At 41.1% G+C, this 57,671-nt stretch carries 50 protein-coding genes and 3 tRNA genes (1 of these 53 running past the window's edge); 20 read left to right on the plus strand and 33 right to left on the minus strand.

Annotated elements, in window-relative coordinates; all coding sequences use genetic code 11:
* Positions 1-261: hypothetical protein (locus tag Q0110_RS03295; RefSeq protein ID WP_297902485.1), on the minus strand; the 261-nt coding region annotated here is incomplete at its 3' end.
* 668 nt (positions 262-929) lie between these two features.
* On the opposite strand from Q0110_RS03295, the gene Q0110_RS03300 reads away from it, so the two are divergent.
* From Q0110_RS03300 to thiL, 5 genes are read left to right on the plus strand one after another with little or no spacing between them, the layout of a single operon-like run.
* On the plus strand, positions 930-2,390 hold the full coding sequence (locus tag Q0110_RS03300; protein WP_297902488.1) for a glycosyltransferase family A protein: 1,461 nt from the start codon (positions 930-932) through the stop codon (positions 2,388-2,390).
* Positions 2,387-3,373, plus strand: a complete 987-nt coding sequence (locus tag Q0110_RS03305) for a DUF4922 domain-containing protein (RefSeq protein ID WP_297902491.1) — start codon at positions 2,387-2,389, stop codon at positions 3,371-3,373. Before Q0110_RS03300 ends, Q0110_RS03305 begins: the two co-directional genes overlap by 4 nt.
* A gap of 30 nt (positions 3,374-3,403) precedes the next feature.
* Positions 3,404-5,152: a signal peptide peptidase SppA gene (gene sppA / locus Q0110_RS03310; protein WP_297903181.1), complete on the plus strand. Its 1,749-nt coding sequence runs from the start codon at positions 3,404-3,406 to the stop codon at positions 5,150-5,152.
* A gap of 11 nt (positions 5,153-5,163) precedes the next feature.
* Positions 5,164-6,273 (plus strand): tetraacyldisaccharide 4'-kinase, encoded by a 1,110-nt coding sequence (lpxK, locus tag Q0110_RS03315; RefSeq protein WP_297902494.1) that lies wholly within the window; start codon positions 5,164-5,166, stop codon positions 6,271-6,273.
* Positions 6,274-6,280: 7 nt separating this feature from the next.
* Complete coding sequence (gene thiL, locus Q0110_RS03320) at positions 6,281-7,309, plus strand: thiamine-phosphate kinase (RefSeq protein ID WP_297902497.1); 1,029 nt, start codon at positions 6,281-6,283, stop codon at positions 7,307-7,309.
* Positions 7,310-7,468: 159 nt separating this feature from the next.
* Here the strand turns inward: thiL and Q0110_RS03325 are convergent, their stop codons facing one another.
* Positions 7,469-8,065, minus strand: a complete 597-nt coding sequence (locus Q0110_RS03325; RefSeq protein WP_297902500.1) for an RNA polymerase sigma-70 factor — start codon at positions 8,063-8,065, stop codon at positions 7,469-7,471.
* 179 nt (positions 8,066-8,244) lie between these two features.
* Between Q0110_RS03325 and Q0110_RS03330 the strand changes: the two genes are divergently transcribed.
* The 7 genes from Q0110_RS03330 to Q0110_RS03360 all read left to right on the plus strand — a co-directional run bounded on the left by Q0110_RS03330 (position 8,245) and on the right by Q0110_RS03360 (position 16,182).
* Positions 8,245-8,317, plus strand: a tRNA-Trp gene (locus Q0110_RS03330).
* Between the two features lie 202 nt (positions 8,318-8,519).
* On the plus strand, positions 8,520-10,097 hold the full coding sequence (locus tag Q0110_RS03335) for an SUMF1/EgtB/PvdO family nonheme iron enzyme (RefSeq protein ID WP_297902502.1): 1,578 nt from the start codon (positions 8,520-8,522) through the stop codon (positions 10,095-10,097).
* A gap of 18 nt (positions 10,098-10,115) precedes the next feature.
* Positions 10,116-11,498, plus strand: coding sequence for a Gfo/Idh/MocA family oxidoreductase (locus Q0110_RS03340; protein ID WP_297902509.1), 1,383 nt, complete (start codon positions 10,116-10,118; stop codon positions 11,496-11,498).
* A gap of 12 nt (positions 11,499-11,510) precedes the next feature.
* Entirely contained in the window at positions 11,511-12,449 is a 939-nt protein-coding gene (locus Q0110_RS03345; protein WP_297902516.1) for a sugar phosphate isomerase/epimerase, read from the plus strand.
* A 25-nt stretch (positions 12,450-12,474) separates the two neighbouring features.
* Positions 12,475-13,161, plus strand: a complete 687-nt coding sequence (locus tag Q0110_RS03350) for a helix-turn-helix transcriptional regulator (RefSeq protein ID WP_297902519.1) — start codon at positions 12,475-12,477, stop codon at positions 13,159-13,161.
* 9 nt (positions 13,162-13,170) lie between these two features.
* Positions 13,171-13,752 (plus strand): response regulator transcription factor, encoded by a 582-nt coding sequence (locus Q0110_RS03355; protein WP_297902521.1) that lies wholly within the window; start codon positions 13,171-13,173, stop codon positions 13,750-13,752.
* A 105-nt stretch (positions 13,753-13,857) separates the two neighbouring features.
* Positions 13,858-16,182 carry a TonB-dependent receptor gene (locus tag Q0110_RS03360; RefSeq protein ID WP_297902524.1) on the plus strand — a complete coding sequence of 775 codons (2,325 nt, stop codon included), beginning with the start codon at positions 13,858-13,860 and terminating at the stop codon, positions 16,180-16,182.
* A 92-nt stretch (positions 16,183-16,274) separates the two neighbouring features.
* On the opposite strand, the gene Q0110_RS03365 is transcribed toward Q0110_RS03360, so the two are convergent.
* The 16 genes from Q0110_RS03365 to Q0110_RS03440 all read right to left on the minus strand — a co-directional run bounded on the left by Q0110_RS03365 (position 16,275) and on the right by Q0110_RS03440 (position 35,746).
* On the minus strand, positions 16,275-16,862 hold the full coding sequence (locus tag Q0110_RS03365) for a sugar transferase (RefSeq protein WP_297902527.1): 588 nt from the start codon (positions 16,860-16,862) through the stop codon (positions 16,275-16,277).
* Between the two features lie 14 nt (positions 16,863-16,876).
* Positions 16,877-18,076: a DegT/DnrJ/EryC1/StrS family aminotransferase gene (locus Q0110_RS03370; protein WP_297902529.1), complete on the minus strand. Its 1,200-nt coding sequence runs from the start codon at positions 18,074-18,076 to the stop codon at positions 16,877-16,879.
* A 278-nt stretch (positions 18,077-18,354) separates the two neighbouring features.
* Positions 18,355-19,422, minus strand: a complete 1,068-nt coding sequence (locus Q0110_RS03375) for an NAD(P)-dependent oxidoreductase (protein WP_297902532.1) — start codon at positions 19,420-19,422, stop codon at positions 18,355-18,357.
* Entirely contained in the window at positions 19,419-20,138 is a 720-nt protein-coding gene (locus Q0110_RS03380; RefSeq protein WP_297902535.1) for an IspD/TarI family cytidylyltransferase, read from the minus strand. The genes Q0110_RS03375 and Q0110_RS03380 overlap by 4 nt, the downstream gene beginning before the upstream one ends.
* Positions 20,139-20,171: 33 nt before the next feature.
* Complete coding sequence (locus Q0110_RS03385; RefSeq protein WP_297902538.1) at positions 20,172-21,026, minus strand: LicD family protein; 855 nt, start codon at positions 21,024-21,026, stop codon at positions 20,172-20,174.
* A 654-nt stretch (positions 21,027-21,680) separates the two neighbouring features.
* On the minus strand, positions 21,681-22,793 hold the full coding sequence (locus Q0110_RS03390; RefSeq protein ID WP_297902541.1) for a glycoside hydrolase family 99-like domain-containing protein: 1,113 nt from the start codon (positions 22,791-22,793) through the stop codon (positions 21,681-21,683).
* A gap of 156 nt (positions 22,794-22,949) precedes the next feature.
* The gene (locus Q0110_RS03395) at positions 22,950-23,597 is read right to left on the minus strand and encodes an acyltransferase (RefSeq protein ID WP_297902545.1); all 648 of its coding nucleotides are present in this window, start codon (positions 23,595-23,597) and stop codon (positions 22,950-22,952) included.
* 52 nt (positions 23,598-23,649) lie between these two features.
* Entirely contained in the window at positions 23,650-24,792 is a 1,143-nt protein-coding gene (locus Q0110_RS03400) for a glycosyltransferase family 4 protein (protein ID WP_297902548.1), read from the minus strand.
* A gap of 107 nt (positions 24,793-24,899) precedes the next feature.
* A complete protein-coding gene (locus Q0110_RS03405) occupies positions 24,900-26,165 on the minus strand; it encodes a hypothetical protein (protein ID WP_297902551.1) in 1,266 nt (421 codons plus the stop codon).
* 4 nt (positions 26,166-26,169) lie between these two features.
* Positions 26,170-27,429, minus strand: coding sequence for a flippase (locus tag Q0110_RS03410; protein ID WP_297902554.1), 1,260 nt, complete (start codon positions 27,427-27,429; stop codon positions 26,170-26,172).
* 15 nt (positions 27,430-27,444) lie between these two features.
* Entirely contained in the window at positions 27,445-28,764 is a 1,320-nt protein-coding gene (locus Q0110_RS03415; protein WP_297902557.1) for a nucleotide sugar dehydrogenase, read from the minus strand.
* Positions 28,765-29,056: 292 nt separating this feature from the next.
* Complete coding sequence (locus Q0110_RS03420; RefSeq protein WP_297902560.1) at positions 29,057-30,613, minus strand: ATP-binding protein; 1,557 nt, start codon at positions 30,611-30,613, stop codon at positions 29,057-29,059.
* Positions 30,614-30,863: 250 nt separating this feature from the next.
* Complete coding sequence (locus Q0110_RS03425; protein ID WP_297902563.1) at positions 30,864-32,777, minus strand: nucleoside-diphosphate sugar epimerase/dehydratase; 1,914 nt, start codon at positions 32,775-32,777, stop codon at positions 30,864-30,866.
* Between the two features lie 15 nt (positions 32,778-32,792).
* Positions 32,793-33,194, minus strand: coding sequence for a hypothetical protein (locus tag Q0110_RS03430; protein ID WP_297902566.1), 402 nt, complete (start codon positions 33,192-33,194; stop codon positions 32,793-32,795).
* A gap of 28 nt (positions 33,195-33,222) precedes the next feature.
* Positions 33,223-34,278 (minus strand): transcriptional regulator, encoded by a 1,056-nt coding sequence (locus tag Q0110_RS03435; protein WP_297902569.1) that lies wholly within the window; start codon positions 34,276-34,278, stop codon positions 33,223-33,225.
* A 535-nt stretch (positions 34,279-34,813) separates the two neighbouring features.
* Positions 34,814-35,746, minus strand: coding sequence for a site-specific integrase (locus tag Q0110_RS03440; RefSeq protein WP_297902573.1), 933 nt, complete (start codon positions 35,744-35,746; stop codon positions 34,814-34,816).
* 86 nt (positions 35,747-35,832) lie between these two features.
* Here Q0110_RS03440 and Q0110_RS03445 point away from each other — a divergent pair, with 86 nt between their 5' ends.
* The 6 genes from Q0110_RS03445 (at position 35,833) to Q0110_RS03465 (ending at position 41,315) form a co-directional block, all read left to right on the plus strand.
* Positions 35,833-36,222 (plus strand): DUF2007 domain-containing protein, encoded by a 390-nt coding sequence (locus Q0110_RS03445; RefSeq protein ID WP_297902576.1) that lies wholly within the window; start codon positions 35,833-35,835, stop codon positions 36,220-36,222.
* 13 nt (positions 36,223-36,235) lie between these two features.
* Entirely contained in the window at positions 36,236-36,418 is a 183-nt protein-coding gene (locus Q0110_RS18275) for a hypothetical protein (protein WP_366139634.1), read from the plus strand.
* Positions 36,419-36,583: 165 nt separating this feature from the next.
* A complete protein-coding gene (locus tag Q0110_RS03450; RefSeq protein WP_297902579.1) occupies positions 36,584-37,918 on the plus strand; it encodes an NADP-specific glutamate dehydrogenase in 1,335 nt (444 codons plus the stop codon).
* A gap of 185 nt (positions 37,919-38,103) precedes the next feature.
* Positions 38,104-39,534, plus strand: coding sequence for an RNase adapter RapZ (locus Q0110_RS03455; protein ID WP_297902581.1), 1,431 nt, complete (start codon positions 38,104-38,106; stop codon positions 39,532-39,534).
* Positions 39,531-40,268 (plus strand): nucleotidyltransferase family protein, encoded by a 738-nt coding sequence (locus Q0110_RS03460; protein ID WP_297902584.1) that lies wholly within the window; start codon positions 39,531-39,533, stop codon positions 40,266-40,268. The genes Q0110_RS03455 and Q0110_RS03460 overlap by 4 nt, the downstream gene beginning before the upstream one ends.
* A gap of 15 nt (positions 40,269-40,283) precedes the next feature.
* Positions 40,284-41,315 (plus strand): endonuclease/exonuclease/phosphatase family protein, encoded by a 1,032-nt coding sequence (locus Q0110_RS03465; RefSeq protein WP_297902587.1) that lies wholly within the window; start codon positions 40,284-40,286, stop codon positions 41,313-41,315.
* Positions 41,316-41,397: 82 nt separating this feature from the next.
* Here the strand turns inward: Q0110_RS03465 and Q0110_RS03470 are convergent, their stop codons facing one another.
* Positions 41,398-44,352, minus strand: a complete 2,955-nt coding sequence (locus Q0110_RS03470; protein ID WP_297902590.1) for a PEP/pyruvate-binding domain-containing protein — start codon at positions 44,350-44,352, stop codon at positions 41,398-41,400.
* A 194-nt stretch (positions 44,353-44,546) separates the two neighbouring features.
* Between Q0110_RS03470 and gdhA the strand changes: the two genes are divergently transcribed.
* Positions 44,547-45,881 carry an NADP-specific glutamate dehydrogenase gene (gene gdhA, locus Q0110_RS03475; RefSeq protein ID WP_297902593.1) on the plus strand — a complete coding sequence of 445 codons (1,335 nt, stop codon included), beginning with the start codon at positions 44,547-44,549 and terminating at the stop codon, positions 45,879-45,881.
* Positions 45,882-45,979: 98 nt separating this feature from the next.
* Here gdhA and ruvC read toward each other — a convergent pair whose 3' ends face one another.
* Positions 45,980-46,537, minus strand: a complete 558-nt coding sequence (gene ruvC, locus Q0110_RS03480) for a crossover junction endodeoxyribonuclease RuvC (RefSeq protein WP_297902596.1) — start codon at positions 46,535-46,537, stop codon at positions 45,980-45,982.
* Positions 46,534-46,848: a DUF4286 family protein gene (locus tag Q0110_RS03485; RefSeq protein WP_297902599.1), complete on the minus strand. Its 315-nt coding sequence runs from the start codon at positions 46,846-46,848 to the stop codon at positions 46,534-46,536. Before Q0110_RS03485 ends, ruvC begins: the two co-directional genes overlap by 4 nt.
* 85 nt (positions 46,849-46,933) lie before the next feature.
* Between Q0110_RS03485 and Q0110_RS03490 the strand changes: the two genes are divergently transcribed.
* Positions 46,934-47,007: transfer RNA gene (locus tag Q0110_RS03490), tRNA-Ala, on the plus strand.
* Between the two features lie 604 nt (positions 47,008-47,611).
* Here Q0110_RS03490 and Q0110_RS03495 read toward each other — a convergent pair.
* The 12 genes from Q0110_RS03495 to Q0110_RS03540 form a co-directional block, all read right to left on the minus strand.
* Positions 47,612-48,199: a hypothetical protein gene (locus Q0110_RS03495; RefSeq protein WP_297902602.1), complete on the minus strand. Its 588-nt coding sequence runs from the start codon at positions 48,197-48,199 to the stop codon at positions 47,612-47,614.
* Positions 48,200-48,789: 590 nt separating this feature from the next.
* Positions 48,790-50,583, minus strand: a complete 1,794-nt coding sequence (locus Q0110_RS03500; RefSeq protein WP_297902605.1) for a hypothetical protein — start codon at positions 50,581-50,583, stop codon at positions 48,790-48,792.
* A 268-nt stretch (positions 50,584-50,851) separates the two neighbouring features.
* On the minus strand, positions 50,852-51,871 hold the full coding sequence (locus tag Q0110_RS03505) for a hypothetical protein (RefSeq protein WP_297902608.1): 1,020 nt from the start codon (positions 51,869-51,871) through the stop codon (positions 50,852-50,854).
* A gap of 176 nt (positions 51,872-52,047) precedes the next feature.
* Positions 52,048-53,040, minus strand: a complete 993-nt coding sequence (locus tag Q0110_RS03510; RefSeq protein ID WP_297902611.1) for a hypothetical protein — start codon at positions 53,038-53,040, stop codon at positions 52,048-52,050.
* 80 nt (positions 53,041-53,120) lie between these two features.
* On the minus strand, positions 53,121-53,675 hold the full coding sequence (locus Q0110_RS18280; RefSeq protein WP_366139645.1) for a site-specific integrase: 555 nt from the start codon (positions 53,673-53,675) through the stop codon (positions 53,121-53,123).
* A gap of 36 nt (positions 53,676-53,711) precedes the next feature.
* Positions 53,712-54,005, minus strand: a complete 294-nt coding sequence (locus Q0110_RS18285; protein ID WP_366139635.1) for a phage integrase SAM-like domain-containing protein — start codon at positions 54,003-54,005, stop codon at positions 53,712-53,714.
* A 114-nt stretch (positions 54,006-54,119) separates the two neighbouring features.
* Positions 54,120-54,308 (minus strand): Arm DNA-binding domain-containing protein, encoded by a 189-nt coding sequence (locus Q0110_RS18290; RefSeq protein ID WP_366139636.1) that lies wholly within the window; start codon positions 54,306-54,308, stop codon positions 54,120-54,122.
* 90 nt (positions 54,309-54,398) lie between these two features.
* A tRNA-Thr gene (locus Q0110_RS03520) sits at positions 54,399-54,471 on the minus strand.
* A gap of 39 nt (positions 54,472-54,510) precedes the next feature.
* Positions 54,511-54,972: a hypothetical protein gene (locus Q0110_RS03525; RefSeq protein ID WP_297902614.1), complete on the minus strand. Its 462-nt coding sequence runs from the start codon at positions 54,970-54,972 to the stop codon at positions 54,511-54,513.
* A gap of 60 nt (positions 54,973-55,032) precedes the next feature.
* Positions 55,033-56,067 (minus strand): DUF6340 family protein, encoded by a 1,035-nt coding sequence (locus Q0110_RS03530; protein ID WP_297902617.1) that lies wholly within the window; start codon positions 56,065-56,067, stop codon positions 55,033-55,035.
* A 39-nt stretch (positions 56,068-56,106) separates the two neighbouring features.
* Positions 56,107-56,958, minus strand: coding sequence for a sugar phosphate isomerase/epimerase family protein (locus Q0110_RS03535; RefSeq protein ID WP_297902620.1), 852 nt, complete (start codon positions 56,956-56,958; stop codon positions 56,107-56,109).
* A 26-nt stretch (positions 56,959-56,984) separates the two neighbouring features.
* Positions 56,985-57,671, minus strand: partial view of a HAMP domain-containing sensor histidine kinase gene (locus tag Q0110_RS03540; protein WP_297902623.1) — the 3' portion only. Its footprint extends 1,284 nt past the window's final position; the window shows 687 of its 1,971 coding nt (coding positions 1,285-1,971); its start codon lies beyond the right edge, outside the window; the stop codon is at positions 56,985-56,987.

The raw sequence follows: 57,671 nt of genomic DNA on the forward strand, positions 1-57,671 counted from the left end.
TAATGCTATAAAACATAAACTCCAAACATTTCCGGATTTATTTTTCAAGTTTTTTCTCGGGACTTGACTGGTTATATTAATGTACGTGAGCCAAGTCATACCGCCCGATCCCCGTCCCGCCGGAGATACCGGGTATAGGGACATGGCGTACCGTACCCCTACATGAGGGTAGAGGCAATTTACCGGGAGACGGTTCGACGGCTTTCCCGGCAATGCGAACACGAATGGCACGACACGAATAAACACTTGAATATAAGCCATTTGTAAACAGCGTCACGTTTTACGGGAAACACGTACGTGTTTTTATCGAAAGACGTACGTGTTTTCCCAAAAAGTCGTACGTGTTTTTTCCCAGTCACGAGGAAGAAAACAAGGGCGAATTCCATTACACCATATGGCAGGTTGTCCTCCGAAGAGGTTTTTCCCGCTGAGAGACGCGTTTTTCCCACGACGACGGATAGAGATATCGAAGATATTTACGTAAATTTGTAAATATAAGAGATAAGTCAATAATTCTATAAAATATGCAAGAAAGATCTACCAATCCATTCAAGGCCCTCCTGTCCTTATTACTCAATCTTCCCTGGAATTTCCCGGCAGAAGGGAAGGAGGGTGAGAGCTTAAAAAATCGATTGTATCAACTGTCGGACTCTTTCGTTAGGCGGTATATATCCCCTTTATTTTTCTATACCCCCAAAATCATAATCCAAAGACGAGGAACAGGCATAAAGAATCTCATTCCAAAATATGATAAAAAAGATATGGAGAATTTATTTGCGCATAACTTCATCTTCTCTTATCCAATCCTCAAGCTTAAGAATGATGGAATTACCCAAGCTCCGAAGTTGGAGATAAGAACTTGAACATATCTAGAAGAATCCATTTTACACTTTTTCTATTCAACTACAAAATAAAATACAATATACACAATGAAACGAATCAATTGCTTTATTCCATATGGGGAAATAGATGCTACACGTCTAACAGTAGCGCAATTATCTAAGTCGCCTTTGGTAAATAATATCTACCTGATTACAAACGATCCCCATGCCAAAGCTATCTATCCCTGCTATTTAATCCGCGCGGAGAATATTTGGAATACAAAAACTCTCAAAAAAATAACAGGGTATACTAGTACCGATTACACATTAATCTATACGAAAACGAATGAACTTAAATTAGGTACACATGCTTTAGAACGTTTTGTCGCTATCGCCGACGATACTAAATCCGGCATGCTTTATTCGGATTATTACGAGAAAAAGAAAGATAAGCTCACCCCATACCCTGTCATCGATTACCAAAAAGGGAGCTTACGAGATGATTTTAATTTCGGTTCTCTCTTATTCTACCGTTCGTCTATATTACAAAATGCCGTAGCCTCCATGAATACGGAATACACATTCGCTGGGCTCTATGACCTGCGCCTGAGAGTCTCTCAAAAAGCCCCATTAACACATATCAACGAATACCTATATACAGAGGTGGAGAATGACTTACGGAAATCCGGTGAGAAAATATTCGACTATGTAGACCCCAAGAATCGTTCCGTCCAGATTGAGATGGAAGCTGCTTGTACAGACCATTTAAAGACGATAGGCGGCTATTTGCCACCTCATTTCCGGCCAATCCGCTTCGATGAACAAATATTCGATATAGAAGCCTCCGTTATCATTCCGGTACGCAACCGTGTACGGACAATTGAGGATGCTATCCGTTCTGCCCTGCGGCAGGAAGCGCCATTCCCTTTTAACCTAATCATTATCGACAATCATTCCACCGACGGTACCACCGAGCGCATCCAGGCTCTCGCTTCCATTGATCCCCGCATTATCCATATCCGACCGGAGCGTGACGACCTCGGTATAGGGGGATGCTGGAACATGGGTATACACCATCCGGCTTGCGGTAAGTTTGCCATCCAATTGGATAGCGATGATATATATAGCGATGAACATACCTTGCGAAAAATCGTGGAAGCATTCTACGAACAACAATGCGCCATGGTAATCGGAACCTATCGAATGACCGATTTCAACATGCAAACCATCCCGCCCGGAATCATCGACCATAAGGAATGGACTCCTGAGAATGGTCGAAATAACGCTCTCCGTATCAATGGGCTTGGAGCTCCCCGAGCTTTTTATACCCCTTTGCTACGGAAACTAAACTTCCCCAATACGAGCTATGGAGAGGATTATGCCTTAGGCTTACGCATCAGCCGTGAATATCAAATCGGGCGAATCTATGATGTCTTATATCTTTGCCGTCGTTGGGAAGATAATTCCGACGCCTCATTGGATGTCGTAAAAATGAACGATCATAATATATATAAGGATAAAATCAGGACTTGGGAACTCGAGGCCCGCTTAAATATGGAAAGACAATGAAACCGAACAATTGGGTCAGCTCATCGCAAGCGACGGAATTATTAGCTAAACAACTCGTGACATGGCCATTGGCCAAGAAGAACTATAAGGCACTGGAGGCCGTTCAAGTAAAATCCTTCGATATGGGAGGTTTTTCGATACGTGTGCAATTCAACCCCGCCCGCATCATCTCCTCCGGAGCCAAGGTGGACGCTCAATCCTTAAAAGAGCGTAAGTGTTTCCTGTGCCCCGAAAACCTACCGGTAGAACAAGAACGATTACCTTTCGGCTTCCACCATCTAGTATTATGCAACCCCTACCCGATTTTTCCCCAGCATTTCACAATCCCTACCCGGACACACACACCGCAACTGATATTGCCACAACTGGACGATTTTTTGGAACTGATAAGAAGGCTCGCACCTCTTACTGTCTTCTACAACGGTCCCCGGAGTGGAGCATCAGCACCGGATCATGCCCATTTCCAGGCGGTGACACGGGGAGTTATGCCATTAGATGGAGATATCCAAAAACTGGTAACGACATTTCCATCCAAGCAAAATCCCTTTTGTCAATCGCCTAAAAAACTTACGGCAGAGGGAGGGCATATTTATTCTCTCACCGGCTACCTCCGCAATGGCTTCGTCATCCAAGCTCCCAGGCAAGAAACCGCGATCCGGTTCTTTAAAGAGATTTACGCGGCTCTACCGATACCTTCTGGCGAATCTGAACCGATGATGAATATTTTCGGCTCCTATTACGACAGCAACTGGGTAATCACGGTGATCCCCCGTAAGCGTCACCGCCCGTGGCAATACGAGGCCGAAGGGGAAGATCATCTCCTTTCCAGCCCGGGGGCAGCCGATATCGGGGGCCTTTTCATCACTCCTTTAGAAAAAGATTTCAAGAGGATCACCCCGGAACTCCTGCGGGATGTTTACCAACAAGTATGCCTCAGCGACCGAGAGGTAGAAGAAATTTTCGTACATTTGCCATCTAATTAGTTTTCAATAGATATGAAACAATTCTTTAAAATGATGTTTGCCTCGGCGCTAGGCGTTATGTTGGCAATGGGAATAATCATAACAGTCTTGATATCCATAGCGATAGGATATGTCACTACCGTAGGGAACACATCGACTTATACCCCCAAAAGGAATACCGTATTCAAAATCAAGCTAGACGGGACACTAGCGGATAACCCAACAGAAAATCCGTTCTCTATCTTGGTAAGCGACAAGGAAAACACCCTTTCACTGAAAGATCTGCTCGAGACAATCCAAGTAGCGAAACAGAATGATAAAATAGCGGGAATTTATATTGAATCCGGACTTCTTGCCTCGGGCAGCGCCAGTTTGGAAGCGATCCGCAGATCATTGATTGATTTCAAGGAAAGCGGCAAATTCGTGGTAGCTTACGCTGATAATTTCACACAGGGTAATTACTTCCTTTGTTCCGTGGCCGATAAGGTATTCTTAAATCCGCAAGGTATCCTTGAATTGACAGGCCTCGCCTCGCAAACCATGTTCTACAAAGGATTGATGAATAAAGTAGGTATCGAGATGCAAATCTTTAAGGTCGGTACTTACAAAGGGGCCGTGGAACCTTTTATGCTGGATAAACTGAGCGAGGCGAACCGGGAACAAATCCAATCATACATCTCCACTATATGGGATAATATAGCCGAAGGTATCGCCGAGTCACGCGGGATCAGCGTAAACGATATCAACCGTTATGCCAATGAAGGACTTTTTTTCGCAGATCCAGCAAAAACGGTAGAATACGGCCTTATAGACGAATTGAAGTATAAGCCGGAGGTAGAAGCGTACGTCAAGGAGCTAGCCGGACAAAGCGGAGAGAAACTATTGTCGGCCAACATCGCACAAATGAAAACCCTCAAGATCTCCCCGGTCCAGAGCGCCCCGGAGATAGCCGTACTTTATGCGGAAGGTGAGATCAAGGCACAAACACCTGGCAGCCTTTATGATATCGAGCAAAGCATCACAGAGAAAATGGCTGATGAACTGATTAAGCTAAAAGACAATAATGACGTGAAAGCCGTGGTATTCCGTGTGAATTCCCCGGGAGGTAGCGCTTATATATCCGAGCAGATATGGCGTCAGGTGGTTGAACTGAAAAAGGTAAAGCCCGTGGTTGTTTCCATGGGTAACGTTGCCGCTTCGGGAGGCTACTATATCTCATGTGCCGCCAACAAGATCATCGCCGAGCCGAACACATTGACCGGTTCTATCGGAATCTTCGGTATGTTTCCTAACGCAGCCGGATTATTCGGGAAGCTCGCATTGACCACGGATATCGTAAAGACAAACACGTTCTCCGATTTAGGAGATCTTTCCCGTCCCATGACAGAGAGTGAGAAAGCCCTGATACAGGGATACGTAGAAAGAGGTTACCAAACTTTCCTTAATCGCTGCGCCGAAGGTAGGGGTATGACAACCGAAGAGATTAACGCAATCGGGCAAGGACGTGTCTGGACAGGAGAGCAGGCAAAAGAAAAAGGTCTGGTAGATGAACTAGGCGGTATAGAATTGGCTATAAGCACAGCAGCCCAATTAGCCAATCTGGATCAGTATAACGTGACTACCGTAAAGAGTACCAAGAGTTTCTTGGATGAGTTTTTAGAGAGTCAACTGGGAGAGATGAAGCTCTCTATCGTTAAAAGCGCATTGGGCAATGAGTTCGAATATTTCAAGATACTGGATAATATCAAGATGAATTGCGGAATCCAAGCCCGTATACCCTACGATATGAAACCTTTATAAGTAAGTGAACCATGCTGACAAATCATACGATCAAGTTTAATAAATTTCTCGCCCCTTTCTCTTTTTTTTACGGGATTGGGGTGAGGTTTAGAAATCTGCTGTTCGACTGGAAAGTTCTTCGGACAGAACAGTATGGTCTGCCGGTTATTAGCGTGGGAAATCTGACTGTCGGGGGAACCGGAAAAACACCTCATACAGAATATATCATCCGTTTGATAAAAGACCGTTACCGGGTAGCCGTACTCAGCCGTGGCTATAAACGAAAAACGTCCGGTTTCCTACTGGCCGATCAGCGAAGTACCAGCAAGGATATCGGAGACGAGCCGTATCAAATGAAACTCAAGTTTCCGGATATCCTCGTTGCCGTAGATGCCAACCGCCGCAGAGGTATCCGTAACCTGCTGGCTCTGCCGGACAATGAACGTCCGGAAGTGATTTTGCTGGACGACGCCTTCCAGCACCGGTATGTCACCCCCACGCTGAACATCCTATTAACTGATTGTCATCGTCTTTACACTCAAGACAAACTTTTGCCCACAGGACGTTTAAGAGAACCCGTGGACGGTGCCCGACGTGCGGATGTGATAATCGTCACGAAATGTGAGTCTTGCATACAACCTATAGATTTTCGAATCATAGAAGAGGATATGCGCCTCTCAGCTTATCAAGAACTCTACTTCAGCCATATTATCTACGGGGAATTAGAACCCATTTTCCCAGATAAAGCCCCTAAGCGGGCACTGAAAGAATTAGCCTCCAGCACGGAGGTTCTATTGGTATCAGGTATCGCATCCCCGAAACTTCTCGAGAAAGAGATCCACAAATATACAGAGCATGTCACCTCTTTGGTCTTTCCGGATCATCACGCGTTCGACCAACATGACATCCAGAAAATACAGATAGCATTTAAGCGACTGACCTCTCCCTGTAAATTAATAATCATTACAGAGAAAGACGCGGCCCGACTTCGGGACCTTCCTTCGCTTCCCATGGAATGGTTTCCTTATTTATATTGTTTACCGATTACGGTTGGTTTCTGTATGAATCGGGAAAAACAATTTCAGGAATCTATATTTAAACATATCGATACAAGAATAAAAAATCATCCTATATCACGTTAACAATCATATGAGTAACAGAACAGAAATATCGACTTTGGGAGAATTTGGTTTAATCCGTCATCTCACCGATAAAATAGAATTAAAAAATCCAAGTACGTTGAAAGGTGTTGGCGACGACGCGGCCGTACTGGATTACACAGACAAACAAGTATTAATTACAACAGATCTTTTGCTGGAAGGTATTCATTTCGATTTGATGTATGTTCCATTGAAACATCTCGGCTACAAATCCGCGGTCGTAAACTTCTCGGATATTTACGCCATGAATGGCCGCCCGAAACAGATCACGATATCATTGGGTATTTCCAAACGTTTCTGCATAGAAGATCTCGAAGAGTTCTATGAGGGTGTCAAACTCGCTTGTGATATCTATGGCGTAGATATTGTGGGTGGCGATACCTCCGCGTCGCGTACAGGGTTGACCATTAGCATCACCTGCATCGGTGAGGGAGAAAAAGGGAAAACAGTCTATCGTAATGGGGCCAAGGAGACCGATCTTATTTGTGTGTCTGGCGATTTAGGGGCCGCATACATGGGGCTCCAGCTATTGGAACGGGAAAAAAGCGTATTTAAAGGGGAAAAAGATTTCACACCTGATTTCTCCGGCAAGGAATATCTATTAGAGCGTCAATTAAAACCGGAAGCCCGCAAAGACATTGTCGAGTTACTCGATCAGGCCGGCATCACCCCGACCGCAATGATGGATATTTCCGATGGCCTCTCCTCGGAACTACTCCATATATCTAAAGAAAGTAACGTGGGTTGCCGGGTTTATGAAGATCGTATCCCTATCGACTACCAAACCGCAGCCATGGCTGAGCAATTTAACATGAATCTGATAACCGCCGCATTGAATGGCGGGGAGGACTATGAACTCTTATTTACTGTCCCCCTGGCAGATCATGATAAGGTATCAGGGATAAAAGGTGTCAAGGTGATCGGCCATATAACTAAACCGGAGTTAGGAAATTACCTTGTTGGCCGTGACGGAGGAGAGGTAGAACTGAAAGCCCAAGGCTGGAACTCATTAAACTAAAAAGAAGCGTATAATTCGAGTTCACGAACATAAAAACGGTTTGCCCTAAATAAAACCGGGACAGACCGTTTTTCAATTATACACTTTGATGAAGCCTTCTTTTTTCCCGATAGCGAGCCCCCTCACGTAAAAGATTCAAGAGAACCACCGTTATCCCATCTAGAGAATAAACATCAACAATAAAGAGAACGAGATATTTGGGAAGTTTGGTTTTAACCGGGCTACCAACTTTTCTATGGCAATCTTCATTTGTACGCGAACCGTACTCTCCTGAATCGATAAGATTTCTGCTATTTCCTTTGTTTTCAATCCTTCCTCACGAGACATCAAAAAGATGAGACGGCATTTCTCTGGAAGTTCATCAATCGCCTTATTAAGCATCTCCCTCATTTCTTTTAGCTCCAGATACTCTTCCGGAGAATCCTCGTCTTCCTCTTCCATCAACGGCAACGACTCGTTCAAAGAAACCTGATTCAAGTCTTTATTTCTTGCCTGAAAACGAAAAGACTCATTTCGGACGGAAATATACAAATAGGTATCTATATTATCTATATCCTTCAGCCGCTTCCGAGATTGCCAAACCGAGAAAAAAACATCTGCCACAACTTCACGACACGCATCTTTTTCTCCTAGAAAGTAATAAGCAAAACGAAAAACCTGATCATAATATAAATTATAAAAACGCTCAAAAGCCCCCCTGTTATCCACAGACACAGACTTAAGCAACTCTTTGATATCTCGCGCAAAAACTCCCACTCCTTTTTCTTTGGTCTGACAAACATACTAAATATAACCCAGATTCAAAAATGAAGTACGATTTATCTGACAGAAGCATTCAGTTCCTCGCAGGGAAAACATCCGTGATTAAAAAAAACTATTTTTTCCCGTATTATACTTGTATATTCAATTTATTAAATTACTTTTGCACCCGCAATACGGAAGTAGCTCAGTCGGTAGAGCACTGGTCTCCAAAACCAGGTGTCGGGAGTTCGAGCCTCTCCTTCCGTGCGTGAGCGCTAACACATAGTTTGAATGTGTTAGCGTTTTTTATTACCCTATTCCTTCCTATTGCGATAAAAAGCGTAAATAAGACAACATTTTTCGTTAAAGAGACTATTTTTTCTTTCGATATATAAAGGAATATACTACTTTTATTGCCGATTTTAAATCTAATTGTGACTTAGAGTAAATTGTATACCATAAAAAACAGATGACAACTAACAAATTTTCAAACCGATACTCGTCTGAGAGAAGAAAATATTTTTTCAAAAGCAAGGCGTTTATTCTGTTCCTCGGATTATTTTTAGGAGCTGGAATCATGGTCGCCTTATATAAAACATCAGTATACTTCTCTACAGATGAATCTTGTATGATGTGCCACGTACATCCTCACGTAGAAAACAGCTGGAAGCTTTCCAAACATGTAAATAATGGAAGTGGAGTCAAGACCCACTGTGTGGCTTGTCACCTCCCGCCTCAAACAAACACATGGAAACACTATAGCGCAAAGGCCAAATTGGGAATGAAAGATGTCTGGTCATACTTGACTAAAGACAGCGCGGATTTCAACTGGGAAACCAAGTCTGAGTTGGAACACGCAGTCCAGTATATCCCCAATGAATCATGTAAGGAGTGCCATCAGAATTTATTCCCCGAAGGTATTACCGACGACGGTGTTACGGCACATCTATATTATGACGAGAATGAAAAGAAGCTAGATCTGCAATGTATCAGTTGCCATTTGGATGCCGGACATTACAATCCGAATTATAATCATTCCAAGATGGTAGGTATACCGGGACAAAATATATCCGGAACATCTTCGATAGATACCAGTCTGTTTTTCAAGGAACCCGCCACGGTAACATCTTTTACCGATTATGTAGAACAAATACCCGGCACAATGGTCTCATTCAAAATGATCGCCATTCCCGGAGGTTCATTCAAAATGGGTAGCGAGGAGAATGAAGCGTTTCACAAGGCAGACGAATCGCCTGTACACAACGTAACCGTCAGCCCCTTCTTCATGGCTGAGGTAGAGGTGACCTGGGATCAATATTGGGCCTTCTACGGAAATACGATGAGTGAAGGACGTACTCCTCCTGAGACAGTATACGCAAACAACAGTAATCCCGATGTAGATGCCATCTCGGGCCCAACACCACCATTCGGGTTCCCGGATCAAGGTTGGGGTGGCGGAGACCGTCCGGCTATTACAATGACTCATTACGCAGCCGAGACTTTCTGCCAATGGTTATCTAAGAAAACAGGAAAGACCTATCGTTTACCGACAGAGGCAGAATGGGAATACGCGGCACGTGGCGGTACGGAAACACCTTATTTCTTTACGGGCAGCCCGAAAGATTTTTCCGATCAAGGTTTCTGGCGTAAATTTTTCGACGCTAAAACCGACAGTATCAGTTCTTATGTGATTTACAGCAAGAATAGCAAGAACAAAACACAAGAACCGGATTTGGTAAAAGCCAATCCTTTCGGTTTAAAGAATATGCTGGGTAATGTAATGGAATATTGTGCCGATAAATATGATCCCGAAGCCTATGCGAAAAGGGGAGGCAATGTTACAGATCCATTGGTTACCGAAGGAACTGAATGGGTAGTGAGAGGTGGTAACTACACTTCCGACGCAGCAGATCTGCGTTGCGCTTCCCGCGATTGTACCAAACATGAAGCTTGGTTAAAAACAGACCCGCAACAACCGAAGAGTATCTGGTGGTACTCCGATATCAGAGGGATCGGTTTCCGTGTAGTATGTGAACCTAACAAATAGTGTTAAAAAAATAATATCATGAAAAAAGAGAACAGCATTAGCAGAAGATCATTTCTGAAAAGTTCAGCTCTAGCAGGTGCGCTTGGAGCAATTGGAACAGGTAGTACAGTTAGTGTATTAACTTCTTGTGGCGGCGGCGAAAGCGCAAACACAATAAAGCCGTTGAAAGAGCCCGGTTCTTATTATGTGCCCGAATTACCAGATCTCGCGACTGACGGGAAAGAACTAAAAGCTGGTGTGATCGGTTGTGGCGGACGTGGTTCCGGAGCAGCATTCAACTTCTTGAACGCCGCAAACGGGGTTACGATCGTGGCTCTAGGCGATACGTTCCAAGAACGTGTCGATGATCTGGCAAAGAAATTAAAAGACGAGAAAGGGATAGACATCCCGGCCGACAAACGCTTCGTTGGCTTAGACGCATACAAACAAGTGATCGATAGCGGCGTGGATGTAGTGATCGTCGCCACTCCCCCCGTATTCCGTCCGGTTCATTTCCAATACGCTACAGAAAAAGGTAAACACTCTTTCTTAGAGAAACCTATCTGCGTAGACCCGGTTGGTTACCGTATGATTATGGCTACCGCAAAACAAGCCGCAGCGAAAAACTTATGTGTCGTAACCGGTACTCAACGTCATCACCAACGCAGCTATGTCGAATCTTATAAGAAGATCATGGAAGGATTGATCGGAGAGATCACGGGTGGTACTGTTTACTGGAACCAGAATATGCTTTGGTATCGTGACCGTCAACCGGGATGGAACGATTGCGAATATATGATCAAGGACTGGGTAAACTGGAAATGGCTTTCGGGCGACCATATCGTAGAGCAACACGTACATAATATAGATGTATTCACTTGGTTCAGCGGCTTGAAACCGGTCAAGGCTGTAGGTTTCGGTTCTCGTCACCGTCGTATCACCGGCGATCAATATGATAACTTCAGCGTTGATTTCACGATGGAAAATGGTATCCATATGCATAGTATGTGCCGCCAGATAGACGGTTGCGCAAATAACGTAAGCGAGTTTATCCAGGGAACCAAGGGATCATGGAGCAGCGACACGATGGAGATCAAGGATTTGGCTGGAAACGTTATCTGGAAATATGACAGCGAGGCCGAAAAAGCGAACTTCAAGCAAACCGACCCATATACATTAGAGCATGTGAACTGGATCAACTGCATCCGTGGCGGCAAACAAATCGAACAAGCTTCCGAGACCGCTATCTCCAATATGGCCGCTATCATGGGGCGCGAATCCGCTTACACGGGTGCCGAGACCACTTGGGATACCATGACAGCCTCTGCTTTGGATTATACTCCGAAAGATTTGAACTTAGGAAAGATGGATATGAGCGGCTTTGTCGTTCCTGTACCAGGTAAACCAATCGATAAGAAATAATCCATACCGCTTATGGCACTAAATAGAAGAAACTTTTTAAGGACCTCCTTATCCGGCGCTGCTTTGGCAGTAGGAAGCACGGCTTTGGCTTCTTGTTCCTCCAAACCGGCGAGCACAGGAGAAGGGGAAAAATCAAGCAAGAAGCCCGGCAAGGATCTTGAGTTAAAGCTTTCTTTCCAAGAAGGCATAGCGCCTGGTGAAAGCTTGAACGAAAAGCTTGATTTCATGGAGAAATTGGGTATTGTTGGTTTTGAACCGGGCGGCGGTGGATTAGCCGGACGGGTAAACGAGATCAAGCAAGCCCTAAACGGACGTAACATAAAGGTGAGCGCTATCTGTGCCGGCTTTAAAGGCTTTATTCTTTCTACCGATTCGGCCATTCGCAAGGAATGCATGGATACGATGAAAGAGATCATCGCCGCTGCCGGTGAATTAGGTTCCACAGGAGTGATAATCGTACCCGCCTTTAATGGTCAAGTCCCCGCTTTACCTCATACGATGGAGACACGGGATTTCCTTTGCGAGCAATTCAACGAGATGGGAACTTTCGCCGCCCAGCACGGAACCTGTGTCATCTTTGAACCTTTGAACCGAAAAGAGTGTTTTTATCTACGTCAAGTAGCCGACGCCGCCTCTTTATGCCGGGATATCAATAATCCGGGTGTACGTTGCATGGGCGATTTCTGGCATATGACATGGGAAGAGACCTCTGATATGGGTGCCTTTATCTCCGGTGGAGAGTACCTCCAACACGTACACGTGGCCAGCCGCAAACGTCGCAGTATGCCGGGCGAGGATGGAGATGCCGATAACTACATCAATGGTTTCAAGGGATTGAAAATGATTGGTTACAACAACTACGTAAGTTTCGAGTGCGGATGTCAGGGAGACCGGAACGTGGTAGTTCCTGCCGCCGTCAAGTTATTACGCGAACAATGGGAGCAAGCTTGATAAGATGCCTTTAGTATATCCAAATATGCAATTGAGTGAGGTGGTGGAAGAACACCCCTCACTCATTCCTGTAATTAACCGGTTTGGTATCCGCCTCGGACTTGGCGACAAATCGGTAAAAACGCTTTGCGAAGAACATTCGCTGGATACGGACTTCTTGTTAACGGTTATCAATACCTTCCTCAACGAGGAATATTTCCCGGAAAAAAAATTACAGACTTTCCATACATCGCAGATCATCGATTACCTGACAAAGACGAATCAATACTACCAGCGTTACCAGCTTCCCAATATAGAACGTCATTTGGGTTCCTTTATCTCAATGAGTACGCCAAGTAATAGTACGCTTGGATTAATCGGTCGTTTTTTCTCCTCATTCAAGGAAGAACTTACCGCACGTATCGAAAAAGATGATGAGATATGGTTCCCTTATTGCATGTCATTAAGTAAAAAATTGGGAAAAGAGCCGGCGGGAACGATCGATGGACTGCAAATCACCTCCGAACAACGTGCGGAAGATACTATCGAGGCTCTTTTAGCCGATTTAAAAAATATCATGGTAAAACATCTTTCAGGAGATTATGACGAGAATTTATGTTATGCCGTTCTCTTTTCAATCTGCAGCCTGGAAAAAGACATTAAGCAACATAACCGGATTCGGTATCGAATCCTTACTCCCATGGTCTCGGCCATGGAAAAATTATGCATCTAACAATCTGTAATGCATCGGAATAAACAAATAGCGATTATACTGTCTGATACCCTAAGAAGTATTGGACTGCAGAGTTTGCTGACCGACTACTTCTCTCCGGTAGAGGTTTGTTATTTCCCGACCTTTGAGATGCTCTCTTCCACCGGTAGCGATACCTATGACTACTATTTCACCGATTCCGACACCTTCGTGCTTAACTCGGATTTCTTCCTTCCCAGAAGAGGTAAAACCGCTATCCTCATCGATAGCACAGAAGAACAAGGAATGCTCTCGTCTACAAACCACATCACGATACGTTCTTCTCAAGAGACTATCATCGAGCAAATGCAACAATTATTTACGAACGACAGCTCCGGCAGCTTGATTACCGAGAATAATAAGGATTTATCCAACCGCGAGATAGACGTGCTTCAATTGATCGTAAAAGGAATCACCAATAAGGAGATCGCCGACAAATTGAATATCAGCTTAAATACCGTACTCACTCATCGCAAAAACATCACCGCCAAGCTAGGAATCAAGACCGTATCTGGCCTCACTTTCTACGCTATCATGAACGGGATCATCTCCGGAGATGATATCGAACTATAATAACTCCGGCGAACAGAACGTCTAAAATCACTACATCTAGTGATTGCCCGCCTTATTTCTTTACCGTTTCTTCGCGACTGAAAAAATATACTAACAAAAAATTCGATGAAAAGACACTACTTAGTTATCATCGCCCTAAGTGCGTTGGGGCTGCAAAACGCATATGCCGAGCCAATCAAGGCAAATGAGAACGATACGATAAAGACCTACAACATGGGCGAGGTAATCGTAACCTCGTCTACAAAGGAAACAAACAATCTCCGCACGTTGCCTGGTTCCGTATCGATTCTTTCCCCACAAATGATCTCCGGCAGGCAGATCGACGCACTAAAGGATATAAGTTCTTTCGTCCCGAACCTATTTATGCCGGATTACGGGGCCAAGCTGACCTCGGCTATCTATATACGTGGTATCGGAGCGAGAAGCAGCGGACAGTCCGTGGGCTTATATGTAGATAACGTGCCTTATCTGGATAAAAGTACCTTCGATTTCGAGCTCACCGACATCCAGCGCATCGAAGTATTAAGAGGCCCGCAAGGAACTCTATACGGTCGTAATGCCATGGGTGGTATCGTCAATATCTATACCATCTCCCCGTTTGATTACCAAGGAAAGAAGCTCTCTCTCTCGGCAGGTAGTTACGGGCAATATAAAATCAAGGCCTCCCATTACGCCAAGTTGAGCGAGACTATCGGATTCACCGCCGCTACTTACTATGACCATAACGATGGTTTTTATACTAACGCATACAACGGGAAAAAAATCGACAAGGAAGATAATGTAGGCGGTCGCTTCAAGCTAGAAGGACGTTTCAACCCGAACTTCCGTGCCTCTTATTCCTTTTCTGCCGATTATACGGATCAAGGGGCCTTTCCATACGGTAAGTTTATTGGTGAAGGTAACACCGATTACAAGAACGTAGAATCTATCAATATCAATGATCCTAGTTCTTACAAACGACTGGTAATCGCCAACAACCTCTCCCTCGAATATCGGAACGAGCATGTAATACTGAGCAGTATTACCGGTCATCAATATTTCAAGGATGACATGAAGATGGATCAAGACTTTTCCCCGCTCTCGATCTTTACTCTCAACCAAAAACAAAAGCAAAACGCTTTTAGCGAGGAACTGGCGATCAAAAGTAACACGAGAAACAACTATCAATGGTCTTTCGGACTTTATGGTTTTTACGATGATTTACATACGGATGGCCCGGTTGATTTCAAGGAAGACGGGGTTCGAAATATCTTGCAAAAGACATTCAACGATTTAAAGGATCAATATCCCAAGATGCCGAGCCTGAAGATATTGGATGAGCATTTATATATACCGGGCTCTTTCGATACTCCCTCTTTCGGGTTAGCTCTTTACCACCAGTCTACTTACAATAATCTATTCACGGAAGGGTTGTCCATCACCGCCGGTATTCGTTTGGATTACGAGAAACAAAAGATGGATTACGATTCGGAGGCCAAGATGAACTTGGGTATCGATCTTCTCGGCACGGGAAATTATATTGGGGTAGATAAATTTTTCCCGATCCCGACAACCGTGATGAATGCCAGTATCTCCCAGGATTTCTGGCAGGTGCTCCCGAAAGTTTCTCTAAAATATGAGTGCTCGCCAAGTACATTCACTTATGTATCGGTAGCGAAAGGTTATAAGACCGGAGGTTACAACGTACAAATGTCGGCCGACGTAATGCAAAAACAAATGCAATATGATATGATGAGCGCCTTTAAAGGTATGATACCGATCGAAGTGAAAGAGCCTACCCCTATCGAGGAGGTAGCTGCTTACAAGCCTGAGAAAAGCTGGAACTATGAGATCGGTATTCGTAGTGAACTGTTATTCCAACGCCTAAGCGCAGAGTTGACCGCCTTTTATATGGATATTCAAGACGTACAGTTAACCAAGTTTGTAGATAGCGGTAACGGGCGTATCTTAACGAATGCCGGAAAAGCGCAAAGTTATGGTATCGAGGCTTCCCTGCGTGCCCGCATCATCGATGGCTTGACCGCCGATGTTAACTATGGCTTCACTCATGCTACATTCCGGGATTACAACAACGGCAAAGAGGATTTCAAAAACAACTTTATCCCTTATACCCCGAGACATACCTTGAACGTAGGATTACAATACACCCGCCTGTTCCGTAACGCATGGATAGATCAATTTGCCGCCTCCGCTCAATTTAGTGGCGTAGGAAACATCTTCTGGACCGAACGAAACGATATTTACCAAAAATTTTACGGAACAGTGAACGCAAAAGTGGGCGTACGTAAAGGTATCATCAACGTAAACCTCTGGAGCCGTAATATAACAAACACTCATTACTCTGCTTTCTATTTCGAATCGCTCGGAACCCCATTCATCCAACTGGGTAAACCCTTCCAGATCGGCGCAGAGGTAGCGATCGCTTTTTAAGGGGTAGCGTTTGATGGGAATAAAAAAATCGGGAGAGCCGGTTCTTATACCAACTCTCCCGATAATATATCACATAAAAACAAAACTGTTTTTTATCTAGCTATTTTAAAAATCGTAAGAAATATCAGCTTAAAGTACTCAAACAATGTAGGATGGTTAATATATCTCATATTGAGTTCAATTTTCGCTGGCATAATATCTTCAACATAAGTTTTGTCGGGATTTGAAGATTGTCCAAGTAACCTATTTTCATCCATATATACTATAGATGCGTAATCTGTAATACCCGGCTTGACAGCCAACACACGCCGTTGTTCAGCCGTGTACATATCGACATACTTACGCACCTCGGGCCGAGGACCTACCAAACTCATATCCCCTTTGAGTACATTGATCAATTGAGGAAACTCATCCAATTTATACTTACGGATATAATAACCAGACCGTGTAACCCGTGGATCACGTCCTCCTACCGTAATAAGTCCCTTCTTATCAGAACCTACACGCATACTTCGAAATTTAAGCAACTGAAAATCCTGGTTGTTACGTCCTACACGAATCTGCCTATAAAAAACAGGACCGGTAGAATCACACTTAATCCAAATTGCCAAAATAACAAACAAAGGACTTAGCAAGATAAGTCCTATCCCGCTGGCTACAACATCAAAAAAACGTTTCAAATCGATTGATTATTTTATTGGGTAATAATATCAACAAAATTAGAGATCACATACTGTACGTCCTCATCCGTAAGACTGGTATGCAAAGGAAGAGTAATCTCATTATGGTATTGGTTGTAAGCATTCGGATAATCTACGATATCAAAACCTAAATTTTTATAGGCTGTCATCATCGGTAAAGGTTTATAATGTACGTTACAAGCGATCCCACGTTCAGCCATCCGCTCTATCACCGCATTTCGATATTCCACATCCTCACCAAGCAAACGTACAAGATACAAATGCCCACTCGAAGAATGGTCATTACCAAAATGATCCAAGACCTGCACATCGCCCCCCTTCAGTCCTTCATTATACTTCTCAATAATCTGACGACGACGATACAGCATTTCCGGATAACGCTTCAACTGCGCAAGACCAATACCCGCCATCACATCCGTCATATTACACTTATAATACGGAGCGACAATATCATACTCCCATGCCCCCAACCTCGTTTTAGCAAGTGCGTCCTTATTCTGCCCATGAAGGGAAAGCAATTGAAACTGTTTATAAAGAGACTCGTTGTCAACCCCATCATGATTTCTCCAAGTCAACGCACCTCCCTCTGCTGTCGTAAGGTTTTTCACGGCATGGAAAGAAAACGAAGTAAAATCAGCGATCTCGCCACACATCTTTCCATGCCATTTGGCACCAAAAGCATGAGCGGCATCCGCAAGTACGATAACCCGACCGTATGCCTTCTGGATATCGTTCGCTGGCGAAAACAAATGTTTCTTGCTCTCTACGACAGCGAATATCTTATTATAATCACAAACTACACCAGCAAGATCAACAGGCAGAACCACCTTTGTCTTCTCCGTAATCGCATCTGCCAACTTATCATAATCCATCTCAAACGAATTAGGAGCGGTATCTACCATGACAACCTTTGCCCCCACATGACAAGTTACACTTGCGGTAGCGGTATACGTATAAGCGGGAATAATCACCTCGTCTCCTGGTCCAACGCCCAAAACACGCAATATCAACTCCATACAAGCCGTAGCCGAATTCAAACATACAGCTTGATCCGTCTGGCAACACATGGCAATTAATTTCTCAAATTCTTTTGTCTTAGGCCCCGTAGTGATCCAACCGGAACGAAGAGCCTCAGCAACCTCATTGATCTCTGCCTCTGACATATCGGGAGGCGAAAAAGAAATCTTTTTCATAAAACAAACTATTAATAAGTACAATCTCAATAAGATCTAACCAAGTAATAGATACCCATCAACTTTCACTGATATTATTGATTTGTAAGTATCCTTGTACCATTAGGAGAATATATTGTAAGGTCTCTAATCGAAATTATGAATTTCTGTATCAATATACCTTTAAGCAAGCCTTTCGTTTGGTATTGAGAGTAGAATCTTCCTAAAGACTCCTCTACATCCATAAATATATCTTTTGTATGATTATTACCATATATTCGAATACAAAATCTATAAAATCATAATGATCCTTTCATTACATTTATCATTCGATCATACATATCACTTAAATTTCTTTTAGGGAACCAGCCTAAATTTCTTAATTTTTGAGTATCCAAGTCTAAATATAATGTATTTGCATATCCCAACCTAGATATATCTTGTTCTTCCACTACAACCTGAATACCATATTTCTCAGCAACAAGATATGCCATTTCATAAATAGAACAAAATGTATCTTCATTGGCCGCAGTATAAATTTGTCCGATTACACCTTTCAATAGAACTGTAAGAATTGCAGCCACAGCATCTGCTGTATATAAATAGTTTCTTTTCGTTTCTCCTTTAGTTTTCAATATAATATTTTCCCCAATAATAGCACTACGAGCAAATTCCGCAAAAACTCTTCTATCATTGAAACTGACACCCGGCCCAAAGGTCTGAGATAAACGAACTATTTTAGCAGGAACTCCGTATTCCATTGCATAAGAACAACATAAGTTCTCACAAAGTTGCTTACTTAATGGATAGCTATTCCTAATATTTGTCGAATCAAAAGATCCAGCATCTTTCTCCGTCACTTTGTATCCTCTTTTAGGAGTACCAAAAACTTCCATTGTTGACAAATAAACAAAACCTTCTACCTTTTTTTCTTTTGCGAATTCTAAAAGATTACATGTACCTTCAAATGAAACCCTTATTACTTCAACCGGATTACTCACAAAGTATTGGCTAGATGTTGGATTGGCACCATGGATAATATAATCAATTTTACTAGCATTAATTATTACATTTGTTATATCACCAAGTACAAATTCCAATTCATCATAAGACTTAATAAATGTCTCATATATTTCTTTTGCCTTATTTTGATTTCTAATTAGTGCTATAACTCGTAATCTAAGATTCATCTTTCTACTCACATATAATAAAGTCTTGATTAAAGTTGAACCTATCAGCCCTGTAGCACCAGTGACAACAATTGTTTTTTCTTTTAGTTTTTTCCAATCTATATAATCAGCTAATAATATAGATTCCATATCATCTTCATATATCGACATACATTGTATACCTTCACAAATTTTCATATACCCAATATTTGCAGATTTTCTCTTGCATCAATGATCGCTCTAAAAATATAAAAGTCTCCTGGTGTCGTAATTTTAATATTCTCTGGCGTTCCCTCAACAGTATATAATTTATAACCATAATTTTGCATTAAACAAGCAGAATCTACAAATTCTTTGCCCCCATCAACTTGAGCTCTATAATGGGCATCCAAAATATCTTTTAAATAAAAACATTGCGGCGCCTTAGCCAATTGACATTGAGAACGATCTATAATCTGTCCTACTTTACCTTCTTCTCCTTTCAATGCTATAGTTTCTATAGCAGGAGAAACAGTTACAGCAGAACCATGTTTTCTTACACACTCTAAATCTTTTGTAATCGTTTCTTCATCAATAAGTGGCCTTACTCCATCATGAATCAAAACAATAGAATCTCCAGAAAACTGCTCAGCAGCCTTTCTCAATCCTTTATAAATAGATTGTTGCCCAGTATTACCCCCAGGAATAATCGCACAAATTTTTGACAAATGATATTTTTCTGCCAAATCAAAACAGTAATCTAGCCAATCCTGAATACTAACTAAAATAATATGATCTATCTCATTATGTTGTTGAAATTGTTCCAATGTGTAAACTAAAATAGGTTTTCCATGTAATTCTAAAAATTGTTTTGGTCTTGTTTTCGTATTCATTCGTTGACCAGTACCACCTGCAAAAACAATAGCAATATTCATTAAATCAATTTATTTTAACATTAAACATATTTATCACTTATTACAATAATAAATCCCTTTAAACTTTTTATATGACTCAGTCGTACTTAAATAAACAACTTCATGCTTCGCCACTCTATGTTCAATAGGAGGTAGCGTCATATAGTCTCCCCAAATTCTAGTCAAATAACGTTTATATCCCACCATTACAGGCAATTGATATCCCTCAAAATCTTTTCTTATCACATTTTCAAAATCTTTTTTTGGATGTCTCAATAACATTCCATGAATAGCACCTATTAATTCTGTAACCTCAACACAATCATTCCAAGAATATTTAGACATCTGTTTTTCCGCATGTTTCCACAATCTATAGCGTATATTTTGAGATGGTACAATTTTATATATAACACTAGTAATTATCCTTATAATCCAACCCTTATTATTTGGTAATCGCTGAACATTAAATAAGCTAAACATAAAAGCATTGAATAATTGTCTTAGCCGTTTAATAAAAGATTTAGGACAACCATCAATGGGCATAATCTCTAAAGCTAAACCATGACAAATATCTTCTTGTACACTATGCTTATTAATATAAGTTGTCCCTACATCCCGGATAGAAGCCCCTCCATCATGATAATTATGATCTTTATCAGTACGGCAATATACATATCGATTAGTATCCGAAAACTTATTCCAAATTTCTCCTAATTTTTCATAATCTTCACGTGGCATAAATAAATCAATATCATCATCCCAAGGTATAAATCCATGATGACGTTCTACACCTATAAGGCATCCACCACAAAGTGAATATCTTAAATGATGTTTTGTACAAAAATCATCGAAATACAAAAGAATATCTAACATTTTATTTTGCAATTCTTTAATATCAACTTTCTCCATTTCCATACTTCATTTTTTAGTAACAACTATATATAACTACCAGTCAACATCCCAAAGTCTATAATCATATGTCACTAGATAAACCATACCTATACCTTTTCGTTATTGCCCCCTTATATACCTCTTTACGAACCTTCCTAGTGCCTCTCTGAACATGGGCTTAAAACCGAAATTCTCTCCTAAGACAATGGTATCCACATTAATTGTAGGGTTGTCAAACTTTACCTTTCCTTCAAACGTTCTACATAACTGTTCTCATCATACTAGCGTTCGTTTTCAAAAGCACTTTTAAATCATCCGAGAAAAGCTCTGCATTTGGTTTGAAACCTTGATTTACTACTTCAACTAATTATTATTAGCATGGAAAATACAAACCTAATGGACGATGTATTTGAATTGTATAGACTCCTACTCATCACCTATAAATAGTATTAAAATCATTTTTTTACGAGTATCCTTATACTGTTTTTTAAAGATGTTATAGGAACCTTGTTCTTAACACAGATACACAGGAGAGATTCTCCATGAGATAAGACTTTGATTTAGCTCTGAGAATAAGAAGCTTCTAGATCTTACAACTTACATATTTTTTTAATTTTGCTCGCAACGAAGGTATAGCCTGTAATATAAGCCCTAATTTGAATACCCCAATTCCTAAAAATCAAATTCATCTATAGCTTCTCTCAAAGCATTAATATACTTTTTACCCCATTTTAAATCTGGTTCAATATAATTTCCTTCTGCCCATTCATTCCAAGATTTAAGAAAAACGACTTTATCTTCATCTGATTTATTTCTAATCCTATACAATATCATACTTACATGTTTTTTAAATAAAGAAGGTGTTGATTCCTTATAAATATAAGCGACTGGCCCTCGACGAGGAGAATTATCCCATGCAGGAATAATGTTAGGATATACTTTTTCAATCTCATAAGAAGAAGAATCTATCATATCAATAGCTTTATTATAGGAAACTACATTTAAGGAATATCCTAGCATAAGAGATATTAATTTGCGAAAATACATCCAATATAATTTTAACTTTCCATACTCAATCCTCCAAGGTGCATATAATCTACACAATGATATAGCATCATATTTTTGAAATTCTTGTTTATTCAAATCTGTTATATCTTCTGAGTTTGCTATAAAATAGAAACCTGGCAACCCATTATCTTTAGCAAGTATGTTCCAACGTTCTTTGAATGAATTAAAATCAGGAATGTCCATAGGAGAATAAATCAAAAACAACAATTTACCATGCAATTTAAAATATCTTTCATCTTTGAACGCTGGTAACATCGTATAAAAATGATTATCTATATCTTCCAGCCCTGGATATTCTTGTCTTATCAATTCTTTAGCCATAGCCATTTGTTTTTCACTATTCCATGACTTATTTATCCAAGAATGATTAGCCCAACCCAAACAAAAAGGAAAATCAGGTTTCCCCAATCTAATTACCTCTTTCAAAGGCTCTTCTAAAAGCTGTTTACCGTTACCGAACCAATAATGCCAATAACAAAAAGCAGACACTCCAGCTTCTCTTGCCAAAGCTGCTTGTTCTTCTCGAACTTGCGAAAGCCGTAAATCATAATAACCTAAATCTGCAGGGACATGAGGTTGATAATGACCCCAAAAATATTTTTTTGCTTTTCCTACACTTGTCCACTCTGTGAACCCTTTTCCCCACCATTTATCATTCTCAGGTATCGGATGAAATTGAGGTAAATAAAATGCTATAACTTTCACTTTATCAGACATCACACTCTTACAATTATATATTACTAATTATAAAAAAACACCATACATATTCTTATATGAATATATATTACAAACTTATTTCTAATAATACATCTATTTTTCAACCTAAAACATTCTTTATTATTTTACTAAATATTCAGATCTATTCTCTAATTTTCATTTCATATTTTTTAATATTTTTGCAGGTATTCCTCCAACTACACAATAAGGAGGTATATCTTTCGTCACCACCGAATTAGCTCCAACAATACAGCCTTTTCCTATATGTACTCCAGGAAGAATAGATACATTATCTCCTATCCATACATTATCTTCAATCACGGTACATCCCTTACTAATCAGACATCTATCTCCAGGAGGAATACAACTAGCAATAGACTCACCATGCGCATTATCTGTGATCAAAACATTACGTCCAGTAAGTACCCCATTTCCGATCACGACAGAATGAATAGCCGTAATTTTAGCGTTCATTCCAATATAGCAATTATCACCTATTATAATAGAAGGTTGAAAGAACTTCTGATTTCGATAAGAATCGTATGCTGTAAGTTCCATATTTCCCTCCAGTACAGTATTTTTACCAATAGATATATATTGAGGACCTTTTAAATAACAAAATCTGGAATTAATTAAGCTTCCTAAACCAAATGATTTAAAAAAACCTTTCATCATTCCTGTATAAAAACACCTCCAAAGAAATGAAAAGAGACGAAAAACAATGTCATACACACAAATATAAAAAACAAATTGACCAATACAAACAAACGACAAAAAAACTATCTTCTTAATATTTTTAATCATATTCATTTCCAACAATAAGTAATATTTAAACTTATAATATAACCATATTATTTTATCTATCACACAAAATTTCCTTATAAAACAAAAGAATATTTTTCACATATTCTTCTTCAGAATATAATTGTATAGCCTTTTTCTGAACGGATAAAGCAATCCTTTGATACTCGAATTTATCCAAAGATGCTACAACAAACATTTGCCTTAACAAATCGTCTGTAGTAAGAAAAGGGAAACCACCAACAGAATCCATAATTTCTTTCGTACCACCTGTATTACGACCAATAAGTAAACATCCTCGAAAGCAAGCCTCTGCGCTCATTCTTCCAAATCCTTCATTATAAGAAGCAACCACTAAAGCTGTCGCATTGTCCATCAAGGGCCTTACATCTTCAACATATCCACTAAACAGAACATTCTTCTCACACCCCAATTTCTTTGCTAAATCAACACACTGAGCGATATAAGATTCATTTCCAAAACCTGCTATGAGTAATTTGTAATCTACATGTTTCCTTAAAAACAAAGCAAATGCCCGAATAATATCCAAATGTCCCTTTTCTGGACTAACCCTACTGGCACATAAAAAGTACTTTTCCTTCGGATATATAAAATTTGCTTCCGATGCTTTAAATACACCATTGTATATAGTTCTTGAATAGGGGAAGTCTAATAAACCAAAATGTGCCTTTATATCATTTGTAATTGTTATCACATAAGATTTTCTCAACATTTGGCAATATGCAGAAAAACAAGGAAAAGCCTCCCAGTTAAAATCCTTATCTTGATACTCACGCAAATGCCAAACATGAGGTATTTTTAATCTCTTCGCAACTTTCAATCCCTCATGAATAACTCCCGTATTAGTATGTATAATATCCGGATTTTCACACATAGCTATTTTCTCAATTTTTGAAATACTATATTTTTTTGCAATCAATAAAAATACGCATTTAAACAGATTTACAAACAAGCATTTCAATGTTCTAGCCTGCATATAAACTGAAGAATATATTGGAACAGAATATGTTTTTATCCCATATTTATTCACTATATCCAAGAAACATTTATCAACATTTCTATTAGGATACACTATAATTGGAACTATATTATTATCAATTAGCCCATGCACCAACTTTAAACAAGAGATCGTAGCTCCTCCCATAATAGTACTATGTAAAATAAATAATAATTTCATAACAACAATATTAACTTAATAAAAGCACACTATAGAAATATATATAAACATTTTCATCAAATACTATATCAATCTAAACATAGGTCTTACACAAATAATAATCTTTATCAATACCTATCAACACATACAAATCCTTTGTTTTTATACACACTTTCATCTAAAAAAATCGCAGCTCCTATAAACAAAAACAGTTCTACTTCCCAAAGCGCATAAGGACGCTGCCAAAAAGATATGATATAAAGCAAAAGTAATCCAAATAACAATTTCGATTTGTGATAATATGTATACACTGAAAAGAATAGCAGCAAAACAATGATACCGAATAGTCCATATTTAACAATAAAAACTTTATAAGAGGCATTTCCTCCTTGTCCTCGATTATCCCCCCAAGAACTTTGGCTAAATATCTTTGGTCCAACTCCCAACAAACAATCCCCTCCTTTATAAAACTGTTGTTCATAATAGGAATCAAATGAGGCACTCGTTCGATTATTACCCCTGAGCCCTTTATCCTCATTATAATCTAAACGTTCTACTATTAATCGAGAAAATATTGAATTTGGATCATAAATATAGTAAGAAACTCCGACAACAACTATTAATAATAAATAGGCAAACGATAAAACAACACGTTTCAAAATTCTTTTGCTATTCATTATGTAGTATAATATAGCCCCAATAACCAACAATACATAAGCTGCTAATGACAAAGACGCAAAAATGGACAAAAGTAAAACAAATACTCTTGGTTGTTTCAATCTATATCCATTTATATAAAGCAACAAAGCAGATATCATACCTAAATGTCCTGGTTCTAAAAATACAGACTGAAAACGTACTATAGTTCCAGGTTCATTTTCTATTAACAAGAAAGGATAACATTTAAAATCAGAATAATTTGTATTGCCATCATATCTTATTGTTTCATAAGGAAGCTCTACACCTAACAAATATAAAATAAATGATATTAAAGAAATTCCTACTATTATCACAAAAATCCTTGTAAAAAGCAAAACCAACCGTTTCTTTTCCGTATCTTTCAACAAAAGTACAAAACAAACTAAAAATACATGTCGCAAAGCATACGAAAACAAACTTGTAATATTCTCTAAATGAAAGAGATCCAATACTGAATACATCACTAAACAGAAAAAACAGGAAACAAGATCAGACTTGCTTATCTTATGTGTAACAAATCTCATTCGGATTGAAACAAAAATAGATATCGCCAGGTAAACCACATAAGTCTTACCCCAAAACACAAAAATATGCATGGAGTAAAACATGATGACACACAGAAGCACCAAGCTCATCTCTGACAATAATCTATTTATTCCCCCCTTTTTCTCCAAGCAAAAATCTACCGCTCCCATTTTCTTATCTTTTCAATCTCAACAACCCCAACCGCCAATTCCTATAAACCAGCGACACGAAACAAAATCCCTCCACCATCACAGCCATCACCGTAACCGTGTACATATTTATATTTCTCGTAAGTAAAAGCAAACCTGTCCCTGCCAAGAAAAACAAGCAGTTACCTACCATCACCTTCATATAGACAGACGAATACCCCATCGGAACCAACCGGTTGCCTCCCAAAAAGCCATTGAAAGAAACAAAGATCGCAGATACCCCCAGCAACCGCATGACGGTAGAGGCTTCCTCCCTATATTCCCCGGTGAAAAGATATACGATCCAGTCGCTACCGAAAAACATACAAATGTAAGCCAGCAACACAGTTTTCGCCACCAGGAACATCACCTGATTCACGAAACGGATATTACGTTCTCGGGAAATCTTCGGGAAAACAGCTTGCGCCATCATGGAGATGGGGAGCTTCATCAAATGCAATACCTTATCCGCCATATCATAGATGGAGACCTCAGACATCCCCAAGAAGGCCCCGATCACCAACTTATTTACATTCACGTAAATCTGTGTGGACAAACTCGACACGAACAACGGGAAACTCTCCTGATAAGCCGATCTCAATTCCCACATAGGTATCACGGACAATTTTATTCTCTCCTTTCCCAACACAATATATAAAGACAAACAACCTGCCAATATAGCTCCAAAACCATTCAATAACGGAACTATCAAATAATCCTCCCGCTCACGAACAAACAAGAATATAGCCACCACGAACAACAAGCGGGCAGACAGGTTCACTATAGTGATATACTTCATCTTCTCGATCCCTTGGAAAAACCAGATAGGTAGAAAAAGCTCATTAAATGTCAATAAGAAAGAGAGAACATAGACCCAATAATAATCCTTGAAAAACGGAACTAAACTTATAATCAATAAATATACGACAAGGCAAATAAGCCATAATATCAATTTACATAAGTAAGTAGATGATACAATTCTAGATAAAAGCACTTTATCCTCCTTATAAACCGCCACTTTCCTCGCCCCAGACATATTGAATCCGAAGTTTATCACCAACGAGACATAGTTTATAATAGCTTGAGCAAATACGATCACACCATACAATTCCAACCCTATAACACGCAACAAATAAGGATAGGTCAACAAGGGGAATAGGATTGTAAATACCTGCAATATACTTAGGTATGAAAAATTCGCTAATACGGTTTTATTCCTACTTAGTTTGTCTTGAAAAAATACCATCTTATTAAATACGGGCTAATCCCTGAAAAAAATATCCCTTGTATAAACCTTCCCCGCTACATCATCCAAACAATTGTCATAACGATTAGCTATGATAGCGTGGCTCATCTCCTTAAATCGGGCTAAGTCATTCACGACCATACTGCCAAAGAAGGAAATTCCATCTTCCAAAGTTGGCTCATAGATGATAATTGCCGCCCCTTTCGCCTTGATACGCTTCATCACACCTTGGATAGAGGATTGACGGAAATTATCACTATTCGATTTCATCGTCAAGCGATAGACTCCGATCACGCAATCCTTCTCTTCCGAGTGTTGGAAGTCGTTCCGGTCACTGTAACCGTAATAGCCGGCCTTGCGCAATACCTGATCTGCAATGAAGTCCTTACGAGTTCGGTTGCTCTCCACGATGGCACTCATCATGTTCTGAGGTACATCTTGATAATTAGCCAATAGCTGCTTGGTATCTTTAGGCAAGCAATAACCTCCATATCCAAAGCTGGGGTTGTTATAGTGCGTACCAATTCGTGGATCCAAACCTACCCCTTGAATGATCGCTTGTGAATCCAATCCCTTCACCTCTGCATAGGTATCCAACTCGTTGAAATAGCTTACTCGCAAAGCCAGATAAGTATTGGCGAATAATTTCACAGCCTCTGCCTCTTTCATTCCCATGAACAGGGTGGGTATATCCTGCTTAATGGCTCCTTCTTGTAACAAGGCTGCAAATATTCGGGCTGCCTCTTCCAATGCAGGAATATCAGCAATCTTGCTTATCGCCTCGTTCTCATCGTTGAATTGTTCATCAGCTATCAGCTTCGGCGTTCCCACGATAATTCGACTTGGATATAAGTTGTCGTATAACGCCTTGCTTTCACGTAAGAATTCGGGCGAGAATAGTAGATTCAATTTCGAAACTCCCCTATTGGCATATTTCAGATAAAGACTCCGACAATAGCCCACAGGAATAGTCGATTTAATGACCATTATGGCCTCCGGATTAACACTTAGCACTAAGTCTATCACATCCTCTATATGATGCGTATCAAAGTAATTCTTCACTGGATCGTAGTTCGTGGGAGCTGCGATGACAATGAAGTTTGCCTCCCGGTATGCGGAGGTTCCATCTAACGTTGCCGTAAGATTCAGCTCCTTCTCTGCCAAGTACTTTTCTATGTATTCATCCTGTATGGGAGATTGCTTACGGTTAAGCATCTCTACCTTTTCTGGAATGACATCCACCGCTATTACTTGATGATGTTGCGCCAACAAAGTGGCAATACTTAGTCCTACATAACCGGTTCCGGCTACGGCTATCTTGATTTCTTTATTCATTTGATTGTTTTTTCGTTAGCACCAAACATTTCTCATCTTTCTAATTTTCAAAAAAGATGAAGTATTTATCAACCTACTCCTCTCAAACTCCGGCCTGTTTATCCCAAAGCTTAGCATTTGTACTAGACTGGAAGAGATTTTTTGGGGAAGACACAACAAGATTCACAGTTAAGTCATTTGTTTTAGATCAAGAAGGACAGAAAGTAAGTGCTCAAATTGGAACATACTTCTTAATTAGGACACTTCAAAAGTGTCCTAACTGAGTTTGGTAAAAAAATCACGTTTAGGTTCTTTATTCAATAACCCAATCCCCCAACGTATGCCGCTCACTATCAAAATTAATCCCAACCTTCACGATCGGCAACCCACAAAGAGCGAAGCGCTCTGGATAATTGCGCAAATTGATTTGCTCAAGGGCTATATCCGCAGTCTTATTTAACTTCAATTCCACGACATAGAGCGTTGTCGGGGTGCGCATCACCATATCCACACGTCCTTTCGGGGTACGGACTTCCACGTCCACATACATTCCTAGTAGGCTGAAGATTGTGTAAAGCAGGGACTGGTAATGGCCCTCGTAATCCGTATTGTCACATTGGGGGATGGTGGACAGGAAGGTCTGCAATAAACGCAGGGCATCGTCCATCCGCTCTCCGGAGATTGCCTCGAAAAGAAGGGCGACCGTAGTAAGTCCATCCGCTGTGTATTGATGCAAATAATTGGGCAATAAGCTCTTCAATAACCCCATACGCACCTCTTTATTGGGGATGTCGAGCGTGTATAAATTCGTGAGCGAGGAATAATCCTTTATCGTGATGTAACCGCTCTGATAGAGCAACGGCGTAATATCGACCATCCGTTCCGTGGGGGCGTCAAACGACTCTACCAAAACCTTGCGTGCGCCTATTTGCTGGGGTTTCACGTGATACTTGTTCAGCATCTCGATCAAATAGGTGGGCGTGCCGCTACCGAACCAATAGGAATTTAATTTACTGTCGGCTAATGCGTTCAACAGGCTGAAAGGGTTGTATATGTCGGGAGAGGGCCATGTGAAATGGTAACCGTCATAATTCGATTTCAAGGCGTCCAAGGCACCCTCCGGAGTAACACCGAGGTTGTCGGCCAAACGACCGATACCCTCGCCCATATGCTTGCGCATCTCCTCCTCCGTGATACCACAGAGGGCGGCGTACTCCGGGAGCATGCTGATGTTCTTGATATTGTTCAACTCGCTGAAGATGCTCAATTGAGAGAACTTCGTGATACCCGTCAGGAATACGAAACGTAAATAAGGATCGCAGGCTTTCAGCGGACTATAGAAGTTACGCATCACGTTGCGAAGCTCCGGCAACTCCTTCTCCTCATGCACCACGTCCAGCAAGGGAGCGTCGTACTCGTCGATCAAAACAACCACCTTTTGGCCAGTTTGGGCATAGGCACGTTTGATGAGACTTTCCAAACGTTGATTCGTATAAATAGCGCTCTCATCACGTCCGTATATCTGCTCGTAATCATACAATTTCCTCTCCAACTCACTCAGAAGCCGATCCTTGTCCATATGCTTCGCCGTGCTCATGTCAAAATGAAGCACTGGATAGCTTGTCCACTCCTTCTCCAGACGCTCGATAGTCAAACCCTCAAACAGACCCTTTCGCCCCTCGAAATAACTATGGAGCGTAGAAGTAAGCAACGACTTTCCGAAACGACGGGGACGGCTTAAGAATATATAACCAGACGCACCATGTGTCATTCGATAGATCAATTCCGTCTTATCTACATACACATAATTCCCCTCTCTCAATTTGGAGAATGTCTGTATCCCTATCGGATATAATCGTCGCCCTTCCATCTTCGTCTCTGTTTATTGGTTCGTCAAGGCAAATATAACGTTATTTCCCTAAACGATCAATTTTCAACCTTCTATTTTGACTTATCGCACCTAATACTCAAAGCGACACAAAAGTTCGCTTTTCGAAGAAGATATACAGACTTGTCCTAATCAGTATATCTCCTCAAGGCAAGTCAGTATATCTCCTTTTAAAAGTCAGTATTTTTGATAACTTTATTATTTTCTATCCCACACATCAATACCCAGTTCCCTATTTATCCAGTACCTCGTACTTGGAGTGCCGGCTCTTGAACTCGGGAACGATCTCCTTCATCTTGCCCACGATGGCCATATCGTCCCTCGAACGACCTAGGCCGACGAGTTCATCTATATCTTGGCAAACCGCATCATAATCGTACTCTCGCACCTTGGCGATCTTGATCTTCGGATGGAAGGTGGGTAATGTGATCTCCTCGTCGTTCAGTACCTCCTCGTACAGCTTCTCGCCGGCACGAAGCCCCGTGAACCGGATCTCCACGTTCTTGGCGCCCGAGAGCTGGATCATACGTTTTGCCAAGTCGATGATACGCACGGGCTTGCCCATGTCGAAGACGAATATCTCCCCGCCGTGGCCCATCGTGCCCGCCTCCAATACCAACCGGCAAGCCTCCGGGATCAACATGAAGAAACGGATGATATCCGGATGCGTCACCGTCACGGGGCCACCCTTGGCGATCTGCTCACGGAACAACGGGATCACGGAGCCGTTAGAGCCCAGCACGTTGCCGAAGCGGGTCGTGACGAACTGCGTCACGCCTTCCACACGGCCCTCCTTGATCGCCTTGTCGAGGCTCTGCACGTAGATCTCGCAGATACGTTTCGAGCAACCCATCACGTTCGTGGGGTTCACCGCCTTGTCTGTGGAGATCATCACGAACTTCCTCGTGCCATACCTCACCGCCAAGTCGGCGATCACACGGGTACCATCCACGTTGTTACCCACGCTCTCACAGGGGTTGTCCTCCATCATCGGGACGTGTTTATAAGCCGCCGCATGGAATACGTAGGCCGGGCGATGCTCCGAGAAGATCTCCTCCATGCGGGGCTTGTTAGCGATGTCCGCCACCAAGGTATAGGCGTTGATATCCCGCCAATCCCTCGCCATCATCAAGCGAATGTCGTGCAAGGGGGTCTCTGCCTGATCCACCAAGATCAAGCGATCCGGGGCGAACGAGGCGATCTGGCGCACCATCTCGCCACCGATGCTACCGGCGGCTCCCGTTATCAGGATGCGCTGGCCACGAAGCAAGCGGCCCACCGCCTCCATGTCTATCTCTATCTTTTCCCGGGGAAGCAGGTCCTCGATCTCCACCTTCCGGAGTTGCGTATGCGTCAAATCGCTCTTGCCATCCCATTCTCGTGCAGCCGGGGTCACGTAGATCTTGATCCCCGCCTCCGCCAGACGGGCCACCATATCCGGATGTTCCCGGATCGAGTCGCCCTTTAAGGGGGAGACGAAAAGGATCGTCGCCCGTTCCCGGCGCATGGCATCGATCAGCTCCTCATCGAAAGGGTACACACGCACTCCCATCAATATACGATTCTGCATGTTCCCGGCCTCCGAGACGAAGCCCGCCAGCACGTACTGTGCGGGATCCTGATTCTGGATGCTCTTCGCCAGACTGATACCGCCTTGCTTCACGCCGAAGATAAAGGCACGCTCAGCCTTAGACTGACGGAAGGTCGTCACATAGAAGTATTTCACGAACACACGCATCGCCCACATCAAGCTCATCGCCAGCAGGGAGGATAGCACAAGGTCCCGTTTACGGATATACACCAAGTAAGGCGAGAAGTCCGTGAGCTCCTGGAAGGCCACCACGCAAACCGCACCGAACAGAACGGCGAAGCCAACACGCTGCAGATCCACGAAAGAGGAGTAACGGATGATACCCGAGTACGTGCGGAACAGCCTAAAGCCCACCAGATAAGGCACCAAGCAAACACCCCACGTGAGCGACAGGTGCCAAAAGATATCCATCGTGGCGAAGATTCCGTTATTCAACGCATATACCAGCAGGCCTGAAAACAGGATCATCAAGCAATCCAGCAGGATAATGCTCCAATACGGCAACGCTTTCCTTGAAAAATACCACGTTGAGAGTTTAGAAAAAAGGTTCATCATGAAAAATTTAGGGGTTCATGTCAGCTGGGGCAGGCCCTCCACCTCGCCGGCATGCCATTTTCGGTAGTCAGTCAAAGGGGATTCGGGGACGGTTAGTACCACGTAATCCGTCTCGTTCCACCTCAAGATATGTTTACGGGCATACGAACGCAGCGAGCGATCCGTCACGGAGACCATCACGATCGGAAACGGGTAGGCGAACAGACGCAGCGGCGTGGTCTCGCTATCCGGGAAGGTGAGACGCAACTGATAGGCAGAACGCTCGAACGCCACCCAGTAGGGCCCTGTACAATATAAATGAATGAAGGTATGATTCGCACGCTCACGATCCATGATCTCGTTCAGGCGATCATTTAGCAATGCAGCTAAACGGATACCGGAGGGAACCTCAGACTTATCCATATCTGTTTTACGCATATGCTTTTTTGTATTATCTTTTTTCTTCTTATCTCAAATGTCCTAGCCAACGATCGTAATCAGCCAACCGACGGATCAAGGACAACTTACTCTTCTTAAGGGAGGATTCCTGATTCCACGGATCAATCAGTTCGTGCGCCCGGTAGTAGTAAATACTGCTATCCGTACAACCATAAAGCGTAAGTAGTAATAACGCTAACGACTGTTCCGCACGGATCAGGGGTAAGAATGAGACGATCGTTCCGATCAATGACTTCTGCCGCTCTTCGTCTCCAAGTATCGTATAAGCAGATAACAATAGAGAATAAAGTTTGCAGCGCATCACTGCAGAATCTAGCCGCAAACTCCCATAAGTACGCAAGACCTCTGCTGCCAACGCACGGTCTGCAGCCGTAACACCACAATTTCCCCAATGACGACCCAACGCTTCATGGAGACCATTCTGTATCCTTGGATTGTCCAGACGAGTATATACATGCTTACCCTCATCATTCAAGACGATCACCTCATACTCGCCCGGCTGAACACGTAATAGGGGAACCCACATCCAGTTATCCACACATACCATCACCTCCCGTTCACCAGCCCCCGGTTGTATCACCACGCTTGCCTCAACACCTTTGAAACGACCTTCCGTGATACGTACTCGGTCACCCTTACGCAAATAACCTACTTCAGGTACATACACCGGAAGCTCATCCGAATAAGAACGGGCAACCCAACGTAAATTCTCCATCTCACGATCGGAGATGAAAGGATATGAGCCACTGTTATCTACACTACGTAGAAAATTATACATGGGCAAATCTCGTTTCAAACGGAAGATCTCATACACAGAGGAGTAGATAAACACGTAATTATAGAGTAACGGACGGTGAGTCTCTACCAAACGCCCTTCCCGACGGCAGACCTCCACGAAAGAAGGGGCAAAAAAATCGAACGTAGGCTCGCCTAGGCGTATCCTGCGGTCTAATTCCCTTTGTAATCCTTTGGCTGGACCTTTGTGGCAAACGGGAAGAGATAACACATACCATTTCACAGCATGGATATCACGCAATGACAAAGGAGGAAAATCATGACCCATAGGTACTTCAAAGCCATATCAGCGTATACTATTAATACTCTGATAATCCAACATTTAAGTCAAATATTCTTTTTATTCCCGAAAATTTAAAAGCCATAGAAACCACATCCATCTCTCTTCTATCGGGATGTGAAAGATTGGCTACTTGGGAAGTAGCTTTGTTAGTGCTACTTGGGAAGTAGCGTAAAAGATGGGAAAATGATTATTGCCTAGTTGTAGAGACGGAGCGTGCTCCGTCTCCCACCGTCTGACAGTAATTTAAAATACCATTTTGAGGGGATGAGACGGGGCACGCCCCGTCTCTACAAGAGTATACACACAGGTTTATAGGGCATGGTGGAATGATTCCGGAAACAAGGGTTCGTTTCGCCTGTATCACCATGTCTATACATTAAGGATAAAATGGAAAAATCAAAAACATAAGGGAATGAACACCTGTAGAAAACAAACAAACATTTTTGTTTGCTTGTTTTTAGCGATTTTTCATTACATTTGCGGCGTGGAAGATTACGCTACTTCCCAAGTAACCGATTATCTACCCTACCTTTGATACATTATTATATATGTTCTCAAAGCAAGCTTTGTTTACCGCTGACATCTTATCCAAAGAGAAACTCTTTAAATAAATTTGCGTGGTCTTAATTGATTGATGTCCCAATAATTCACTGATCATCTCAATCGATACACCCTGTTCCTTCAATGCCGTGGCGAAAGAGTGACGGATTGAGTACGAAGTAATCATTTCAGTCACACCACAGGCTTTCGCCAGTTCCTTCAAAGATCTGTTAAAATCAGCCAAGGCAGAAGTATATTCCCGAAAGGCCTCCTCACCCGTTTTTGTTCCACTCAAGAATGCAAACAAATAGGGAGAATCCTGAAGCGTTCCGGCCATCAACGCCGCCAATAACTCCTTGGCTACAGGCTGTATCTCGACCAACATCGGTGTACCCGTTTTCTGTCGATTATATCTTAAGACTCCTCCCCGGATATCACTCTTTTTCAGATGGGCGAAATCTACAAATGCCATACCGCAAAACAAAAACATCAGGCATAATGCCTGCCGTGTCTTCAATAACTCCGGATCATCCAATGGATCGGTCATCAATAAACGCAACGATTCCATAGGCAGAGCCTTTTTCTGTTTGCTTTTCACTCCCATAAAGATCCCCTTGAACAAATAACGGGAAAAAGGAGCCTCCCCTTTTTCCATTGCTAGCCCATACACACGGCGAATCCTACGCATATAGGTAGATATCGTATTCCATGAACATCCTCTGCCCTGTAAATAGTCCTGATACCTCAAGAGTATTTCCCTGTCAATATAGATATAAGGAATCACCTCCCGCCCGCAAAAGCGCAAGAATGAATTCAAGGCATCTTGATAACTCTTGGCAGACGAATAACGTCCCTGTTCTCTTAATCGGGCTATATACATCCGCATACCCTCCACAAAATCATACTGTTTCATATTTTCCTTTATAAAAAAAGTAAATTACAATAAAAAACACGGTTAATTCGCGATTGTCTACTTACATTTGCAGAAAAACAAATACCATGGACAAGATCGTAGAAATAGCCAGGTTTACCTATCCGGCAGATGCCCAGCCATTGATGGCCCTATTAAGGTCGGAAGGGATAAAATGTTATCTCCGCAATGAGCTAAGCAGCCAGATCATGGCCGGTTATGTAGACGTAGGCGGCGCACGGGTGGAAATCCTGGAAAGCGATGTTCCTCGAGCCATGCAGGTGATGGAGGAAGGTGGTTACGACCTACCCCAGGAAGACGAGCAGACGGAACCGGTAGAGCAAGTCGCCGGATTCGCACGCCACATCCCTTTTTTACGAAAATATCCTTTAGAAAAACAAATTATGATCCTATTCGTCATCGTAGCTGTCTTTTTGGCTTTGGTGATTTATTTCGGATCTCTTATATCCTCAAAATAAACAAATGTAACTAATGGCACGCAGAAAGATAACAAATAGTCAAGCAGTGTGTATCACCTTATTATGGGGAATATTATGCTACATGCTGCTTATGTACAGCGAAACAATCAACTTTGATGTTATATTCGCCCTTGTAGCCTCCGCTATCATTGTGTTCGTTCCAATATATAAGAACTTCAAGCATAGAAAAGAGTAACATATCGTCATTTTTTCAAACTTAATATATCTAAATGATATTTTTTACGCATTTTACCTTTCAAATATTTGCAAGTATTAAAAATTAGCTTACCTTTGCCACGCCATTAAACAAATGGCGCACGGATAACAAAATGGTATAACATTCTAAATATAAAATTCAGTCATGAAGGCAAGTGAAGTTTTAGACAACTTGAAAAGAAGATTTCCGAACGAACCGGAATATCATCAAGCAGTATCAGAAGTTTTAGGGACTATCGAGGAAGCTTACAATGAGCATCCGGAATTTGAGAAAAGCAACTTGATCGAGCGCCTTTGTATTCCCGATCGTATTTTCTCTTTCCGTGTAACTTGGACAGACGATAAAGGACAAATCCAGACAAACATGGGCTACCGCATTCAACACAACAACGCAATCGGCCCGTATAAAGGTGGTATCCGCTTCCATGCTTCCGTAAATCAATCCATCCTTAAGTTCTTGGCTTTTGAACAAACGTTTAAAAATTCACTGACAACATTGCCAATGGGGGGTGGAAAAGGAGGTTCCGATTTCAGCCCGAGAGGTAAGTCAAACGCCGAGATCATGCGTTTCTGCCAAGCCTTCGTCCTTGAATTGTGGCGTCATATCGGCCCAGACACAGATGTTCCCGCTGGTGATATAGGCGTAGGTGGACGTGAAGTCGCTTATATGTATGGAATGTACAAGAAATTGGCTCGTGAGAATACGGGTACTTTTACAGGTAAGGGGATTGAGTTCGGTGGCTCTTTGATCCGCCCGGAAGCTACAGGTTACGGAAACGTATATTTCTTGTTACAAATGTTAAAGACTCGTGGCATTGATATCAAAGGTAAAGTGGTTACGGTATCCGGTTCCGGAAACGTGGCTCAATATACGGTAGAAAAATTAATCAGCCTTGGGGCAAAAGTTGTCACGATGTCAGACTCCGACGGTTATATTTATGATCCAGATGGTATCGATTGTGAGAAGCTGGATTATATCATGGAGTTGAAGAATTTGTATCGCGGTCGTATCCGTGAATACGCAGAGCAATATGGATGTAAATATGTACAAGGTGCTCGTCCTTGGGGAGAGAAATGCGATATCGCCATGCCTAGCGCAACCCAAAATGAGTTGAATGGCGATGATGCCAAGGCTTTATTGGCCAACGGGTGTTTCGCTGTATCCGAAGGAGCCAACATGCCTTCTACACCAGAAGCGATCGATGCCTTCCTAGAGGCCAAGATCCTTTATGCCCCGGGTAAGGCCGCTAACGCTGGCGGTGTATCCGTTTCTGGTCTTGAGATGACCCAAAACGCACAGAAGTTAAGTTGGAGTAGCGAGGAAGTTGACCAGAAACTTCAAAGTATCATGGAGAATATCCACGAGCAATGCGTAAAATACGGAAAGCAAGAGGATGGCTATGTAAACTACGTGAAAGGGGCTAATGTAGCAGGTTTCATGAAAGTAGCCAAGGCTATGATGGCACAGGGGATACTCTAGGTAATTGAAAATAGAGAATTGAAAATTAGTTAGAAGAGGAACGTTATTTATTGATGATCATACAAGTGAAGGGGATAGCTTTGAAGGCTATCCCCTTTCTTATTTCTGACGAAGCCCCAATTTTCAATTTTCAATTCTCAATTTTCAATTAAAAAGCGGTATCTTAGTGCCGTAAATCAATAAGTATGATAACAGAAGAACTTAAGAGATTATACCAATCATACACAGGAATACCGGCAGAGGAAATAACAGAGTTACCCTCGTCCGGATCTAACCGACGGTATTTCAGGATAAAAGGACCTGAAACGTTGATTGGAGTCAGTGGTACTTCTATTGAGGAAAACAAGGCTTTTATCTATATGGCGAAACATTTCCGCCAAAAGGGGCTACCCGTTCCACAAGTATATGCCAGCTCGGACGATCATTCGTTTTATATTCAAGAAGATTTAGGAGATACACTTCTTTTCAACGCTATCGAGAAAGGACGGAAAAGCAGGGTCTTCGATGAGGAAGAACGTAACTTATTACGCAAAACGATTACAAAACTCCCAGATATCCAGTTTTTGGGATCCGACGGCTTTGATTTCTCGTATTGCCATCCACAAGCTGAGTTTAACCAACGGTCTATCCTTTGGGACTTAAATTATTTTAAGTACTGTTTTTTAAAAGCCACCGGAATGGAATTTCAGGAAAATCGCCTGGAAGATGATTTCTTGAAGATGAGCGATGTGTTGTTGCGCAGTTCTTCTGCCACATTTCTATACCGTGATTTCCAGTCTAGAAACGTTATGATAAAAGATGGGGAACCTTGGTTTATTGATTTTCAAGGAGGACGAAAAGGCCCGGTTTACTACGACGTAGCTTCCTTCCTTTGGCAAGCGAAAGCGAAGTATCCGGAAGACTTACGTAACGAATTACTATCGGATTATATCACGGCCTTACGTAAATATATCCCGGTAGATGAGGCTTATTTCCATAGCCAATTACGTCATTTCGTCTTGTTCAGGACTTTGCAGGTACTAGGAGCTTATGGTTTCCGAGGATATTTCGAGAAAAAGCCCCATTTCATTCAAAGTGTCCCGTTTGCTATCGAGAATCTGAGACAACTATTGAAAAATGACTATCCAGAATATCCCTATTTATGCTCCGTACTGCGTGAACTTACCGGGTTAAAACAATTCACGGACGATATCCAGAAACATATGCTGGAAGTAAAAGTCATGAGTTTCGCTTATAAAAAAGGAATCCCCAACGATCCCAGCGGGAATGGAGGTGGATTCGTATTCGACTGCCGGGCCATAAACAATCCCGGCAAATACGAGCGTTACAATCATTTCACCGGTTTGGACGAACCCGTGATCCAGTTCTTGGAGGATGACGGGGAAATCACGACCTACCTCGAGCATGTCTATCATATCGTAGATGCTTCGGTAAAACGATATATAGACCGTGGATTCACCAATTTGATGATTTGTTTCGGATGTACAGGTGGACAGCACCGTTCGGTCTATTCCGCACAACATCTGGCAGAGCACCTAAACGCTAAATTTGGAGTAAAAGTACATTTAGTACATAGAGAACAGAATATAGAACAACTATTTAGCCCTACATTATGAAAGCTATGATCTTTGCGGCCGGTACAGGTTCCAGGTTGAAACCGTTGACCGATCACACGCCAAAAGCGCTTATACCTATCGGGGGCAAACCGATGCTAGAGCACGTTATATTGAAACTGAAATCCTCCGGTTTTGACCAGATCGTGATCAATATCCATCATTTAGGGGAGCAAATCGTAGAATTCCTGGAGGCGAACAACAACTTCGGAGTCCAGATCGAAATATCTAATGAAAGCGACTATTTACTGGATACAGGAGGAGGAATCAAGAAAGCCACCTCTCTTTTATGTGGAAACGAGCCGTTCTTGATACATAATGTCGATATCTTATCGAACGTAGATTTAAAGAAACTATACGATACCCATGTACAAACAAACCCGTTGGCCACCTTACTCGTCAGCCAGCGTAATACCTCACGTTATCTATTATTTAACAAGGAGAATAAACTGTGCGGTTGGCGAAATCATGAGACTGGTGAGGTTAAATCTTATTATCCCTATTTTGACCCGAATCAACACAACGAGTACGCCTTTAGCGGAATCCACGTTCTCTCGCCTAAGATATTGGAACTGATGGAGGAATGGACAGGGAAGTTCTCTATCATCAATTTCTATCTGGCTATTTGCGCCAAAACTGATATCAGAGCTTATATGGAGGATAATCTGAAACTACTAGACATCGGTAAACCGGAGACTCTGGCTACCGCCGAGGAATGGTTACGACAAAACATCTAACAAAATATTACACTCATGAGAAAAATTAGTTTTATCTATTTTCTCTTGTTTATCGTATTGGGCTTTTGCTCTTGCAAACAAGAGAAAACTTTCAAAGTTCTTCAATTCAACATTTGGCAGGAAGGCACCGTCGTAAAAGGAGGTTTTGATGCCATTGCGGATGAGATCATAAGAAGTAACGCTGATTTCGTTACGTTAAGCGAGGTACGTAACTATCACCAAACCCGTTTCTGCGACCGGATCGTGGAAGCACTGAAACAAAGAGGGCAAACATACTATTCTTTTTATACTGAAGATTCCGGTCTGTTAAGCCGTTATCCAATCACGGATAGTACGACCGTTTATCCATTGAACGATGACAGGGGTAGTATGTACAAGGCCATTACTCACATTGGCGATACTGAGGTAGCTCTTTACACCGCCCATTTGGATTATCGTAATTGCGCTTACTACGATGCCCGAGGATACAACGGAAACACATGGGACGAAGAACCTCCCGTCACCAACCTAGACACACTCCTATGGCTGAACGAACAATCTGTACGCGATGATGCCATCGCTTGTTTCCTTAAAGAGGCGAAAAAAGACCGAGAAGCCGGACGGATCGTCATCCTTGGAGGAGATTTTAACGAGCCCTCCCATCTGGATTGGACAGAAGCGACCAAAGGTATAAGAGATCACCAAGGATTAGTCGTTCCTTGGCATGTATCTGTCATGCTGGAGAAAGAGGGCTATAAAGATACCTACCGAGAGATTTTCCCAGATCCCATAACTCATCCGGGATTTACCTGTCCAGCAGATTGTAAGGATATCGCTTTGGAGAAATTGGTCTGGTCGCCGAAAGCAGACGACAGAGATCGCATTGATTTCATTCATTACGCACCGTTCGAGGGATTAACACTTACGGACGTATACATCATCGGTCCGAAAGGTGATATCCTCTGTGGACAAAGAGAGACGGAAGAAACCTCCGACCCGATCATGACTCCCCTTGGAATCTGGCCGACCGACCATAAAGCGGTTCTCGCCACTTTCCTCTTAAAATAAAAAATGGATTTGCGAGACCGCCTTATCGTTTGTCTCGCAAATCCACTAATTAACAAATATCTACTCTTGAAACGAGCGTTTATTACGGCTTCAATACCACACCCAAACTTTTCTTCCCATCCATTTTAATCGTAATCGGAGTGTCAAAATGTACATGACGAAGAAATTCCGTCTCTTCTACGGCTGTCCGTGCGTTCAGAAATGCCTCATCAAACCAACCATCTCCCTTAAACGGATTAATCGTAAAATAACCTACTCCGAACGAAGTCAGGTTCTGGAAGAAATGAGTACCTTGACTCGGATCTACCCGATAATTCTCCAATCCACATTCCACGATCACCCGTGCATTACTGATATGCGGCCATTTCACAGGAATACCCAACCAAGAATCACTACTTCCCCATCTACCGGGACCTACTAACACATATCCTTTTTCTTGATCGGTAAAAGAACGGTTTATCTTCTCAATCTCATAAGCGATTAACTGATTATTGGATGAATTAAAAGCACCAGTCTTTACATATATAATATCCTGTACATCGTTTACTATACCATGTCCTAAAACGCTGGTAGAAGAAAGGATAGTCTCCTCATTCTTCACCACTGTCAGATCCTCGTCCATGATTTCTTTATTATCGACAATCGGACGGATTTGCAACAGATAGAAAGTCGCCTTCGTATGATCCAACGGGTCCATGTTGACAGCAAACTCGATCTCGACCGGACGCCCCATCTCCTGCTGCCCGATCCGCAAAATTTGATCCAATGTATCCGCTAGCGGGAATACATCATGCTGAAGGATATTCACAAATGAAAGAATCTTACGACCTCCCGGATAATAACCGTCACGGATAATCTGATCGTACGGATCGTATGTAGAAACAATATATTTCAGGGAACCTTCAGCATCCGCATCTTTCAAACCCAGCTTCACTAAGTTAAAGGCATCATCTACTGAGAAAGCCTCTGCCATATTCTTCAAATCCAAGGCATAAAAACGAGTCTGCGTCTCTCGTAAGGCAAAATCCATCGTACTCATCTGCAGAATATTATGGGGATGTCGGGGAGAGAAACGCAAGGTTTGCCCGCCATCGACAATATATTTACCCAATCCCAAGGCTATATTCGCAATCCCATCCTCAGCTTTCTCATTACCGATCGGATAGAAATTCAAAGAACGGGCCACACCCGACAACGTCGGGTAGAAATGATCATTATAACGAGAACCGACCACTTCTTGTAAGACGACAGCCATCTTCTCCTGATCAATCAAATTGGAAGTCGCTGTCATATACGCTTTACTATCCTTATAAAAGACAGAGGCATATACCGCTTTGATAGCATCACTTACTGTACGAAGCATCTCGTATTTCTCCTCGATCTTGGGTACCATATATGTAGAATAGATTCCAGCGAAAGGCTGATAATGAGAATCCTCCAGTAAGCTGGAAGAGCGTATAGCAATCGGGCTCTTCACCACATCGAAGAAAGCCATCAAATCTTCAATCAAACGGGTGGGCAGGCTGGCACGCAAGAAATACCGTAAGATCGTCTCGTCATCCGCATCGCCCAACGCCACCGGATACAACTCGTTCGTCTCCATGAACTCATCGAAAATATCGGTACAGATCACAACCGTCTTCGGTATATTCACGGCAAAATTATCACGCTCCAACTTAGGATACCGTTTTACCATCGCACCGATAAAGGCAAGACCTCTACCCTTACCTCCCAATGAACCATCACCGATACGGGCAAAATTACTGTACTCATCAAAACGATCTTTCTGATAGACCGCCACGACACCGGTATTCTTCATCCGGCGATATTGCACGATCAAGTCGAAAATCAATTTTCGAGCCTCATCCATATCCTTATAGTCACTCACGTCTACATGTTTCAATACCTCGGCGGGTGGAAACATAGCACGGGAATAAAAGAAACGTGAGAAATGATTCCGGGAAAGATGATACACCAACGAATCGTCGGGTATCTGGAAGACCTTCTTTTGAAGGTCCTTCAAGTCCCTGATACGCATAATCTCCTCCTTCGTATGCGGATTCAAGATAACAAAATCACCAAAACCGAAACGCTGCATGATTTTCTTTCTCAAATCTTGCGGATAACTCTTGGAGTTTTTATCAATGAACGAGGCGTTCAGTTCCTTCGCATATATATGATTACTGGCTTCCGAGGATTCTAACACGAAAGGAATGATCAAACCTGTCTTCCTCACATACTGCCCGAATTTATAACCGGCATACGGATCTTTCACGCCATCGTGCATGAAACTCATATCCGAAATAATACCTAGCATATTATCTCGATACTGGTTAAAGATACGTACTGCCTCCTCATAAGTCCGGGCCAATTTAATCTTTGGACGACCACGCATACGCAATGTACGCTGGTGATCGTTCAACGCCTCCTTCGCAAACATCTGGCTTTGTTCTAAAACGAATTTATACAAGTGAGGCAAAGCGGAGGAATAAAAACGGATGGAATCCTCCACCAAAAGAATGATCTGTACTCCCACGCTAGCCGTATCGTCCGGAGCGTTCATCTTATCCTCGATTAACTTGATGATCGCTAGTAACAACTCTGAGTTTCCTAACCAACTGAACACGTAATCGATAGCGCTCAAATCTTCATTTGCAATCCGTTTGGATACCTCCTTCGAGAAAGGGGTTAACACCACGATCGGGATATTCGGATAATGCACCTTTATCTCAGTCGCAGCGGCGAATATATCCCGATTATCCATATTCGGCATACAAATGATCAATTCGAAGTTCCGATTCTTCAACTCATTCAAAGCCTCCTCCTCGGTAGTCACCTGCGTAAACCGGGGAGGATAACGTAAGCTTAAGGACGTATATTCATTAAATATTTGCTCATCCACACGTCCGTCATCTTCCAGCATGAAGGAATCGTATTTCGTAGCGATAAGCAATACATTATATATACGCTTATTCATTAGATTGGCAAACGGGGTGTCTCTGAACACCAAGTCTTTTAAGTTCGGTATACCGCTCATAATAGATTCAGATAGAATTATTCGAGTCAAATGTAAGGAAAAATAATAACTATTGAAACATGAAAACACGCATTCTAACTCAAACCGAAAACTTTTAGGCTTCCACTGATAAAAAGTAAGTAAAACTCTTGGTCATTCCAAAGAATTACCTACATTTGCCAACAGAATGTTATCCTTTAAAGAATATAAATGCTATGAAGACTGAAGTTATTTTATCAGCGCTAGAGGCAAAACATCCGGGAGAAAAGGAGTATTTGCAAGCAGTAAAAGAAGTGCTTTTATCAATTGAGGAAGTGTACAACCAACATCCGGAATTTGAGAAAGCGAAAATTATTGAACGCCTAGTCGAACCGGAACGTATTTTTACCTTCCGCGTGCCTTGGGTAGATGATAAAGGTGAGATACAAGTTAACTTGGGATACCGTGTTCAGTTTAACAACGCAATCGGCCCGTACAAAGGAGGCATCCGTTTCCATCCGTCCGTTAACTTGTCTATCCTGAAATTCTTAGGATTCGAGCAAACATTTAAAAACGCTTTGACAACCCTTCCGATGGGCGGTGGTAAAGGTGGTTCCGATTTCGCTCCGAGAGGGAAGAGCGATGCCGAGATCATGCGTTTCTGCCAAGCGTTTATTCTTGAATTATGGCGTAATTTGGGTCCGGACAGAGACGTTCCGGCAGGTGATATAGGTGTAGGTGGTCGCGAGGTAGGTTATATGTATGGTATGTACAAGAAGCTGGCTCGGGAGAACACAGGAACGTTCACGGGTAAAGGTATGGAATTCGGAGGTTCTATCCTTCGTCCGGAGGCTACCGGTTTCGGAGCTCTTTACTTTGTACACCAGATGTTGGAGACTCATGGAATTGATATCAAGGGTAAGACGGTCGCAATCTCCGGTTTCGGTAACGTTGCTTGGGGTGCCGCAACAAAGGCTACCGAATTAGGAGCTAAAGTGGTTACAATTTCCGGTCCCGATGGTTATATCTATGATCCGGCAGGTATCTCTGGCGAGAAGATCGACTATATGTTGGAATTGCGTAATTCCGGAAATGATATCGTAGCTCCTTACGCTGACGAATTCCCGGGTTCTACTTTCTATCCCGGCAAGAAACCTTGGGAACAAAAAGTAGATATAGCATTGCCATGCGCTACTCAGAATGAGTTGAACGAGGCTGATGCCCGCATGTTGATCGAGAACAAGACTTTATGTGTAGCTGAAGTTTCAAATATGGGTTGTACGGCTGAGGCTGTAGACTTGTTTATCGAGCATAAACAATTATTCGCTCCGGGTAAAGCTGTCAATGCCGGTGGTGTGGCGACTTCCGGATTAGAGATGACCCAGAACGCTATGCACATCTCTTGGACCGCCGCCGAGGTAGACGCTAAATTACATCAGATCATGAGTGCAATCCACGAGCAATGCGTGGCTCATGGTAAAGACGGTGAATATATCAATTATGTAAAAGGTGCAAACATCGCAGGCTTTATGAAAGTAGCGAAAGCTATGATGGCTCAAGGTATCGTATAAGAAATAAGTTCTGTTTAGGCTAAATAAAACATGGTTATGAATTCTTCTAACTTCAGTTATGTTTTGAGAATTTCATAACCATGTTTTTTATACTTGTATTAGCGGACTTTTCCGGGATTCTTAGCGATGAAATCTTTCCACCCTGTATACTTCTTTTCAGAAACCGGGTTATTTGTTTGGAAATAATGGCAAACAGCCGCCGCCAATCCATCCGTAGCATCCAATTGTGGAAGCATAGACTCATCCGGTATTTTTAGATAACGTTGCAGCATGCCGGCTACTTGTTCTTTCGCCGCATTACCATTCCCCGTGATTGAAAGCTTGATTTTTAGTGGAGCGTACTCGAAGATCGGAATATCCCGTTCCAAAGCCGCCGCCATCGCTACCCCTTGCGCCCTACCGAGTTTCAACATACTCTGTACATTCTTTCCGAAAAAAGGCGCCTCTATTGCCAACTCGTCCGGATGGTATTGATCAATCAAGGTCAAGACCCGTTCGAATATCTTACGTAAGCGGAGATAATGATCCTCATATTTATTCAATTGCAGGATCCCCATAGCCTCCAGCCTCGGTTTATTTCCCTCGATCTTCAAGATCCCGTATCCCATCACGATCGTACCAGGGTCTATACCTAATATAATACGGTCCTTTATCATTTAGGCAATTCTATATCTTCCAGCAGAGTAGAGAATCCTGCGATTTTCTCTTTATAACGTCCTATCAATTCTTGTTGCAAAACTCCACCGTCCTTATGTATCCATTCATTCAGAGAGTCGATATCCTTCGTATGGAATTGTACAGAGAAGCTTTCACCTTCTTCATTCTGCGAATCCAAGATACGCCTTAAATAAGGATTATAAAGAATACCGCTCTTGGCAGCTTTCGGTATATAACTATTCTTTAAATATTCCAGGCACTCATCTACGATATCTTTATGAATGTGGAAAGTCGTATTATAAACTATCATCTTCTTATTTTTTCCTTGAAATTTTCTACGCAAAGATAACGCATATATCAAGAAAAGATCTATATTTGCACATGAATTATCAAGAGGGGCATTAGCTCATCTGGCTAGAGCGACAGACTGGCAGTCTGTAGGTGATCGGTTCGAGTCCGATATGCTCCACATATATTTGGATAATGAGACGGGGAATAACCTTGTCTCATTTTTATTTATACCCATTGTTCCGGTTAAGTCAAAATGATTTTATTCGATGTGTGAAAACTATTAGCTGGCTTGATACATGTTGTCGAATCAGAGACATTCTGTGGCACAATCACCATCAGATGGCACTTCAGATATTGTAACACTTTTCACATATCCATCTTTGTCTAAATCATATTTGAATGTAGCAGTTACATCATATCCACTATCATGTCATGTGAATTTTTCAAGTAATAGCCTTGGGCTATTTCCCAATAGACCAGTCCATGAGTACACCTCAAAATTTTGGTAGATATATCTATGCACTAATATATTTTCAATATCAGACGGTAGATTCAATCAGCTAAATATATTCTATTCCGAATTGAATGATAGTGTACCCGTCTGAACTTGAGATCGTGATCGGCTGATCCTGTAGTCTTTTGTGTGGAATATTCCTTTTTATTCTCCTTACCAGGTGGGAACATAAAAGGTATGTGAGCTTATGAACGCATAGGATACACTTGGTTTGGCTTGCTCTTTGACGTTACCCAAATAAAAGGAATATATAATAATGTATAGAAGATTATCTCAGTCTGATTTGTGTGTCTATAAAATAAAGTTGTCCATCAATCCCATATAAAACATTATTGGGAACGGCATCGAATATTTCGTATTGTTCGTTATGGTATTCATCTGGATAGTCCATTATAAACCCTAAAGATTCCATATAGTGTTGAATTTCATTTTCAATAGCTTCTCTTTTTGCTCTAACGTACGGTTGGACAAGCACCGCACAAAATTCGTTTTGGCTGTTATAGGCAAATCCGATCATTTCGTATGGGATATTACTAAAAAAGAGATTGTGGGCTTCAATCCTTATAAAGAAATTAGTGAGATCGTCACCAGCATAATCAAAATTATTTAGCTTGACAACAAAATCCTCATTTCCTGTAAAGACCTCATTTTCTCCCCCTTTATTAAGATACACTAATGACAAAGCTTTGAAGTCTATCCACAAATTATGAATAGTAGCAAACTCTTTTAATCTTTCAATCTGCCTTCCCTTATAGCCCTCTGTTGGTTCAACATTTCCTGCTGCCTCTTTTTCTCTTCCAACGAGATCGGCTGCCTCTTCCAAGATTCGATTGATCGCAGGGTTGTTTCTATCCATTGCTTGTGAAATTCATTAATATAAGTTCGTTCCATATACAATTCTTTATCCACATTGTTTTCCACAAAGATACGTGTTCAAATGGAAAAATCAAACAGGAAGTATCGTTCTTCTCTCTTTTTGAATTTACTCACAAATCACTTTTTTAAGTTCCTATTTATCTGTAACTTCGTGTGTTCTTCCAAGTTAAAGAGATTCTCCATGTTTCCAGATAATCCAATATTCATTCCAAAGAAACTCATTATGCAAGAATATAGACCATTTGACAGGATCGAGGTTTACAGGGAAATTGTGGAAACTATCAAAAAAAGACACATTTTGCCAGCAGAGACTTATATACCCGCTCCCGTTGTTAAAAATCGGATCAGGAAAAAGAAGAAAAGCTCCTAACCGATTTCGCATTGATAATTAAATATTTTAAGACGGATGTTTCCAGAAATGGGAATGTCCGTTTTCTATTTGATCTTAAATAAAGAAGAATCCTGAAACTGTTTAACAGTAACAGGATTCCAATCATTAGGCCGTCTTTTTCGCTTGATTTTCCTGATTCAGGGGATTTTTCAAGATTTTTTATTTTATATACCCGCTCCTTAAAAATCCCCTAAATTCCGCTTAGGCTTCTTTAAGAGATACTTATAGGGCTTTTTCGTATGGGTGGCCTTCGTCCAGAAGTAATCTTCTATCGTATTCAGCCTTACAGTGTATAAAATATTGTGCCTCTTATAAATCATTTCCAGACGATCCCTTATTTCTTCTTTTTCAATCCATATATTAAGATCGAACTCACCCTGTATGTCTTTTATGACCTCTGGTAGAAATCGGTGGATCATTTCGTCATACTTTTTTACGGCCTTGTCTATTGTTCCTTTTTTATATCCAGCCTTTTCCAGTCCTTCTTTCCCTATTTTCTGGAATGCGTCAATAGTGTATGCACCTTGATCTTCTTTCCTTAAAATATCCAAGTAAAAGGAAATATCAACTTTATCTTGATCTGAATAGAGCTTGCTTAGTTGTTCAGTCAACAGACGGCGTTTTTCTTTATCCGATTTGGATTTCCGCAATATCAACAAATCATCTTCTCCCAAAGGCTCTATTACGGAAGCATCCGTTATATTAAAGTGATTGGTGGCATCATAAGCGTTAAAAAGAGATTCCTTTGTCTTATAATACCCCTTTACCCTCTCTTCATTATACAGGTTATCAACAGAGAAATAATTGATATTTCCTTGTTCGTCCAGCAAATCCGCATATTCTACGGCTTCCATATCTTTGGATATGGCTTGTTTCCTGTATTTGTCTATTGCTTGTTCATGCCTATCTTTTAAACTGGAATAGGTAATCTCAAGCTCTTCAATCGTACTGTCAATAGCATCTTTACTTATTATATCCAAATCGATCTTGACATTTGAGATATGGGTTAGTGAGTTGAAGCCATTTCGGAAACGGCCTTGTATCTGAATCGCTTCCGTAAAAGGGTCAATCATTGTGTAAACGGCTTCATTCAAGTCTGTAAGTATTAAAATATCAGGCTTTTGTTTTAGTTTTATATCCAAAGCCGAAAAGAAACGACAAGTAAAGAAATTATATTTAGCCAAAGGTTCAAGCATTTCATATACATAATCAAACTCTCTTTCTTTCAACTTCTTTACACTCTGATTGGAACAAAACACTTTATAATCAGCCAAATTCAACGTGTTGATAATCTTATTTATCCCGTTGGTGGAATTAATGAAGATACAAATATAAGAGCTATCCCGTAAATCGTCTAATTTGCTTTTGACTGTCTTGTCATAACTGTTAGTAACGATAAGTTCCAGATTCTTTCTGTAATCATATTCAGGGATAATCTTTAATATCCTGAAATTTTGATTTACAAGTTCTTTATGTCTCATTTCCAACGGTGTCGCAGAAACCAACGCTTTCTGTTGGAATTGGAAGAACTCATATATAGGTTGAGTGATTCGCTTTCTATAATCCACGTCTTGAATGAATTTTTCGCATTCATCCATCAAACAAAAATAATCAGAATAAATATTCAGGTTCAATTTATTGGCGGCTTTCCTGATTTTGGAGAAACTCTCTGGTGTGCAAATCAACTTTTTATGTTTACGTACTGATTGCAAGTACTTTTCAACTTTAGAAGGTGTACACTTCTCCCAAACAGCCAACCAGTCTGGATTATCTTTTGTTTTTTCAATGATAACGGGAACATTGGGTTCTATGATAATAGAATTACGGTTTGAGTGCAATTCCGTATGGGTAGCTCCAAGTCCTGTTAAAGTTTTATCCAAAATTACGTTAGATGGAATATTTTTATATCCTTGTCTCTCCAAAGCGTCTGTAAGCCATTCATTTGTAGATATTTTTATTTCTTCTGTCTGCATGATGGAAAAAATCTGAGTTAAACGTTACTTTAAGATTGAAAACTGGTAGATCAGGGGATTTTTAGAAAATTCCTCTTTTATATACCCAGTCATCAAAAATCCCCTAAAATTAAAAATTAAAACTGGAAGTATGCCTTGACTCTGATTTTCTTTGAACGCATTCCTTTACAAGCCAAATAAGAGAAATAGGAAGATATTGGCTTTAGTTTAAAAGTTGGAGGTCTATCTTTTTACTCAAGATAAACCTCTAAACTTTTGGAAGATAAGATTAAGCGACTTCTTTTAAGAGTTGGATAAAATCATTGCCATCTTTCACTGCTTTGATCCTTTTCTGGAAATCTTTCAATTTGCCAATCTCTTTCAACGCTTCAAAAGCCGTATCTTCATTTGTTGAAGCTGCGTATGAGTTAAAACCATCAATATAGTAACGTTTTGTTATCAGGTTTACTTCCATTCCTGCTGCTTTGCAAAGGATAATAAACTTGTCTCCACGTTCTTTGTTGAATGATGTTCCTTTAGGATACTTGACCTCTTCGCCTTTTAGTGCTTGATTCAAGCTATTGGAAGAAATCTTCTTTCCTAAATAGATTATGGCTGCTGTTGAAGGGTTAAAGCCTTCTCCGATCTTTTCTGAGATTGTTTGGATAGCTTTTTCTTTAGAGGTCAATCCTGCAACGGCATATTTGTCTTTACTATCCCAGCTTTTGGCAGCGTCATTAATATCAACCAGATATTCACCGATATTTTCTTCGTTACGGATATGGACATTTGGAATTTCAATATTCTTATCTGCTGTTGCTGCCAATTTCGCAAATGCCGTACCTCTATGCTGTCCATCCAAAATAACATAATACTCTTTTGCCTCTTCCCTGTTGATCCCCTGTCCCTTTACATCAACAACAGTATAGTTATATTCAAGTACCTTTTCTGCTTCTGCCACAATGATAGGATAGGCTTTCTCATATTTGTTGTTTCCAATCAGGTGAATGAATTTATCAACTCTCTTTATATCAACAGGTCTATTGTGCTTTACAAAAGCGATTTTCTTTGATTCTTTTGAGATCTCACCATCTTTTACGACATTGAATGTCATAAAGCCTGTTGTTGCTGCTGATTGGATCGCTTTTTCAGTTGGAGTGTTTTTTATCTCTTCCAATTCACCTTTTACCTTAGCCACTGATCTCTTTTGAGCCTCGATAACCTCTGCATTAGCACCTCTTTTTACCAACTGGTTCAATACGCTTTCTTCTTTTTTTACTTCTGCCTGTACTTCTTTTAAATTTTTCATTTTCTTTTACGCTTACCTTTACAGCATTAGGTTCTAATTGTTTATTGATTACACTGCAAAGATGGGGGCATGACAGTCCCGATTCCTATAAAGAAATAAAGCGAAGTTTTGGTATATTATTTATAATACAGTTATACAGCGGTTTAGATCAAATTTGAAGATTCAAAAAAATGACATCACCAAGCTCTATGAATATCAGTATTAAATGGGTTATTGGGTGATTCTTTCTGTTTGGGGATATTCCACCAATTGAATTTTGGATTGTTTTTCTTCAAGTTGTTGAGGGTGGCACGAAGGTTTAACGGATCATCTTTCTGACTATCCTCTTCTATCAATCTTAAATACTTCATGTAATCCAATAAAAATGCAGCTTGACTTTTATTGATTTGAACATTGGCTTCTGCAAAAGAGCTGAGCTGCAAAAGTTGGGTGGTCTGCCATAAAATCCAGTCTGCGACTATGCAGTTCTTCTTTCTTCCTTTTCTTCCTTTAGTTGGATAATCTTCTTCCAGTTCCTTTTGAGCCTCTTCCAGACTGGAAACACCCAAATATTTATCCAGATAGGGAGTTATCATGTTCATAAACCAATTATCAAAGTTGTCCAGAGTGATAACCTCATTGTTGTATTCAATACGGATTGTATTGCTTTTTATCTGTTTCTTGTCATGGAACATTTCATAGAGTTTCAACAAATCTGGACGAACAAAGGTGTTATAAACAGATTGCAAGTCATTGACCAGAAAATCACGAAAATCAAAGAATCCATCAGAATTTACATATTTATGGTATATGGCAGCCACCATGACTAATGAATAAGCGATATTCCAATCTGTTTCTGTTACAGATTCCTCATCCACGAGATCAAAATACATCTGGAGAATCTTGTTGAAATCATAGTCTCCAAAATCCAACATGATAGCTTTTCCAACTTGCATCATTGTTTCATATATCTTCTCTGTATTTAAAGAGGTCTCAATATAGCTCTGCTTAAAGGATGGAACAGTGAGATAAGTTTCTTCCTGTTCTTTTGAGTATTTTCCATTTTGGATGTAAATATTATGAATTTCTTCAAACTCCAAGTGGAACATGGAACGCTCATAACTGAAATACTCCTCTAACAGAGGCTCTATCTTCTTTAATAATTTAATAGGAAAATTGATGTATGCCATTCTCTTGTCTTTATTTGTTTACACGCAAAAATAAAGAAAAAAGAATCCCGTCCCCATTTCTGGAAACAGGATTCTTTGGTTTAGAGAAGGTTTTTCATTGCGTCTTCCATCTGGTCATTACCGAAGCTGTCCAGATAGATTTGGGTTACTCTTTCTGAACTGTGCCCTAAAGCCTCACAGATTAAAGAGGTATTGACACCTGATCTTTTTAAAACTGCAGCGAAACTATGTCTTGCAACGTATGTTGTCAAGTCAATAGGAATATTCAACCTTTCTCCTATTTCTTTCAAAGACTTATTCACTTTCGCTATAATCTTATGAATTCTATTTACTTTCTGTTGTTCCGTCTTATGAAAATTGGATAGAATAGGAAATAAATAGGGATTATCAGGCATTGAGTATTTCTGAATTAATTTAATAGCCTGTTCCTGCAATGAAACCTTTATCTGCTTTTGAGTTTTCTTCCTGATATAGATTAATCTATTTTCCAAGATATTATCTTTTGTCAGACGAGCAATGTCCCCAAAGTTAATGCCTGCTGCCAAATATGAAAAAGTAAACAAGTCTATAGCTAAACATTCCAAAGGTGTTTGCCCTTGATAGTTTAGTATTGATAGAATCTCATCTTTCTGAATTGAACGTTTGGCTGTAGTTTGGCTTAATTTAGAGACTTAATACGAATTAAAAGGATAATATTCTGATTTAACGATCTTCTCCTCTATCGCAAAATTATAAATCACCCGTAAATGCCTAAAGCGTGTTCCCAATGTGTTTATAGCCAAACCTTGACTTTGCAACCATACTTCATAATGTTTTAGCCAGATAGTGTCTATATCCGAAAAAGGAATATCCAGATGCTTGTTGAACTTTATAAGAGAGTGCATAGTACATTTATACATATCCGCATAATGTAAACGATTTGCTGATTCAAGTTTTTGAATATACTGGTTAAAGACCTCTTGCACAGTTTTACGCTTTACTGGTTTGTTATTAAAGAAGTTGCAGTAAATTCTTTTTCCTGTGATTTGAACTCTATAACCTTATCTGTATAGACTTTTACCTTCTCTACTATCAACCTTCTATATACTCCTTATTTGGACTTTAGAAGTTGGTTTGTTGGCTTTAAAATCCCAATATTTAGGCAATATGGAAATACCAAGACTTTGATATTTCATTTTTCGATCCCTACAAACACGAATCATCAAAGGTGATTCATTGTTTTTCAACACTTTAGATTTGTAACATACGACATTGACTGTTGTACTCATGGTTTAAACGCTGGTTTAAACAAACCACGAAAAACACAGAAAACACCATAAAAAAGCAATTATCTAAAAAGATAACTGCTTAATCTTGTGAGCCGAAAGCCGGACTTGAACCGGCGACCTACGCATTACGAATGCGTTGCTCTACCAGCTGAGCTATTTCGGCAACATTTATTTCTTTATTTCGGGTGCAAAGATATAGGGTTTATTTGACATCTGCAAGAAGATTGGCTAAAAAATCATCTAAATCCGCATCCAAATCTTTCAATAATGGATCATCCAAACGAAGAGTATCGTCATCTATAAAAAGAAGCTCCTCTATTACAACGAAATCCTCATCTGTCAAGCTAACAGAGAGAGGCTTCATGAATCGGGGAATATCAAAAACTTTTTTTGTGGAGAGGATCGTAAGAACTGCCTTTATCGAAGCAGCGACCCGCTTATTGAACGCACTCTCTTCTTCGTTTAAGTTCACCCAATCAAAAATAACGACCTTTTCGATCAAATGCTCTTCGTCATCATAAATTTGCAGTTCTCCGTTTTCCGCATCAACCTGCACATATAAGTCGCTTACAAAATTACCGGACTCATCCTTAGCCAGCTTTTCGATAGCCGACGTAAAAGCGTTCTCGATGAGGGATTGAACCTTTACTATATTTGCGTTCATATATTATTTCCTTTATTCGAATATGCCTCAAAAGTAATAATAATTCAGGGAATAACGCTGTTAATCCTCACCAAATTGTACATTTAGTTTCTTATCGGAGCGAATTCGTTCAGCCAACGCCTTCACATATAGCTCCAATAATTTGGTACTCTTACCCTTATCTCCATAATTACGCTTGAATAAATCATAGGATTTATGAGCCCATTCATACGCTTCTTTTAAATCGCCTTTCATTTCATTACATAAAGCCAAGTTTGAAGCAGCTTTCGCTCGGCTTTTCCAGTTTTCCGTACCTTGGTAAAGTTGAGACCAACGTTCTTCTGCCATATCCCATTTCTCATTGGTCGCATAAGCGGAAGCCTCTTTCCAACGTGCCCCCATTCCTGTAAAATACCAACGGACCTCCTTTTCCCAATGAGGAACAAAATTAGTGTATACTTTTGCCCCGAAATACTCTCCTGCTCCACGCAAAGCATTCTCCGGAGAGGGCAATATTTTATCCAAAACCGGCATATAATCCGCACTTTCCGCCCAATAAATACTATCTTTCATATGTATGGTCGCTAGTGGAGCCTCACGATCAGGCATGTAGCTACGTACTACACCGGCCATCCGAACATCAATCACCCCCATTATATATCTTTCTCCCAAAGTACTTATATTTTTCTTCATATCGAACAGTAAACGATCGATAGAGATAACCGCATCGGCCCCGGTCTCATTACATAGAGATTCTACTTGCTCTTGAGTAAGCTTAGTATCTTGATGCGCCAGATTATCTTTTCGTACCGCATCATGATAGAGCAATACATCGTTAAAATAAGAAGCCTCCACGATAGCTTCCCCCAAAGTACGACAGGCATCAAACAAGGCACTATCCACTTTCGCCTTGCAAGTATCCTGAGTTTCCCCCCGCAAGACATATTCGTACCCCGTATTTTCCGGTTGAGGAACGGCATTATTTACAATAAGTACTTTAGCGACATTCTCCGGAAATGTCACCTCCGCAGGATTATAAGTCTCAATGCCTACATAATTAATCGTGTTACAGGCAGACAACAAACCCGCTACCCATATAAAAAAAATGCTTCTCATCTTAATCTATTTAGAAAAGGGGCGATTTACGCCCCCACATTATGTCAAATCACTTACAGCCTTGAAATATCCGATAGACTCCGCGATCCCCAAAAACGGATCTTTCATATCCTTCTCGTATTCCAGACTGCACATTCCCGTGTAATTAACTTCCCGCATCATACGGATCAACGCAGGGAAATCAATCTTTCCACGACCAATCTCGATCCCGACTCCCGCTTTTGAAGAATCCGTCACGTCCTTGATATGCATATCAAACACACGGGTATGGTATTTCTTCAAATCGGCTACAGGGTCACAGCCATTTCTCAAGTCGTGCCCAACATCCAGGCACATACCTATACGAGGGTCTAAATCCTTCGTATGTTCCCAAACATCCGTAGCATCGGGGTATGTTTTAATATCGGGACCGTGCAAGTGGATCGCATAATGAAAATCATATTCTTTCACTTTCTTATCCACATAGGGTAAAAGCTCATAATTCGGAACCCCAACGATCAACTTCACCCCTACCCGTTTCGCATAATCAAACGCACGGTCAATCTCTTCCTCGCTCTTCATATAAATAGGGCCTACGGCATATCCCGTCACTTTATGAGCCGCACATTTATCATGAAAAGCCTTAATCTGCTCATCTGTACTATTCAGCGGCAAATGGAAATCCTTAATACAAAGATAATGGATATCTAATCGTTCCAACGTCTTCAACGTCGTATCTAAATCAAAATTAACGAAAGTATATCCCGCCATCCCCAAATGAAACGGGTTTACGGCCTTCGGAGCCTTTGGTTTCACAGGGTCTGGCAAAGTAGCCTGAGCAATCACAGAGGTACCCAATAAAAAGGCACCCGCTAATCCTTGTTTAAAAAATGTACGTCTTGAGTGTTTCATGGTCATTATAATTATATCTATACTGTTTATCTTGGAAAAATAACGCTAAAGGTAGAGCCGACACCTTGCTTGGAGGTCACTTCTATACGACCGCCAAGCTTTGTAACCAAAGCCTTGGAGATAGCCAATCCTAACCCGACTCCATTGGTCCATTCCGTCAACTTGACAAAACGATCAAAAACTCGTTCTAACTGGTCCTCCGGAATTCCCTCGCCTGTATCCGTTACATAAAAACGGATTTCCTGCTCCATCACGTCATATCCGAAGCAAATATAACCTTTTTTCGTATGTTTGATAGCATTCGTCAACAAATTAGTGAGAACTTGTGTTAACCGACTGGGATCCGTATAAAGCTTAAATGGCTGGCAATCATCTAATATCAACTCCACTCCATTCGGCATACGTAACTGAATTATGTCATAGATCCTTTTCATCAGAGATTCTAAATCTTGATCAGACAAGATTAAAGTCAATGTATTCGACTCAATTTTTGAGATGTCTAACACATCCTCAATTAAACGTTGCAACAGTTCATTGTTACTCTGTATGATATTGGAAAGTTCATGGCGAGTATCCGCATCTTCCTCATCAGCGATTACTTGCGAGAATCCTACGATAGCATTCAGCGGAGTCCTAATCTCATGGTTCATATTCGCCAAAAACATTGATTTTAAACGATCGGCCTCTTCTGCTTTTTCTTTCGCCGCCCTTAA

It is taken from the genome of uncultured Parabacteroides sp., from assembly GCF_947855115.1.
Classification (GTDB): Bacteria; Bacteroidota; Bacteroidia; order Bacteroidales; family Tannerellaceae; genus Parabacteroides.

Excerpts from the sequence above, each read along its gene's own strand:
- Q0110_RS03300 (WP_297902488.1), top strand. The coding sequence starts at position 930 with ATGAAACGAATCAATTGCTTTATTCCATATGGGGAAATAGATGCTACA.
- Q0110_RS03305 (WP_297902491.1), top strand. The coding sequence starts at position 2,387 with ATGAAACCGAACAATTGGGTCAGCTCATCGCAAGCGACGGAATTATTA.
- sppA (WP_297903181.1), top strand. The coding sequence starts at position 3,404 with ATGATGTTTGCCTCGGCGCTAGGCGTTATGTTGGCAATGGGAATAATC.
- lpxK (WP_297902494.1), top strand. The coding sequence starts at position 5,164 with ATGCTGACAAATCATACGATCAAGTTTAATAAATTTCTCGCCCCTTTC.
- thiL (WP_297902497.1), top strand. The coding sequence starts at position 6,281 with ATGAGTAACAGAACAGAAATATCGACTTTGGGAGAATTTGGTTTAATC.
- Q0110_RS03335 (WP_297902502.1), top strand. The coding sequence starts at position 8,520 with ATGACAACTAACAAATTTTCAAACCGATACTCGTCTGAGAGAAGAAAA.
- Q0110_RS03340 (WP_297902509.1), top strand. The coding sequence starts at position 10,116 with ATGAAAAAAGAGAACAGCATTAGCAGAAGATCATTTCTGAAAAGTTCA.
- Q0110_RS03345 (WP_297902516.1), top strand. The coding sequence starts at position 11,511 with ATGGCACTAAATAGAAGAAACTTTTTAAGGACCTCCTTATCCGGCGCT.
- Q0110_RS03350 (WP_297902519.1), top strand. The coding sequence starts at position 12,475 with ATGCAATTGAGTGAGGTGGTGGAAGAACACCCCTCACTCATTCCTGTA.
- Q0110_RS03355 (WP_297902521.1), top strand. The coding sequence starts at position 13,171 with ATGCATCGGAATAAACAAATAGCGATTATACTGTCTGATACCCTAAGA.
- Q0110_RS03360 (WP_297902524.1), top strand. The coding sequence starts at position 13,858 with ATGAAAAGACACTACTTAGTTATCATCGCCCTAAGTGCGTTGGGGCTG.
- Q0110_RS03370 (WP_297902529.1), bottom strand. The coding sequence starts at position 18,076 with ATGAAAAAGATTTCTTTTTCGCCTCCCGATATGTCAGAGGCAGAGATC.
- Q0110_RS03375 (WP_297902532.1), bottom strand. The coding sequence starts at position 19,422 with ATGAAAATTTGTGAAGGTATACAATGTATGTCGATATATGAAGATGAT.
- Q0110_RS03380 (WP_297902535.1), bottom strand. The coding sequence starts at position 20,138 with ATGAATATTGCTATTGTTTTTGCAGGTGGTACTGGTCAACGAATGAAT.
- Q0110_RS03385 (WP_297902538.1), bottom strand. The coding sequence starts at position 21,026 with ATGGAGAAAGTTGATATTAAAGAATTGCAAAATAAAATGTTAGATATT.
- Q0110_RS03390 (WP_297902541.1), bottom strand. The coding sequence starts at position 22,793 with ATGTCTGATAAAGTGAAAGTTATAGCATTTTATTTACCTCAATTTCAT.
- Q0110_RS03395 (WP_297902545.1), bottom strand. The coding sequence starts at position 23,597 with ATGATTAAAAATATTAAGAAGATAGTTTTTTTGTCGTTTGTTTGTATT.
- Q0110_RS03400 (WP_297902548.1), bottom strand. The coding sequence starts at position 24,792 with ATGAAATTATTATTTATTTTACATAGTACTATTATGGGAGGAGCTACG.
- Q0110_RS03405 (WP_297902551.1), bottom strand. The coding sequence starts at position 26,165 with ATGGGAGCGGTAGATTTTTGCTTGGAGAAAAAGGGGGGAATAAATAGA.
- Q0110_RS03410 (WP_297902554.1), bottom strand. The coding sequence starts at position 27,429 with ATGGTATTTTTTCAAGACAAACTAAGTAGGAATAAAACCGTATTAGCG.
- Q0110_RS03415 (WP_297902557.1), bottom strand. The coding sequence starts at position 28,764 with ATGAATAAAGAAATCAAGATAGCCGTAGCCGGAACCGGTTATGTAGGA.
- Q0110_RS03420 (WP_297902560.1), bottom strand. The coding sequence starts at position 30,613 with ATGGAAGGGCGACGATTATATCCGATAGGGATACAGACATTCTCCAAA.
- Q0110_RS03425 (WP_297902563.1), bottom strand. The coding sequence starts at position 32,777 with ATGATGAACCTTTTTTCTAAACTCTCAACGTGGTATTTTTCAAGGAAA.
- Q0110_RS03430 (WP_297902566.1), bottom strand. The coding sequence starts at position 33,194 with ATGCGTAAAACAGATATGGATAAGTCTGAGGTTCCCTCCGGTATCCGT.
- Q0110_RS03435 (WP_297902569.1), bottom strand. The coding sequence starts at position 34,278 with ATGGGTCATGATTTTCCTCCTTTGTCATTGCGTGATATCCATGCTGTG.
- Q0110_RS03440 (WP_297902573.1), bottom strand. The coding sequence starts at position 35,746 with ATGAAACAGTATGATTTTGTGGAGGGTATGCGGATGTATATAGCCCGA.
- Q0110_RS03445 (WP_297902576.1), top strand. The coding sequence starts at position 35,833 with ATGGACAAGATCGTAGAAATAGCCAGGTTTACCTATCCGGCAGATGCC.
- Q0110_RS18275 (WP_366139634.1), top strand. The coding sequence starts at position 36,236 with ATGGCACGCAGAAAGATAACAAATAGTCAAGCAGTGTGTATCACCTTA.
- Q0110_RS03450 (WP_297902579.1), top strand. The coding sequence starts at position 36,584 with ATGAAGGCAAGTGAAGTTTTAGACAACTTGAAAAGAAGATTTCCGAAC.
- Q0110_RS03455 (WP_297902581.1), top strand. The coding sequence starts at position 38,104 with ATGATAACAGAAGAACTTAAGAGATTATACCAATCATACACAGGAATA.
- Q0110_RS03460 (WP_297902584.1), top strand. The coding sequence starts at position 39,531 with ATGAAAGCTATGATCTTTGCGGCCGGTACAGGTTCCAGGTTGAAACCG.
- Q0110_RS03465 (WP_297902587.1), top strand. The coding sequence starts at position 40,284 with ATGAGAAAAATTAGTTTTATCTATTTTCTCTTGTTTATCGTATTGGGC.
- Q0110_RS03470 (WP_297902590.1), bottom strand. The coding sequence starts at position 44,352 with ATGAGCGGTATACCGAACTTAAAAGACTTGGTGTTCAGAGACACCCCG.
- gdhA (WP_297902593.1), top strand. The coding sequence starts at position 44,547 with ATGAAGACTGAAGTTATTTTATCAGCGCTAGAGGCAAAACATCCGGGA.
- ruvC (WP_297902596.1), bottom strand. The coding sequence starts at position 46,537 with ATGATAAAGGACCGTATTATATTAGGTATAGACCCTGGTACGATCGTG.
- Q0110_RS03485 (WP_297902599.1), bottom strand. The coding sequence starts at position 46,848 with ATGATAGTTTATAATACGACTTTCCACATTCATAAAGATATCGTAGAT.
- Q0110_RS03495 (WP_297902602.1), bottom strand. The coding sequence starts at position 48,199 with ATGGATAGAAACAACCCTGCGATCAATCGAATCTTGGAAGAGGCAGCC.
- Q0110_RS03500 (WP_297902605.1), bottom strand. The coding sequence starts at position 50,583 with ATGCAGACAGAAGAAATAAAAATATCTACAAATGAATGGCTTACAGAC.
- Q0110_RS03505 (WP_297902608.1), bottom strand. The coding sequence starts at position 51,871 with ATGAAAAATTTAAAAGAAGTACAGGCAGAAGTAAAAAAAGAAGAAAGC.
- Q0110_RS03510 (WP_297902611.1), bottom strand. The coding sequence starts at position 53,040 with ATGGCATACATCAATTTTCCTATTAAATTATTAAAGAAGATAGAGCCT.
- Q0110_RS18290 (WP_366139636.1), bottom strand. The coding sequence starts at position 54,308 with ATGAGTACAACAGTCAATGTCGTATGTTACAAATCTAAAGTGTTGAAA.
- Q0110_RS03525 (WP_297902614.1), bottom strand. The coding sequence starts at position 54,972 with ATGAACGCAAATATAGTAAAGGTTCAATCCCTCATCGAGAACGCTTTT.
- Q0110_RS03530 (WP_297902617.1), bottom strand. The coding sequence starts at position 56,067 with ATGAGAAGCATTTTTTTTATATGGGTAGCGGGTTTGTTGTCTGCCTGT.
- Q0110_RS03535 (WP_297902620.1), bottom strand. The coding sequence starts at position 56,958 with ATGAAACACTCAAGACGTACATTTTTTAAACAAGGATTAGCGGGTGCC.